Annotated in this window: 52 protein-coding genes and 1 pseudogene (2 of these 53 cut by a window edge); 28 read left to right on the top strand and 25 right to left on the bottom strand. The window is 73.9% G+C overall.

What is annotated here, in order from left to right; genetic code table 11:
* From ACIBBA_RS10145 to ACIBBA_RS10125, 5 genes are all read left to right on the top strand, one after another.
* Window positions 1-2,053, top strand: the 3' portion of a protein-coding gene (locus ACIBBA_RS10145) for a S8 family serine peptidase (RefSeq protein WP_396695685.1). Its footprint begins 1,694 nt before the window's first position; the window shows 2,053 of its 3,747 coding nt (coding positions 1,695-3,747); its start codon lies beyond the left edge, outside the window; the stop codon is at window positions 2,051-2,053.
* A 134-nt stretch (window positions 2,054-2,187) separates the two neighbouring features.
* Complete coding sequence (locus tag ACIBBA_RS10140; protein ID WP_396695683.1) at window positions 2,188-3,021, top strand: ArsR/SmtB family transcription factor; 834 nt, start codon at window positions 2,188-2,190, stop codon at window positions 3,019-3,021.
* Between the two features lie 296 nt (window positions 3,022-3,317).
* Window positions 3,318-3,803 (top strand): hypothetical protein, encoded by a 486-nt coding sequence (locus ACIBBA_RS10135; RefSeq protein ID WP_350874871.1) that lies wholly within the window; start codon window positions 3,318-3,320, stop codon window positions 3,801-3,803.
* Between the two features lie 90 nt (window positions 3,804-3,893).
* On the top strand, window positions 3,894-4,526 hold the full coding sequence (locus tag ACIBBA_RS10130; RefSeq protein ID WP_396695681.1) for a class F sortase: 633 nt from the start codon (window positions 3,894-3,896) through the stop codon (window positions 4,524-4,526).
* 86 nt (window positions 4,527-4,612) lie between these two features.
* Window positions 4,613-5,722 carry a magnesium and cobalt transport protein CorA gene (locus ACIBBA_RS10125; protein ID WP_396695679.1) on the top strand — a complete coding sequence of 370 codons (1,110 nt, stop codon included), beginning with the start codon at window positions 4,613-4,615 and terminating at the stop codon, window positions 5,720-5,722.
* A gap of 15 nt (window positions 5,723-5,737) precedes the next feature.
* Here ACIBBA_RS10125 and ACIBBA_RS10120 read toward each other — a convergent pair whose 3' ends face one another.
* The gene (locus ACIBBA_RS10120) at window positions 5,738-6,448 is read right to left on the bottom strand and encodes an MBL fold metallo-hydrolase (RefSeq protein WP_396695677.1); all 711 of its coding nucleotides are present in this window, start codon (window positions 6,446-6,448) and stop codon (window positions 5,738-5,740) included.
* A 90-nt stretch (window positions 6,449-6,538) separates the two neighbouring features.
* On the opposite strand from ACIBBA_RS10120, the gene ACIBBA_RS10115 reads away from it, so the two are divergent.
* A complete protein-coding gene (locus tag ACIBBA_RS10115) occupies window positions 6,539-7,306 on the top strand; it encodes an SGNH/GDSL hydrolase family protein (protein WP_396695943.1) in 768 nt (255 codons plus the stop codon).
* A gap of 28 nt (window positions 7,307-7,334) precedes the next feature.
* Here ACIBBA_RS10115 and ACIBBA_RS10110 read toward each other — a convergent pair whose 3' ends face one another.
* Window positions 7,335-7,868, bottom strand: a complete 534-nt coding sequence (locus ACIBBA_RS10110; RefSeq protein ID WP_396695675.1) for a hypothetical protein — start codon at window positions 7,866-7,868, stop codon at window positions 7,335-7,337.
* A 217-nt stretch (window positions 7,869-8,085) separates the two neighbouring features.
* On the opposite strand from ACIBBA_RS10110, the gene ACIBBA_RS10105 reads away from it, so the two are divergent.
* From ACIBBA_RS10105 to ACIBBA_RS10090, 4 genes are all read left to right on the top strand, one after another.
* Complete coding sequence (locus ACIBBA_RS10105; protein ID WP_396695673.1) at window positions 8,086-9,441, top strand: BTAD domain-containing putative transcriptional regulator; 1,356 nt, start codon at window positions 8,086-8,088, stop codon at window positions 9,439-9,441.
* Between the two features lie 115 nt (window positions 9,442-9,556).
* Window positions 9,557-9,976 (top strand): YchJ family protein, encoded by a 420-nt coding sequence (locus ACIBBA_RS10100; RefSeq protein ID WP_396695671.1) that lies wholly within the window; start codon window positions 9,557-9,559, stop codon window positions 9,974-9,976.
* A 210-nt stretch (window positions 9,977-10,186) separates the two neighbouring features.
* Window positions 10,187-10,936, top strand: a complete 750-nt coding sequence (locus tag ACIBBA_RS10095; protein WP_396695669.1) for a DUF4287 domain-containing protein — start codon at window positions 10,187-10,189, stop codon at window positions 10,934-10,936.
* Window positions 10,933-11,322, top strand: coding sequence for a VOC family protein (locus ACIBBA_RS10090; protein ID WP_396695667.1), 390 nt, complete (start codon window positions 10,933-10,935; stop codon window positions 11,320-11,322). Before ACIBBA_RS10095 ends, ACIBBA_RS10090 begins: the two co-directional genes overlap by 4 nt.
* A 15-nt stretch (window positions 11,323-11,337) precedes the next feature.
* Here the strand turns inward: ACIBBA_RS10090 and ACIBBA_RS10085 are convergent, their stop codons facing one another.
* From ACIBBA_RS10085 to ACIBBA_RS10070, 4 genes are all read right to left on the bottom strand, one after another.
* On the bottom strand, window positions 11,338-12,132 hold the full coding sequence (locus ACIBBA_RS10085) for a maleylpyruvate isomerase family mycothiol-dependent enzyme (RefSeq protein ID WP_396695665.1): 795 nt from the start codon (window positions 12,130-12,132) through the stop codon (window positions 11,338-11,340).
* Window positions 12,133-12,141: 9 nt separating this feature from the next.
* Entirely contained in the window at window positions 12,142-13,377 is a 1,236-nt protein-coding gene (locus tag ACIBBA_RS10080) for an MFS transporter (RefSeq protein ID WP_396695663.1), read from the bottom strand.
* 225 nt (window positions 13,378-13,602) lie between these two features.
* Window positions 13,603-14,598, bottom strand: a complete 996-nt coding sequence (locus ACIBBA_RS10075; protein ID WP_396695661.1) for a hypothetical protein — start codon at window positions 14,596-14,598, stop codon at window positions 13,603-13,605.
* Between the two features lie 106 nt (window positions 14,599-14,704).
* Window positions 14,705-15,601, bottom strand: coding sequence for an SPFH domain-containing protein (locus ACIBBA_RS10070; RefSeq protein ID WP_396695659.1), 897 nt, complete (start codon window positions 15,599-15,601; stop codon window positions 14,705-14,707).
* A 118-nt stretch (window positions 15,602-15,719) separates the two neighbouring features.
* On the opposite strand from ACIBBA_RS10070, the gene ACIBBA_RS10065 reads away from it, so the two are divergent.
* The 10 genes from ACIBBA_RS10065 to ACIBBA_RS10020 all read left to right on the top strand — a co-directional run bounded on the left by ACIBBA_RS10065 (window position 15,720) and on the right by ACIBBA_RS10020 (window position 27,619).
* The gene (locus ACIBBA_RS10065; RefSeq protein ID WP_396695657.1) at window positions 15,720-16,454 is read left to right on the top strand and encodes an RraA family protein; all 735 of its coding nucleotides are present in this window, start codon (window positions 15,720-15,722) and stop codon (window positions 16,452-16,454) included.
* A 107-nt stretch (window positions 16,455-16,561) separates the two neighbouring features.
* On the top strand, window positions 16,562-17,695 hold the full coding sequence (locus ACIBBA_RS10060; protein WP_396695655.1) for a peptidoglycan-binding protein: 1,134 nt from the start codon (window positions 16,562-16,564) through the stop codon (window positions 17,693-17,695).
* Between the two features lie 128 nt (window positions 17,696-17,823).
* Window positions 17,824-18,237: a VOC family protein gene (locus ACIBBA_RS10055; protein WP_396695653.1), complete on the top strand. Its 414-nt coding sequence runs from the start codon at window positions 17,824-17,826 to the stop codon at window positions 18,235-18,237.
* A 79-nt stretch (window positions 18,238-18,316) separates the two neighbouring features.
* Entirely contained in the window at window positions 18,317-19,891 is a 1,575-nt protein-coding gene (locus ACIBBA_RS10050) for a glutamate synthase-related protein (protein WP_396695651.1), read from the top strand.
* A gap of 62 nt (window positions 19,892-19,953) precedes the next feature.
* Window positions 19,954-20,481 carry an N-acetyltransferase gene (locus ACIBBA_RS10045; protein ID WP_350874888.1) on the top strand — a complete coding sequence of 176 codons (528 nt, stop codon included), beginning with the start codon at window positions 19,954-19,956 and terminating at the stop codon, window positions 20,479-20,481.
* A gap of 39 nt (window positions 20,482-20,520) precedes the next feature.
* Entirely contained in the window at window positions 20,521-20,901 is a 381-nt protein-coding gene (locus ACIBBA_RS10040) for a hypothetical protein (RefSeq protein WP_396695649.1), read from the top strand.
* 117 nt (window positions 20,902-21,018) lie between these two features.
* A complete protein-coding gene (gene dinB, locus ACIBBA_RS10035; RefSeq protein WP_396695647.1) occupies window positions 21,019-22,206 on the top strand; it encodes a DNA polymerase IV in 1,188 nt (395 codons plus the stop codon).
* A gap of 187 nt (window positions 22,207-22,393) precedes the next feature.
* A complete protein-coding gene (locus tag ACIBBA_RS10030) occupies window positions 22,394-24,250 on the top strand; it encodes a xylan 1,4-beta-xylosidase (protein ID WP_396695645.1) in 1,857 nt (618 codons plus the stop codon).
* A 1-nt stretch (window position 24,251) separates the two neighbouring features.
* Window positions 24,252-26,093, top strand: a complete 1,842-nt coding sequence (locus ACIBBA_RS10025; RefSeq protein ID WP_396695643.1) for a xylan 1,4-beta-xylosidase — start codon at window positions 24,252-24,254, stop codon at window positions 26,091-26,093.
* A complete protein-coding gene (locus tag ACIBBA_RS10020) occupies window positions 26,090-27,619 on the top strand; it encodes an alpha-amylase family glycosyl hydrolase (protein ID WP_396695641.1) in 1,530 nt (509 codons plus the stop codon). Before ACIBBA_RS10025 ends, ACIBBA_RS10020 begins: the two co-directional genes overlap by 4 nt.
* A gap of 113 nt (window positions 27,620-27,732) precedes the next feature.
* Here ACIBBA_RS10020 and ACIBBA_RS10015 read toward each other — a convergent pair whose 3' ends face one another.
* The 5 genes from ACIBBA_RS10015 to ACIBBA_RS09995 form a co-directional block, all read right to left on the bottom strand.
* Window positions 27,733-29,649, bottom strand: a complete 1,917-nt coding sequence (locus ACIBBA_RS10015; RefSeq protein WP_396695639.1) for an ABC transporter ATP-binding protein — start codon at window positions 29,647-29,649, stop codon at window positions 27,733-27,735.
* A gap of 1 nt (window position 29,650) precedes the next feature.
* A complete protein-coding gene (locus ACIBBA_RS10010) occupies window positions 29,651-30,580 on the bottom strand; it encodes an ABC transporter permease (protein ID WP_350874895.1) in 930 nt (309 codons plus the stop codon).
* A 31-nt stretch (window positions 30,581-30,611) separates the two neighbouring features.
* Window positions 30,612-31,607, bottom strand: coding sequence for an ABC transporter permease (locus tag ACIBBA_RS10005; RefSeq protein ID WP_396695637.1), 996 nt, complete (start codon window positions 31,605-31,607; stop codon window positions 30,612-30,614).
* Window positions 31,608-31,668: 61 nt separating this feature from the next.
* Window positions 31,669-33,342 (bottom strand): ABC transporter substrate-binding protein, encoded by a 1,674-nt coding sequence (locus ACIBBA_RS10000; RefSeq protein WP_396695635.1) that lies wholly within the window; start codon window positions 33,340-33,342, stop codon window positions 31,669-31,671.
* Window positions 33,339-34,373 carry a LacI family DNA-binding transcriptional regulator gene (locus ACIBBA_RS09995; RefSeq protein ID WP_396695633.1) on the bottom strand — a complete coding sequence of 345 codons (1,035 nt, stop codon included), beginning with the start codon at window positions 34,371-34,373 and terminating at the stop codon, window positions 33,339-33,341. Before ACIBBA_RS09995 ends, ACIBBA_RS10000 begins: the two co-directional genes overlap by 4 nt.
* A 118-nt stretch (window positions 34,374-34,491) precedes the next feature.
* Here ACIBBA_RS09995 and ACIBBA_RS09990 point away from each other — a divergent pair, with 118 nt between their 5' ends.
* The gene (locus ACIBBA_RS09990; RefSeq protein ID WP_396695631.1) at window positions 34,492-36,942 is read left to right on the top strand and encodes a beta-galactosidase; all 2,451 of its coding nucleotides are present in this window, start codon (window positions 34,492-34,494) and stop codon (window positions 36,940-36,942) included.
* Window positions 36,943-36,947: 5 nt separating this feature from the next.
* Here ACIBBA_RS09990 and ACIBBA_RS09985 read toward each other — a convergent pair whose 3' ends face one another.
* Window positions 36,948-37,724 carry a nucleotidyltransferase domain-containing protein gene (locus ACIBBA_RS09985; RefSeq protein ID WP_396695629.1) on the bottom strand — a complete coding sequence of 259 codons (777 nt, stop codon included), beginning with the start codon at window positions 37,722-37,724 and terminating at the stop codon, window positions 36,948-36,950.
* Window positions 37,725-37,847: 123 nt separating this feature from the next.
* Here ACIBBA_RS09985 and ACIBBA_RS09980 point away from each other — a divergent pair, with 123 nt between their 5' ends.
* The 3 genes from ACIBBA_RS09980 (at window position 37,848) to ACIBBA_RS09970 (ending at window position 39,883) form a co-directional block, all read left to right on the top strand.
* Entirely contained in the window at window positions 37,848-38,507 is a 660-nt protein-coding gene (locus ACIBBA_RS09980) for a DUF1345 domain-containing protein (protein ID WP_396695627.1), read from the top strand.
* A 59-nt stretch (window positions 38,508-38,566) separates the two neighbouring features.
* The gene (locus ACIBBA_RS09975) at window positions 38,567-39,577 is read left to right on the top strand and encodes a mechanosensitive ion channel family protein (RefSeq protein ID WP_396695625.1); all 1,011 of its coding nucleotides are present in this window, start codon (window positions 38,567-38,569) and stop codon (window positions 39,575-39,577) included.
* 126 nt (window positions 39,578-39,703) lie between these two features.
* Window positions 39,704-39,883, top strand: coding sequence for a hypothetical protein (locus ACIBBA_RS09970; RefSeq protein WP_396695623.1), 180 nt, complete (start codon window positions 39,704-39,706; stop codon window positions 39,881-39,883).
* A 20-nt stretch (window positions 39,884-39,903) separates the two neighbouring features.
* Here the strand turns inward: ACIBBA_RS09970 and ACIBBA_RS09965 are convergent, their stop codons facing one another.
* On the bottom strand, window positions 39,904-40,206 hold the full coding sequence (locus ACIBBA_RS09965; protein WP_350874903.1) for a GNAT family N-acetyltransferase: 303 nt from the start codon (window positions 40,204-40,206) through the stop codon (window positions 39,904-39,906).
* A gap of 37 nt (window positions 40,207-40,243) precedes the next feature.
* Here ACIBBA_RS09965 and ACIBBA_RS09960 point away from each other — a divergent pair, with 37 nt between their 5' ends.
* Complete coding sequence (locus ACIBBA_RS09960; protein ID WP_350874904.1) at window positions 40,244-40,660, top strand: MmcQ/YjbR family DNA-binding protein; 417 nt, start codon at window positions 40,244-40,246, stop codon at window positions 40,658-40,660.
* A 6-nt stretch (window positions 40,661-40,666) separates the two neighbouring features.
* Here the strand turns inward: ACIBBA_RS09960 and ACIBBA_RS09955 are convergent, their stop codons facing one another.
* On the bottom strand, window positions 40,667-41,191 hold the full coding sequence (locus tag ACIBBA_RS09955) for a molybdenum cofactor biosysynthesis protein (RefSeq protein ID WP_396695621.1): 525 nt from the start codon (window positions 41,189-41,191) through the stop codon (window positions 40,667-40,669).
* Between the two features lie 136 nt (window positions 41,192-41,327).
* Between ACIBBA_RS09955 and ACIBBA_RS09950 the strand changes: the two genes are divergently transcribed.
* Window positions 41,328-42,035, top strand: coding sequence for a carbonic anhydrase (locus tag ACIBBA_RS09950; protein ID WP_396695619.1), 708 nt, complete (start codon window positions 41,328-41,330; stop codon window positions 42,033-42,035).
* A gap of 58 nt (window positions 42,036-42,093) precedes the next feature.
* Here the strand turns inward: ACIBBA_RS09950 and ACIBBA_RS09945 are convergent, their stop codons facing one another.
* Together ACIBBA_RS09945 and ACIBBA_RS09940 are read right to left on the bottom strand one after the other, a co-directional pair.
* On the bottom strand, window positions 42,094-42,972 hold the full coding sequence (locus ACIBBA_RS09945) for a DMT family transporter (protein ID WP_396695617.1): 879 nt from the start codon (window positions 42,970-42,972) through the stop codon (window positions 42,094-42,096).
* 338 nt (window positions 42,973-43,310) lie between these two features.
* Window positions 43,311-44,159, bottom strand: a complete 849-nt coding sequence (locus ACIBBA_RS09940) for a hypothetical protein (RefSeq protein ID WP_396695615.1) — start codon at window positions 44,157-44,159, stop codon at window positions 43,311-43,313.
* A 107-nt stretch (window positions 44,160-44,266) separates the two neighbouring features.
* Between ACIBBA_RS09940 and ACIBBA_RS09935 the strand changes: the two genes are divergently transcribed.
* Together ACIBBA_RS09935 and ACIBBA_RS09930 are read left to right on the top strand one after the other, a co-directional pair.
* The gene (locus tag ACIBBA_RS09935) at window positions 44,267-46,969 is read left to right on the top strand and encodes a wax ester/triacylglycerol synthase domain-containing protein (RefSeq protein ID WP_396695613.1); all 2,703 of its coding nucleotides are present in this window, start codon (window positions 44,267-44,269) and stop codon (window positions 46,967-46,969) included.
* Entirely contained in the window at window positions 46,960-47,709 is a 750-nt protein-coding gene (locus ACIBBA_RS09930; RefSeq protein WP_396695611.1) for an SDR family NAD(P)-dependent oxidoreductase, read from the top strand. Before ACIBBA_RS09935 ends, ACIBBA_RS09930 begins: the two co-directional genes overlap by 10 nt.
* A gap of 24 nt (window positions 47,710-47,733) precedes the next feature.
* On the opposite strand, the gene hpnH is transcribed toward ACIBBA_RS09930, so the two are convergent.
* The 9 genes and pseudogenes from hpnH to ACIBBA_RS09885 form a co-directional block, all read right to left on the bottom strand.
* Window positions 47,734-48,735: an adenosyl-hopene transferase HpnH gene (hpnH, locus tag ACIBBA_RS09925; protein ID WP_350875076.1), complete on the bottom strand. Its 1,002-nt coding sequence runs from the start codon at window positions 48,733-48,735 to the stop codon at window positions 47,734-47,736.
* A 2-nt stretch (window positions 48,736-48,737) separates the two neighbouring features.
* Window positions 48,738-49,709, bottom strand: a complete 972-nt coding sequence (ispH, locus tag ACIBBA_RS09920) for a 4-hydroxy-3-methylbut-2-enyl diphosphate reductase (RefSeq protein ID WP_396695941.1) — start codon at window positions 49,707-49,709, stop codon at window positions 48,738-48,740.
* Between the two features lie 48 nt (window positions 49,710-49,757).
* Window positions 49,758-50,249 (bottom strand): annotated as a pseudogene (locus ACIBBA_RS09915) (hypothetical protein); the annotation flags it as partial.
* 47 nt (window positions 50,250-50,296) lie between these two features.
* A complete protein-coding gene (gene shc / locus ACIBBA_RS09910; RefSeq protein WP_396695609.1) occupies window positions 50,297-52,291 on the bottom strand; it encodes a squalene--hopene cyclase in 1,995 nt (664 codons plus the stop codon).
* Entirely contained in the window at window positions 52,291-53,298 is a 1,008-nt protein-coding gene (locus tag ACIBBA_RS09905) for a polyprenyl synthetase family protein (RefSeq protein WP_396695607.1), read from the bottom strand. The genes shc and ACIBBA_RS09905 overlap by 1 nt, the downstream gene beginning before the upstream one ends.
* Complete coding sequence (gene hpnE / locus ACIBBA_RS09900) at window positions 53,295-54,668, bottom strand: hydroxysqualene dehydroxylase HpnE (protein ID WP_396695605.1); 1,374 nt, start codon at window positions 54,666-54,668, stop codon at window positions 53,295-53,297. Before hpnE ends, ACIBBA_RS09905 begins: the two co-directional genes overlap by 4 nt.
* Complete coding sequence (gene hpnD / locus ACIBBA_RS09895; protein WP_396695603.1) at window positions 54,665-55,534, bottom strand: presqualene diphosphate synthase HpnD; 870 nt, start codon at window positions 55,532-55,534, stop codon at window positions 54,665-54,667. The genes hpnE and hpnD overlap by 4 nt, the downstream gene beginning before the upstream one ends.
* Window positions 55,531-56,388 (bottom strand): squalene synthase HpnC, encoded by an 858-nt coding sequence (hpnC, locus tag ACIBBA_RS09890; protein WP_396695601.1) that lies wholly within the window; start codon window positions 56,386-56,388, stop codon window positions 55,531-55,533. Before hpnC ends, hpnD begins: the two co-directional genes overlap by 4 nt.
* Before the next feature lie 43 nt (window positions 56,389-56,431).
* Window positions 56,432-56,603, bottom strand: partial view of a 1-deoxy-D-xylulose-5-phosphate synthase gene (locus ACIBBA_RS09885; RefSeq protein ID WP_396695599.1) — the end only. 1,667 nt of this gene lie beyond the right edge of the window; 172 of the gene's 1,839 nt are visible here — the last part of the coding sequence; its start codon lies beyond the right edge, outside the window — the gene reads right to left on this strand; the stop codon is at window positions 56,432-56,434.

Below are 56,603 nucleotides of genomic sequence, written 5' to 3'. Positions count from 1 at the left end.
GTTCACCCTGTCCGCGAAGCGGGTGACCGTGCCCGCGCACGGCGCCGCCACGGTCACCCTGACCACGGACCCCTCACGGGCCACCGCCGGCAGCCGGTACACCGGGCAGGTCGTCGCCACCGGTGCGGACCAGGCCGTGCTGACCCGCACCGCGATCGGCATCGGCACCTTCACCCCGTACCACCGGCTCACGCTGAAGATGACCGACCGGGCCGGCAAACCGGCCGCCGGAATGATCGAGCTGGGTCGGCCGGGCAGCTACGGGCCGGACTTCGTCGAGACCGACCCGGACGGCCTGGCGCAGCTGTACCTGCCCGAGGGCGTCTACTCGGCGATGAGCTTCCTCAACGTCGCCGGCAGCCACGGGCCGAACTCGAACGGCCTGGCGTTGCTCGGCAACCCGGACATCGACCTGCGCGCGGACACCACGGTCCGGCTGGACGGCGCGGCGGCGCGCCGGGTCCAGTCGCTGGCGCCGCAGCGGACCGCCGACACGTACTCCCGGCTGGACTACTACCGGTCGCAGGGCGAGGGCCGGTGGCGCTCCTTCATCGAGGGTGGCGTCTTCTACGACAGCTTCTGGGCCCAGCCGACCAGCCACGACGTCGAGCACGGCGACTTCTACCTCAACGCCCGCTGGCGTAAGGAACAGCCGGTGCTCACCGTCGGCACCGCGAAGGTCGACTTCGACGACGTGGTCCGCCAGCAGGGCACCACCCAGCTGCCGAAGGGCCGGTGGACGCTGCCCGCTGTCTACGCCGGCAACGGCGCGGCGAGCGACTACGCCGAGCTGGACGCCCGTGGCAGGGCGGTCGTGGTCCGGCACAACTGGGAGGTCAGCGACTCCGAGCAGGCCGCTGCCGCGACCGCGGCCGGTGCGAAGCTGCTGCTGGTGGTGAACGACCACCCCTGGCGCGAGGTGCGTGACTACTCGGTCGACTGGTCCACCCCCACCCCGATCGAGGTGGCGCTGCTCAGCATGGACGAGGGCGAGGCGCTGATCCAGCAGATCCAGCGTGGTGCGACGAAGATCGAGGTGGCTTCGCAGCCGGTCGCCGACTACGTCTACGACCTGATGCAGGCCTACCACAACGAGATCCCCCGCACGCTGACCCGGACCGAGACTCCGAAGACGCTCGCCCGCATCGACGTGGGCTTCACCTTCCCGACGACGCAGACCCGGGGCGGCGAGTTCCGGTTCGACTGGCCGACGTACTCGGACTGGGGCATCGGGCAGAGCAGCAACCGGCCGCTCGCGCCGGTCCGCGCCGACTGGGTCTCGACCGGCAAGCTGTACGGGTGGGGCCAGGAGGCGTACATCGACTCCGACACGTACCAGATCGACACCCGGACGAGCTACCGGGCCGGCAGCCGGGGCGAGGAGCAGTTCTTCCAGCCGATCGAGCGGCCGCACCTGAACAACAACTTCAAGCTGCCCACCCGCTCCGGCGACGTCCTCAACCTGGACGTGCCCGGTTGGGGCGGCGACGACCACGTCGGCATGGCGATGAACGCGGCCACCCAGGTCAACCAGCTGTTCCAGGGCGACACGCTGCTCGGCCAGAGCAGCAGCACCTGGATCAGCGGCACCGCGCCGGGCGCGGGTGACCTGCCGTACCGGCTGTTGGTGCGGACCAGCCAGGACCCGATCGCCGGCCCGTACTCGACCAGCACCTCCACGGAGTGGACGTTCCGGTCGAAGGCGCCGGCCGCCGGCGTGGAGTCGAGCGTGCTGCCGCTGCTCCAGCTCGACTACGCGGTCGACACCGACGCCGCCGGCACCGCGGCGGGCCGGACCGACCTGACCGTCGCGGCCGCGCACCTGCCCGGAGTGACCGGCTGCGGCAGCATCGGGCCGGTCCGGCTGGAGATCTCGTACGACGACGGCGCGCACTGGCAGCGGCAGTCGCCGGAGCGCGCGAAGGACGGTTCCTGGACGGCGAAGCTGCGCGCGCCGAACGGCGCGGCGTACGTGTCGCTGCGGGCCAGCGCCACCGACAGCGCGGGCAACGCGGTCAGCCAGACCGTGATCCGCGCCTTCGGGGTGCGCTGAACCTGATCCCCTGATCACCTGTGGTCCGGCCGGCTCGCACCGGCCGGGCCACAGGTGTTTCCGGGTCGGTTGACATGCAACCGTTCGGTTGCCTATCGTCACAGGCAGCTGATCGGTTGCATGAGGGGGTGCGGGTGGACGAGGTCTTCCGGGCGCTGGCCGACGCCAGCCGACGCCGGTTGCTCGACAGCCTCAACGCCCGCAACGGCCAGAGCCTGCGCGACCTCTGCGCGGGGCTCGACATGACCCGACAGTCGGTCAGCAAGCACCTGGCGGTGCTCGAGGCGGCCGACCTGGTCACCACCGTGCGGCGCGGCCGGGAGAAGCTGCACTTCCTCAACGCCGCGCCAATCACCGCCATCGCCGACCGGTGGATCAGCCGGTACGACCGTCAGCGGGCCGAAGCGCTCGCCGACCTGCGCGCAGCACTGGAGGGCGAGCCCGTGGAGAACCCGACTTTCGTCTACACCACCTACATCGACACCACCCCGCAGCGGCTGTGGGAGGCGCTGACCGAGCCCGCCTTCACCCGCCGCTACTGGGGCGGCGTCGCCCTGCAGTCCGACTGGCAGGTCGGCTCACCGGTGCTCTGGCAGGACGCGCCGGGCGGGGAGTTCCGCGACCTCGGCCAGCGGGTGCTCGTCGCCGAGCCGTACCGGCGGCTCAGTTACAGCTGGCACGGCTTCCAGCCGGAGCACGCCGCGCACTTCGGCTGGTCCGACGAGGAGCTGGCCGCCCGGCTCGGCGAGCGCCGGAGCACGGTGACCTTCGAGATCGCCCCGTACGGCGACGCCGTCCGGTTGACCGTGATCCACGCCGACTTCTCCCCCGGCAGCGAGATGTACCGGGCGATCAGCGGTCAACTCGACGGCAGCGGCGGCTGGCCCGAGCTGCTGGCCAGCCTGAAGACGCTGCTGGAGACCGGCGAGCCGCTGCCCGAGCCGACCCCCGCCGGCCAGGCGGGCTGAGCGCTCCACCCCCGGCATACCCGTCGGTGCCGGCGATACCTCGCCATCGACCCAGGCGCGACTGTCCCGGCCGCACCCGACATCGACCGGAGCACCGGTGCCGGCCGGGCCCGCCGGGCATATTCGCAGCTCCCTTCGCCTGTCGGGGTGACACGTGACGGCAACGAGGATTTCTCATTTTCACCGGATCGAGGTCCCAACCGCCCTAGTGTTGGGCACACCGGTGCTAGTCGCGGAGTTGGCCACCCGAACGACGTCCCACGTTGTCAGCGGACGAAAAGTGAGGGAAGACGCGTATGAAGGCGAAGACAATGCTCGTGTCGGCGGCGGTCGGCGTGGGCCTCGGCACGCTCCTGCTGCCGGGCGCCGCACTGGCCGAGACCATCGTGTCGCCGGCCAGCACACCGGTCGGCGGCACTGTCGTGCTCACCGCCACGACCTGCAACCCGAAGTCGGGTGACGCGATCTTCCGCGTCACCGGTCCGAACCGGGACCAGAACGTCCGCTCGACCACCGCCGCGGCCGGCGGCGGGTTGAGCGCCGAACTCTTCACCGCCGGGTTCACCCTGGGCACCTACACGGTCACCGCGACCTGCGGCGACGGCAGCGCCGCCGGCAGCGCGACGTTCACCGTCACCCCGATCGGCGGCGCCCCGGCCGGCGCCGGCAGCCACGCCGACGGCACCGGAGCGCTCGCTGCAGGCGGCACCCTGCTCGGCGCGGCCGCGGCCGGCACCGTCCTGCTGCTGCGCCGCCGGCGCCCCGCGTCCACCGTCGCCTGACCAGCGGCTCGCACCATCCCTGGGACGGGTGCCCGCACCGGCGACACACCGGGGCGGGCACCCCCACGATCGGCGTACGGAGGTGGGCGGATGTGGTGGCGTCGCGGGAACGGACGCCGGGCGGCGCCCGCCGTCGCGGTCGTCGCACTGCTCGGGGTCACCGGCCTCGGGCTGGTCACCGTCGGGCTGACCACCGACCCGCCCCGCCCCCCACAACCCAGCACGGCCGCGCCCCCCGCCAGCCGTCCCGCACCGGACCTGCCGCCCCTCCCCCACGCCGTACCCACGCTGGTGCAGATCCCCGCCATCGACGTCCGGGCCGAGGTCGTGCCGGTCGGCGCGGACGCCGCGGGGGTGCTGGAGGTGCCGTCCCTGGACCGGCCCGGCCTCGCCGGCTGGTACCGCCACGGGGTCACCCCGGGCGAGAGCGGCAACGCCGTCCTGGTCGGGCACGTCGACTCACCGGCCGGACCCGCCGTCTTCTTCGACCTCGGCCGGCTGCGCCCCGGTCACATCGTCCGGGTCACCCGCCTCGACGCGAGCGTGGCGACGTTCACGGTGGACGGCGTCGGCTCGTACCCGAAGGACCACTTCCCCACCGACCTGGTCTACGGCCCGGCGACCGGATCCGCGCTGCGCCTGATCACCTGCGGCGGCCGGTTCGACGAACGCACCGGCAACTACGTCGACAACGTCGTCGTCTTCGCCACCCGGACCGGCTGACCGCAACCCGACCGACGCCGCGATCACGTCCGCCCGCCGACGCCACGTACGGTATGCCGGCAGTCCCGGCGACGCGGAGGTGAGCGGTGGATCAGCGACTGGTGCGGGCAGGATCGGCCCTGCGGCTGCCCGACCTCGTCACCCGGCTGCTCGGTCGGCGGGGCGCCGAAGCCAGCACCGACCGGCAACAGTCCAATCCGGACGCCGTGGTCGACTGCGCGCTCTACGTCAACGGCCGGCGCGAGCCCGGTCGCCCGCACTACGCCGACGCGTACGCCCGCAGCCGGCGCGGCCGCAACTCCTTCATGTGGCTCGGTCTGCACGAGCCGGGCCCGGCGGTGATGGCCGCGGTCGGCCGGGTCTTCGGGCTCGACGAACTCGTCGTCGAGCAGGCGCTCGCCGACGGGCACCGACCGACCGTGCAGCGGCACGGCGAGGTGACCCTGCTGGTGCTGCGCACCGCCGGCTACGTCGAGCACGTCGAACTCACCGACAGCTCCGAGGTGATCGACACCGGCGACGTGATGGTGTTCCTCGGCGACCGGTTCGTGCTCACCGTCCGGCACGGCGCGGCCGGGGCGCTGAGCACGGTACGCGCCGAGATCGAGCGCCGGCCCAGGCTGCTGGCCGAAGGCCCGTGGGCGGTGGGATACGCGGTCTGCGAACGGATGGTGGACCTGTACCTGGAGGTCGCCGGGCACGTCGAGCGCGACCTGGAGCGGGTCGAGGAGACCGTCTTCGCGCGGGAGCGCGCCGCGGACATTCAGCACCTCTACCAGCTCAAGCGGGAGGTGGTGGAGTTCAAGCGGGCGGTGCTGCCGCTGCAGGCGCCGCTGCGCACGCTGCTGGAGCAGCACCCGGCCAACCCGCCCCGCGGCCTGCACCGCTGGTTCGTCGACGTGGACACGCGGCTGGCCCGGGCGGTGGACCGGGTCGCCGCGTACGACGACCTGCTGACCTCGATCGTGCAGTCCCGGCTGGCCCAGCTCGCCGTGGAACAGAACAACGACCTGCGCAAGATCGCCGCGTGGGCGGCCATCGCGGCCACCCAGACCGTCATCGCCGGCATCTACGGCATGAACTTCCCGAACCTGCCCGGGCTGGGCTGGCGCTACGGCTACTGGCTCGCGCTCGGCCTGATGGCTCTCGTGGCGTTCACCCTGCACCGGCTCTTCCGCCGCTCCGGCTGGCTCTGATCGGCCCGGTACGGGTCAGCGCTGCCGCCGCAGGAAGCCGCGCACCTGCTCGCGGGCGTTCTCGGTGATCTCGGGGCCGTGGGTGAAGGCGGCGATGTCGTAATCCAGCTCGCCGAGGACGTGCGCGGTCCGCTGGGTCATCCGGAAGTCGGTGCAGAGCAGCTTCACCGACCAGCGGATGCCGGCCACGTTGAACAGCGCGTCCCCGGTGATCAGCAGCCGGGTCGGCTCGTGCAACAGCGAGACGTGGCCCGGGGAGTGCCCGGGAGTATGCACCACCCGCAGGCCGCCGGCGACCGGCAGCACGTCGCCGTCGGAGAGGGGTTGGGCCACGTCGACGGCCGGGAACCGGCCGCCGTCGAGCCGGGCGAAGAGCCGCGCCCCGCTGACCGTCGGATCCCGCGGCGGCGCCTGGCCCGCCCGCGCGTACTCGGCGTCGGCGGAGTGCGCGACGACCGGGGCGCCGGTGCGGCGGGACAGCTCGGCCGCGCCACCGGCGTGGTCCGGGTGGGCGTGGGTGAGCACGATCCGGATGACGTCGGCCGGGGTCTTGCCGATCGCGGCGAGCCCGCGCACTATCCGGGCCGGCGCGCGCTTCAGACCGCAGTCGACCAGGGTGACGCTGCCGTCGTCGTCGACCAGGGCGTACGAGTTGACCAGAGCGCGGCCGGCGGTGGGGATGCGCCAGACGCCCGGGGCGAGCGCGACGGCGGGTGATCGCGACATGACCCCGAGCCTACGAGTCATCGTCAACGATCGCTTCGAGGCCGGGCCGTGCGAGCTGCCGGGCCGCCCGCCGCTACCCTCGCCGTCGTGATGTGGCAGCGGTACGTGGCGATCGGCGACAGCACCACCGAAGGGCTGGACGACCCGGACGGCGCCGGCGGCTACCGGGGCTGGGCCGACCGGTTCGCCCTCGCCGTGGCCCGGGCGCAGGGCGGGCTGGAGTACGCCAACCTGGCGATCCGGGGGCGGACCACGGCCCGGATCCGGGCCGAGCAGTTGCCGGCCGCCCTCGACCTCGCCCCGGACCTGGCGACCGTGGTGGCCGGGATGAATGACGTGCTCCGCCCGTCGTTCGACGTCGAGCGGATCGCCGCGGACGTCGGCGCGATGCAGCAGGCGCTGGCCGACCAGGGCGCGACGGTGCTCACCTTCACCCTGCCTGACCCGGTGCCGGTGATGCCGATCGCCCGCCCGCTGCGCGGCCGGATGCTCGCGCTGAACGACGCGCTGCGCGCGGTCACCGCACGGACCGGGGCCACCCTGCTGGACCTCGGCGCTCACGCGGTCGCCTCCGACCCACGGCTGTGGAGCGACGACCGGCTGCACGCCAACACCGCCGGGCACGAGCGGATCGCCGCGGCGCTGGCGTACACCGCGGGGTTGCCGGGCACGGACGACTCCTGGTCCCGCCCGTTGGACACCGCGCCGCGCCGCCGTCGGCCGGAGGCGATCCGCGCCGAGCTGGCGTGGACCCGCCGGCACCTGCTCCCCTGGCTGGGCCGGCACCTGAACGGCCACTCGTCCGGCGACGACCGGGTGGCGAAGCGCCCGGTGCCGCTGCCGGTCGACCTGGACTGAGCAGGCCGACCGGCAACGGCTGGCCGGCTCAGTCCAGGTCGGTGCAGACGTCGTGCGTCGTGCCGTGCACCATGGTGACCGTCTTCTCCAGGGTCGGGGAGAACGCGACGACGTACACCCCGTCGATGACCCAGATCCCGAGCGGCAGCGTGCCGCCGTTCTCCCGGAAGCCGAACAGCACCGGCCCGGTGACGTACCAGGTCATCGAGCCGTCCGTGCCGTACTCGACGAGCGCGGTGCCGCTGGCGTCCACCTTGGTGGTCGCCCCGGTCTCCAGGTTGGTCACGTCGTTGATCAGCGCACCCGTGTACAGCTCCCGACGCGGGGAGCCGTCCGGGTACTCCGAGATCACCAGCTTGCGCACCTCGTCCACCACCGGCTGGACGCGGACGGCGAAGTCGCACCGCGCCCCGGCGGGCTGCTCGAAGGGCTCCTGCGGGGCGGGCTCCCAGGCGCCGGGCCCGGCTCCCCGGTCGCCCGTCGTGGCAAACGCGGTGGTGGGCACGGCCACCGTGAGCAGGGCCGTTGCCAGGGCTGTCCCGACAATCCTTCTCCAACGCATGGTCTCTCCATCTGTGTCCGATGATCGGAAGCACCAGGATCACCACCCCCGCTCACCACGGCCTCACCACGCTACGGCGGTCCGAGGGCCCGGCCGCCGGTGGCACCGGGGCGTCCACGGCGCCGGTCTCACCACCGGCTGACCGGGCCCGACGCGCGCACCGACCATCCGGGACGGTTTGACAACCTTCGGCGGATGCCGGACGGTCAGAGCTGACATGGAGTTCCGACTACTCGGCCCGTTCGAGGCGTGCCAGGACGGCCACCGGGTCCAGTTGGGCAGCCGGCGGCAGGAGCGCAGCGTCCTCGCCGTCCTGCTGCTCGACATGGGTCACCTGGTCAGCACCGATCGCCTCATCGACCTGCTCTGGAACGGCCACCCGCCCGCCTCGGCGCGCGGCGCGGTGCACACCTACATCGGCCGGCTCCGCGCCTCGCTGGCGCCGTACGGGGCGCGGATCCGCACCAGCGGCGACGGCTACCTGGTGGAGCGGGGCGAGCACCACGTCGACGTCGACGAGTTCGGCCGGCTCGCGAACCAGGCGAGCGGCACCGCCGACCCGGCGGAGCGGGTGCGCCTGCTCGACCGGGCGCTGGCCCTCTGGCGGGGCCCCCTGCTCGCCGACGCCGCCGACGGGGAGCTGCGGGAACGGCTCGACGGCCCGATCGAGGAGCTGCGGCTGGCCAGCCTCGAACTGCGGGCCGAGGCGCAGCTGGCGCTCGGTCGGCACAGCCAGGTGATCAACGAGCTGACCCCGCTGGTCGCTGAACATCCCACCCGCGAGCAGTTGGTCGGGACGCTGATGACCGCGCTGTACCGGGGCGGGCGGCAGGCGGACGCGCTGGCGCTCTACCGGACGACCCGGCAGGAGCTGGTCGAGGGGCTCGGCGTGGAACCCGGGATGCGCCTGCGCGAGGTGCACCGGCGGATCCTCCGCGACGACCACCGCCTCGACCGGCCCAGCCTCCCGGTGTACGAGGTGCGGGTCCACGAGGAGAGCCTGCCGTGGACCGTCGGCGGGCATCCGGCGCTGGAGTTCTGCAACACCTTCGCCGGCTGGGGGCACGAACCGCCGCTGCCCGGCTCCGAGTGGCTCCGCGCGTACCGCACGCTGGTGGTGTGGACGGGCCATGTGGGGCTGGTCGACGACGCCGCGGTGAGTCGCCTGATCGAACTGGCCCGGCGCGACCCCGACGAGGCAGCCGCGCAGCTCGACGCGGCCCGCGACCTGCGCGCTCAGCTCTACGCCTGCCTGACCGGCCCGGACGACCGGCGAGCGTTCGACGCGGTGGCCCGGTACGCGGAGGCCGCCGCGAAGACGCTGGTGTTCCGTCGCGACGCGGACGGCCGCGGGCGGTGGTGGTCGGACCTGGCGGCCGGCCTCCGGCTACCGGTGCACGCCGCCGCCTGGAGCGCCGCCGAGCTGCTGGCCGACCCGCGCCGCGTCACCATCCGGGCCTGCCCGGACTCCAGGTGCGGCTGGCTCTTCCTCGACGAGACCGGCATGCGCCGCTGGTGCAGCCTGGCCACCTGCGGCCGGTCCGCCGCCGAGGCGCCCTGCCGGGTCGCGTGACCAGCCCGGGTCCGACCGGCTCTGATCCGGGCCGACCCGTACCTGGACGCGGGCGCCGAGGCGGCGCGGGCCGGTGCCGGATCGCGGCCGACGGGCGGTACGGCAGGATGGACGGGTGGCGAAGCGTGGAAGCCGCCGAGGCGCGGCCGGCGGAGCCGAGCGGGCCTGCCCGTGCGGTACCGGCCGGCCCTACGACGAGTGCTGCGCTCCGCTGCACCGGGGCGAGGCCGACGCACCGACCGCCGAGGCGCTGATGCGCTCCCGATTCAGCGCCTTCGCCGTCGGCGACGCCGGATACCTGCTCCGCAGTTGGCACGAGAGCACCCGCCCGGCGCGGCTCGACCTCGACCCCGCCCGACGGTGGACCCGCCTGGAGATCGTCGACACCGCGCGCGGAGGCCTCTTCGACGGCACCGGCACGGTCGAGTTCCGCGCCCACTACCGCGACGGCGGGCGGCCTGGCACCCAGACCGAGCGGAGCCGGTTCGTCCGGGCCGACGGCCGCTGGGTCTACCTGGACGCGGAGCAGCGCTGACCGCGCGTCCGGCCTGCGCCCGGCCCGGCCGGACGCTATGCTGACGGTGGCGTAGTCCTGCGCCTCACCTCCCTCCCGGTGCTCACGCCGCCGGCCTCGCGGAGGCAAAGGGGGCTTCGAGCCCTCGGGATGCGGTGCCACATGCCCCACTCCGGCGGGGTCGACGGGAGCGTGAGTCCCTGCGACCGTGCCGTTGACAGGGAGCATGTGATGACCAGCCAGAAGTCACTCAAGACCCGGGTACGTGCCCGGATGGAGAAGACCGGCGAGAGCTACACCACCGCCCGCCGGCAACTGCTCGCCCGCACCCGGGCCACCACCCCCGAGGACACCGCCGGCGTGCCCGCCGCCGCGTCGGCGCCCGCGACCGTGCAGTCCCCGCCACCCGCGGCGGCAGCGGTGCAGACCGACCGGATCGCCGACGCCCTGCTGCGCGAGCGCACCGGCCGCGGCTGGGACGAGTGGTTCGACCTGCTCGACGCGTGGCACGGCACCGACCGTACGCACACCGAGATCGCCCGGTGGCTGGTCACCGAGCACGAGGTGCCGGGTTGGTGGGCGCAGACCGTCACGGTCGGCTACGAGCAGAGCCGAGGGCTGCGGGCACCCGGGCAGCGCCGCGGCGGCGGGTTCACGGCCGGCGGCAGCCGCACCGTCGCGGTACCGGTGCACCGGCTCTTCGCGGCGTTCGCCGACGACGCGTTGCGCGTCCGCTGGCTGCCCGACGTCGAGGTACGGGTGCGGACGGCGACCGCATCGAAGACGTTCCGGGCGGACTGGGACGGCGGGCCGACCCGGATCGTGGTCGGTTTCACCGCCGTCGGCGAAACCAGGAGCAGGGTGGCCGTGCAGCACGAGAAGCTGACCGGAGCGGAGCAGGCGGCGGAGCTGAAGGCGTACTGGCGGGACCGGCTCGCCACGCTGAAGCACCTTCTCGAGGCGGACGGAGACCCGCGATGAGCATCACGACCTTCATCAACCTGCCGGTACGCGACCTGAGCACGGCCGCCGAGTTCTTCCGGTCCATCGGATTCACCGGTGAGCAGCCGGCGCCGGACGGCAGCAGCATGATGCTGAACCTGAACGAGACGACCCAGCTGATGCTGCACATCGCCTCGTCCTTCGCCGGGTACACCGGGGTCGCGGTCACCGACACCTCGACGAGCCGCGAGGTGATCGTCGGCCTCGCCGCCGAGAGCCGGGAGCAGGTCGACGATCTGGTCGACCGGGCCGCCGCGGCCGGCGGCACGGCGCTCGGCCCGGGACAGGACACCGGCCAGCTCTACATGCGCGGCTTCCGTGACCTCGACGGCCACCAGTGGTCGTTCCTGCACCTGGCCGGTTGACGGTGCTGGCGCGGGTCAGCCGAAGCTGACCCGCGCCAGCCAGAAGTCGAGCAGCTCACCGTCGCCGAGCACCTGCACCGTGCCGTCGTGCGGGCTGCGGCGGCCGTAGACGGTGAGCAGCAGCTCGGTGAGCGGGCCGCGTACGGCGACCGCGGCCTTCGCGTGCGCGCGTCGCCAGGTGCCGACCTCGCCGGTGAGGTCGACCACCCACTCGGCGTCGACCTCGGGCGCGACGTCGGTGGCGTGCAGGTGCACCGTGCGCCCGGGCCCGAACAGGGCCCGCCGCTCCGGCTTCAGATCGAGCATGACGGGCAGGCTGTCGAGCTCCATCCACTCGTCGAGCGCGTCGACCGCCACCGTCTCCCCGGCGGTGAACGGCACCCCCGACGCCAGGGCCGCGTCGGCCCGGTGCACCAGCGTCTCGTGGGTGAACCGACGGGCGTAGAAGGCCGCGTCGGCCCGGCCCGGGAGCGGCGTCCAGACCTGGGCCTGCGGCCCGGCCGCGCGCAGCGTGTCGGCCAGCCGCACGCCGCCCTCGGCGAGCCACGGCCCGAGCACCGCCGGATCCCCATCCTCCTGCCCACTGAGATCGCGCAGCGCGGTGTCGGGCAGCGGGGCGCTCGCCCGGGTGCGGACCGTCTCCTCGGCCCAGCGGTGCCCGGCGCCGACGTGCCGCACCAACTGGCCGAGCGTCCAGCCGGGGCAGGACGGCACCGGCGCGCACAGATCGGCCCCGGCGAGGTGCGCGGCCATCAGCTCGGCCTGGGTGGCGATCTCGTCGCACCACTGGGCGAAGGTCATCCCGGTCATCCGGCCACCCTAGCCAGTTCCCCCGACATCGCCGGCGCGCCGAGCGCGGGTGGCCAGCCGCCCCAGGGCCACCAGCAGGTACGGCATCGCAGCCACCGCGAAGGCCACCGCGTTGCCGGCGGCCGTCGCGACGATGGCGTAGCCGGCGTACACGGCGATGAGGGTGACGTCGGTGGCCATCCCCGCCAGCGACGTGACGGTGGCCCGGCTCGGTCCGACGATCCGCGCCTGCAACCGGGCGTCGGCGAGCACGGTGGCGAGCTGGAAGGCGCAGAACGCCACGCCGATCAGCGCGAACCCGGCCGGGTGGTCGGCCAGCGCGCCGCCGGCCAGGGTCACCGCGGCAAGGCCGAGCAGCGCCGCGTACCCGCGGGTGGTGAGCCGCTCCCCCAGCGGGGCGAGCAGCCCACCGACGGTCACCCCGACCCAGACCACCAGGAGCAGCAACGGCACCGTCCGCGCGGCGACGCCGGTGTCCCGGGCCAGCAGCGGGGCGTACTCGTCGAGAGCGCCCCAGACCGCGGTCACCGCCGCGACCAGCAGCACGGCCGCGCGTACCTGGGGAACGGCGCGGGCCTCGGCCACCCCGGCGCGCAGGCTCGCCCACCAGCCGAGGTCGTCGCCGTCGTCGTCGTCGATCCCGTCAGCCCGCCCGGGCGAGCGGTGTTCCGGGAAGCGGGTCGCGACGGCGGCGGCGAGCAGGCAGGCGAGCACGCTGGCCGCGCCGACCGCCGGATAGCCGCCGGCCGCGAGCACCGGGCCGGCCAGCACGATCGAGGCGAGCGCACCGAGCACGCCGGCGGTCGTCGCCCGGCCCATGACCCGGGCGTACCGGCCGGCCGCGCCCCGGTGGTCGAGTTCGGTGAAGACCAACGCCTCCAGCGCGCCGGAGCTGAGCGCCCCGCCGGCGCCCCAGAGCAGGAAGCCGACGGCGAACGCCGGATATGACGGCAGCAGCACCCAAATGGCGTAGCCGGCGGCGGTGACCAGCGGAGCGAGGCAGAGCAGCAACCGCCGGGAGACCGCGTCCGCCCAGGCGCCGGAGGGCACCTCCAGCAGGATGGTGCTGGCCGACCAGATCACGAAGAGCGACGAGATCTGCCAGACCGACAGTCCGGTGTCGGCGAAGAGCAGCGCGTACACCGGGTAGAGCAGGACGAGGTCGCTGAGGAACGAGTACCCGTAGAGGGTCGCAGCCAAGCGGCGGACGCCGCGCTCGGGCGCGCGGGTGCGAGTAAGAGTCATGAGGCCTTCCCGTGGAAGCGAATCGGACGCCGGACGTGCGGCGTCGGCGGCGGCCCACGGGGGCGGCCTCTAGTGGTGCATCAACATCGCCAGGTCATGCCGGCGATGCTAGTCGCCGACGGCCCAGGCGGGCCAGGGATTGTCGTGGCCCGCGCCGGACAGACGCGCGACGGGGGCGGGACCGGTGGTCCCACCCCCGTCGCGGCGGTGCTGCGTCAGCGGGTGTCAGCGGCGCTCCGGCCCCGGCTCGACGGGCGGGATGACCATCGTGGCCTCGCTGTCCTCGGCGCTGCGCTGGCTGGGCAGGCCCGACGTGCTCACCTGCGAGCCCTCCGGCTCGGCGGGCCGGGTGACCACCTGGGTGGCGTCCGCGTCGGCGGGCCGAGGAACCACCTGCGTGGCGTCCGCCTCGGCGGGCCGGGTGACCACCTGGGTGCTCTCCGGGTCGGAGCCCTGGGCGACCACCTGGGTGACGTCCGGGTCCGCGGCGGCCGGCTGGGCGAGCGGGGTCTCCCGGTCGCGGCGGCTGGCCTGGTAGGCGCGGGCGTGCGTCGCGATCAGCTGCGACTCCTGCTCGGCCCGGGTCAGCCAGGACTCCCACCGGCGCTGCATCGGGCGGACCAGGCCGCCGCCGACGCCGACCACCAGGATCCCGCCGACGGTGGCCAGCACGGCGATCAGCACCGGAGTGGTCACCGAGGTGGCCACGCCGATCTGGTTGAGCGCGGCGATGACGCCCAGGCCGAAAAGAAAGACGTACGCGATGGTGGCCAGCACCCGGCCGTACGAGAGGCCGCCGAGCGCGCCGGCGATGATGTCCCGCACGGCGTTGGCGATCGCGGCGGCGACCACCACGATGACGATCGCGACGAAGGCGCGGGGCAGCCAGGCGATGACTCCGGCGATCAGGTCCGAGACCGGGTTCGGCCCCCAGATGCCGAACGCCAGCTGGAGGGTGACCAGCAGCAACCCGTAGTAGACGAGTTTGGCGACGATGTCGCTGGCGTCGTACCGGGAGCGGCTCAGCGCCCGGCGGATCCCGCCACGCTCGACGGCGCGGTCGAAGCCCACCCGCTCCAGGATCTTGTCGACCAGCTTCAGCGCGGCCTTGGCGATCAGCCATCCGACCACCAGGATCGCCACGAACGCGACGGCCTTGGGCAGGAAGAGCATCACCGAGCGGAGGGCGTCGCCCACCGCGTCGCTGACGTTGTCACTCATTCGGGGTCCTCCACACGGGGCAGCGGGATCTTCGGTCCCGACCTACCCGGCGCGCACCGGAATTCAAACGCGACGCCGACGGTCGCGCCCCGATAGAAGGCCCCGCCTACGCCGCGGCCGGCCGCGGCCCGTCGGTCTCCGCGGCGCTCGCCACACCCTCGGTGAGTGGCCCGAGGTCCGGCCCGGCGGACTGCCCGCCGCCAGGCCCGGCGCCCATCCCGGCGGACGGCCCGCCGTCCGGCAGCCGCGCGAACTGGTCGAAGAAGCGCAGCAGCTCCACCGGGAACGGCATCACCAGGGTGCTGTTCTTCTCGGCCGCCACGTCCACCACCGTCTGCAGCAGCCGCAGCTGGTACGCCCCGGGGGTCGCCGCCATCGCCCGGGACGCGTCGGCGAGCCGGCGCGACGCCTGGAACTCACCGTCCGCGGCGATGACCCGGGCCCGCCGCTCCCGCTCGGCCTCGGCCTGCCGGGACATGGACCGTTTCATCCCCTCGGGCAGCGAGACGTCCTTGACCTCGACCCGCTCGATCAGCAACCCCCACGGCTTCTCCGTCGGCGCGTCGATGACGGACTTCAGCTCGGCGTTGATCCGGTCCCGGTCGCCGAGCAGGGTGTCCAGGTCGGCCTTGCCGATCACCGAGCGCAGCGCGGTCTGTGCCACCTGAAGCACGGCCGACGGGTAGTCGTGCACGTTGACCAGTGCCTTGACCGGGTCGACCACCCGGTAGTAGACGACGGCGTCGACGGTGAGCGTCACGTTGTCCCGGGTGATGGCGCCCTGCGCGGGCACCCCGATCACCGTGGTCTGCATGCTGACCCGGACCAACCGGTCGGCGATCGGGACGATGAGCTGCAGGCCCGGCTGACGGACGTGCTCCAGCACCCGGCCGAACCGGAAGACGATGCCGCGCTGGTATTGCTGGACCATCCGGACGCTGAGCGCCAGCACGAGCACCACGACGGCGAGCACGACGACCACGCCGATCACCACGGCTCCCATGGCACCCCCCGATCCCCGACGACCCCGTATTCCCGGGGCCGGGCATACCCGGTTGTCCGGCCGGCAGTCCAGGTCGGCGCGATTGGATCTGGCCGTCCGCACGCCCGGCGTCCCTACGATGGCGGCCCGCTCGTTCGAGCGTCGAGGTCTGGAGGACGTCATGCTGGAGCGCTTCGCCGATCTGACCACCCCGCTGGTGGCGGACGCCTGCGTACGCCTGGGGGTGCCGTTGCGCGTCGCGCCGCCCGGCGTGGGCTCGGTGGTGCCGGGTCAGCGGATCGCCGGGCGGGTGCTGCCGGCGCGGCACTACGGAAGCGTGGACGTGTTCCTGGAGGCGTTCGGCCACGCCACGCCGGGCGACGTGCTGGTGGTCGACAACGGCGGTCGCTCGGACGAGGCCTGCGTGGGCGACCTGGCGGTGCTGGAGGCCGCCGCGGCCGGGGTGGCCGGGTTGGTGGTGTGGGGGCTGCACCGGGACAGCGCGGAGTTGGCCGAGATCGGCGTGCCGGTGTTCAGCTACGGCAGGTGTCCACTCGGGCCGGTGCGGGTGGACGACCGGGAACCGGAGGCGTTGACCACCGCCCGGGTGGGTGGGCATCTGGTGGGCCGCGACGACGTGGTGTTCGGCGACGACGACGGGGTGCTCTTCGTGCCCGCCGGCCGGGTCGAGGAGGTGCTGACGGTCGCGGTCGGCATCCGCCAGGTCGAGCGGGAGCAGGCCGACCGCATCCGCTCCGGCGAGACGCTGCGTCGGCAGACGGCCTTCGACGACTACCTGCTCCGGCGGGCGGCGGATCCGGCGTACACCTTCCGCCGCCATCTGCGGCGCGTCGGCGGCGCGATCGAGGAGTGACCCGGCCGGCATCTAGCGCGCCGGCGAGTATTGGCAATATCCTCCATCTCACGCGCGGCCCCTGGAGCTACTTTTCACCCTGCCGTCCTGGCCGCAGAGGAGATGTCATGCACCTCGACCATTCCGAACTGGACCGCCGTACCCTGCTGCGGGCCGGCCTCGGCGCCGCGACGGTCGCGGTCGTCGGGAGCGAACTCGCCTTCCCGGCCGCCGCCCAGGCGGACCCGGGCGCGGACCTGGACTGGATCTACAGCTGCGACGAGTGGGGGGCGCGCCCGCCGGCCGACCCGCTGTCGGTCAGCGCCATCGCCACCAACAAGATCATCGTGCACCACATGGCATTCCCGAACGTCACCGACTACTCCGAGGCGCAGGCCATCAAGCTGGCCCGCGACTGCCAGGACCTGCACATGGACGGCAACGGCTGGTCCGACACCGGGCAGCACTTCACCGTCAGCCGCGGCGGCTACGTTCTGGAGGGCCGGCGAGGCAGCCTGGAACGGCTGCAGGCCGGCGACCGCCAGATGATCTCGGCGCACTGCCCCGGTGAGAACGGGCGAGCCATCGGGATCGAGAACGAGGGCACCTACGTCACCGAGACCCCGCCGCAGGCGCTGCTGGACTCGCTGGTCAAGCTCTGCGTCACGATCTGCCAGCAGTACGGGCTGCACGCGCACGACATCTTCGGCCACTGGGACTTCCGCAACACGCAGTGCCCGGGCGCCGCCTTCTACCGGCAGTTCCCGACCCTGCGCCGCCGGGTGTTCCAGGCCCTCGACACCGACCTCTCCGACGTGCCGGCCCGGCGCTGGCCGGACCTGTGGCGCTTCGTCAGCTCCCCGGCCGTGCAGGTGGTGCAGTATCTGCTCGCGCACCGCGGCTACACCGTGCCGATCAACAGCGTCTTCGACGCGGCGACCGTGGCCGCCGTGCAGGACTGGCAGTACCGCAACGGCCTCCCAGTGGACGTCGACGCCACGCTCACCCCGCAGACGTGGGAGACCCTGGCGCCGGAGCTGGACAAGGACGCCACCGGGCTGCCGGTCCAAGCGGTGCAGTTCATCCTCAACATCAAGGGCTACGCCGAGGTCACCGTCACCGGCGAGTACGACTACGTCACCATGAAGGCCGTCAAGGACCTGCAGGCCCTGCACGGCCTGCCCCGCAACGGCAAGGTCACCACCAGCACCTGGTGCGCGATCGTCGGCGGTGTGGTTCGGCAGTCCTTCAAGCGCCGCTGACCCGTGGGCGTAACCGGCGGGGGAAGCGTCGACGCCCGGCGTCTCCCCCGCCGAAACGCGCTCCCGGTTCGTTGCCCCACCCCCGCTGCTCTGCGACGATGACGCAGGTCACGACCAAGGAGGGTGCTGTGGCTTCTCGACTCAACCCGTATCTCAACTTCCCCGGCAACGCCCGCGCGGCGATGGAGTTCTATCACCGGGTCTTCGGCGGCGACCTGCGAATGAACACGTTCGGTGAGGTCGGCGAGCAGGACCCGGCGCTGGCCGACCAGATCATGCACGCCCAGCTGGAGACCGAGCGCGGCTTCACGCTGATGGCCTCGGACCTCCCGCCCGGGATGGAGCACAGCCCGGGCAACAACATCAGCATCAGCCTCAGTGGCGACGACGGCGACGAGCTGCGCGGCTACTGGACGCAGCTCAGCGAGAGCGGCGCGGTGGTGATGCCGCTGGAGAAGCAGATGTGGGGCGACGAGTTCGGGATGTGCACCGACCCGTTCGGCATCGCGTGGATGGTCAACATCTCCCAGCCGCAGGGCTGACCCACGCCCCGCCCTCGGCGACGATCTGAACGCCGCCGGCGCCTGTTTGCCCCACGCCGATCCCGGAAAGAGTGCGGGGATGAAATGGGCACGTCGAGCGGTACCCCTGGCCGCGGCCGCCGTCGCGGCGCTCGCCGCGCGGGACCTGGTCCAGCGCGACCACGCGCTGCTGCGTAACTTCCCGGTCCTCGGCCGGGCGCGCTACCTGCTGGAGGCGATCGGGCCGGAGCTGCGGCAGTACATCGTGGCCGGCAACAACGAGGAGCGGCCGTTCACCCGGGACCAGCGCCGCTGGGTGTACGCGTCGGCGAAGCAGCAGAACAACTACTTCGGCTTCGGCACCGACAACGACATCGAGCACACCCCCGGCTATCCGATCATCAAGCACCGCACCTTCGGCCGGGCCGTACCGCCGTCCGCGCCGGGCGCCGGGCAGGAGGTGCGGCTGCCCTGCGCCAAGGTGCTCGGTGAGTCCCGCGGCCGGGCCCGCGCCTTCCGCCCGCAGTCGGTGGTGAACATCTCCGGGATGAGCTTCGGCTCCCTCTCGGGCAACGCCATCGAGGCGCTCAACCGGGGCGCGGCGCTCGCCGGATGCCTGCAGAACACCGGCGAGGGCGGGCTGTCGCCGTACCACCGCAACGGCGGTGAGCTGGTGTTCCAGATCGGCACGGCTTATTTCGGCTGCCGGGACGAGCGGGGGCGCTTCAGCCTGGACCGGCTCAAGGAGCTGGTCGCCGGCGCGCCGGTGCGGGCGTTGGAGATCAAGCTGAGCCAGGGGGCCAAGCCGAGCCTCGGCGGGCTGCTGCCCGCCGCGAAGGTTTCCGCCGAGATCGCCGCGACGCGAGGCATCCCGGCGGGGCGGGACTGCGTCAGCCCGTCCCGGCACGCGGAGTTCACCGACTGCGACAGCCTGCTGGACTGGGCGGAGCTGCTCGCCGCCGAGACCGGACTGCCGGTCGGCATCAAGTCGGCGGTCGGCGACCTCGGCTTCTGGCAGGAGCTGGCCGGGCTGATGCGGGACACCGGCCGCGGCGTCGACTTCGTCACCGTCGACGGTGGGGAAGGCGGTACGGGCGCCGCGCCTCTGATCTTCACCGACTCCGTCTCGCTCCCCTTCCAGCAGGGCTTTCCCCGGATCTACCGGGTCTTCGCCGAGCACGGCCTGCACGAGCAGGTGGTCTTCGTCGGCTCGGGCAAGCTCGGCCTGCCCGACAACGCGATGGTGGCGTTCGCGCTGGGTTGCGACATGGTCAACGTGGGCCGGGAGGCGATGCTCTCCATCGGCTGTATCCAGGCGCAGAAGTGCCACACCGACACCTGCCCCACCGGCGTCGCCACCCAGAACGCCTGGCTGGCCCGGGGCCTGGACCCGGCGCTGAAGTCGGTGCGGGCGGCGCACTACGTCCGGACCCTGCGCCGCGACCTGATGCGGGTCGCCGAGGCGTGCGGGGTCGAGCACCCCGGGCTGGTCGACACGACCGCGGTGGAGATCCTGGACGGTCGCGGCGGCACGATTCCGCTGCACGAGATGTACAGCTACCGCCCCGAGTGGGGGCTGCCCTCGCCGGCGGACCGCACGGAGATCGTCCGACTGATGGCCGGGGAGGCGCCCCAGGGCGGCAGCGCCCCACCGTCGCCGACGGCGGTCGGCTGAGCCGCGTCCGCGCCGCAGAAAATGAGGGGGCGCCGGCGCGGCCGCGTCCCTATCGTGAGCCGGTGCTGATCAGACGAGAGACCGCCGCCGACGTCGACGCCATCCGGGCGGTGCACACCGCCGCCTTCGCCAAGCCGGACGCGCCGGACGCCGTCCCCGTCGAGGCCCCACTGGTAGACGCGCTCCGCGCCGACGCCGGCTGGGTGCCGGCGCTGTCGCTGGTGGCGGTCGACCCCGACGGTCAGGTCGTCGGGCACGTGGTCTGCACCCGGGCGCTGGTGGCCGGACGGCCGGTCGCGCTGGGTCTCGGGCCGCTGGGCGTGCTGCCGCAGTGGCAGCGCCGCGGGGTCGGCTCGGCGCTGATGCACGCCGTGCTCGCTGCGGCGGACGCCCGGGACGAGCCGCTGGTGGTGCTGCTCGGGCACCCCGACTACTACCCGCGCTTCGGGTTCCGGCCCGCGGTCGAGCACGGCGTCACCCCGCCGGTGCCGCAGTGGGGGCCGCGCTACTTCATGGCCCGCCCGCTCAGCGCCTGGGATCCGACGATCCGCGGCGAGTTCGCGTACGCGTCGCCGTTCAACGACCTCTGACCTTCCGCCCGGTGACCGGAGTGTTGCATTCTGGTTGCCATGGGAGAGGTGCTGCCGATACCCAGCTTCGGTGACCTGTTCGCCGACAGCCGGGGCGAGGACCGGACGATGCGTGTCAGCTACCACCCGGACCGGGATGCCGTGGTGCTGTCGCTCTGGAGCGGCGCGGTGTGCCGGGGATCGTTCCGGATGGCCACCGGCGACCTGCCGCGACTGCTGTCCCTGCTCACCGAGATCTCCGGGGGCGGCACGGCGGACGCACCGCCCGACGCCACGCCGCCGGACCGGACCGACCCACGGGTGACGGTGGTGCGCCGCGCCGCGATCCCGCCGGCCCGGGCCGCCGACGCGCCCGGTGAGACCGCCGGGCCCGCGCACCGCACCGTGCTGCCGATCGTGCCCGCGCCCCGGGTCGCGTGACCGGCGCTACGCCGGCGGCCACCGGACCCGGCCCGCCGGCGTCCTGACCGACCGGCGGGGTGCGCGCGTTCGGGCAGGTCAGTGCCGGCTTCGTCGCGGCCGTGCGAACATATGTTCGTGTCGACCGGGGCCACCATCCTGCACGCCGACCTGGACGCGTTCTACGCCTCGGTCGAGCAGCGGGACTTTCCACGGCTGCGTGGCCGCCCGGTGATCGTCGGCGGCGGGGTGGTGCTCGCCGCCAGCTACGAGGCGAAGGCCCGCGGCGTACGCAGCGCGATGGGCGGTCACCAGGCGCGCCGGCTCTGCCCGGAAGCGATCGTGGTGCCGCCCCGGATGTCGGCCTACACCGCGGCCAGCCGGGCGGTCTTCGAGATCTTCCGGCAGACCACCCCGCTGGTCGAGGGGCTCTCGGTGGACGAGGCGTTCCTCGACGTGGGCGGCCTGCGCCGACTGGTCGGGCCGCCGGCCGACATCGCGGCCCGGCTGCGCCGCGAGGTCCGCGAGCAGGTCGGGCTGCCCATCACGGTGGGGGTGGCCCGGACCAAGTTCCTGGCCAAGGTCGCCAGCGGGGTGGCCAAGCCGGACGGTCTGCTGCTCGTCCCGCCCGACGGCGAGCTGGCCTTCCTACATCCGCTGCCGGTGGAGCGGCTCTGGGGGGTCGGCCCGGTGACGGCGGCGAAGCTGCGCGAGCGGCGGATCCGCACCGTCGGCGAGGTGGCCCGGCTCGGCGAGGCGGCGCTGGTCTCGATGCTCGGCAAGGGCGCGGGTCGGCACCTGCACGCGCTGGCGCACAACCGCGATCCCCGGCCGGTGCAGGTGGGTCGGCGGCGCGGCTCGATGGGCGCGCAGCACGCGCTCGGCCGCGGCCCGCACGCGCCGGCCGAGCTGGGCGCCATCCTCGCCGGGCTGGTGGACCGGGTGACCCGGCGACTGCGGGCGGCGGACCGCAGCGGCCGGACGGTGGTGCTGCGGCTGCGCTTCGCCGACTACAGCAGGGCGACCCGGTCGCACACTCTCGGCAAGGCGACGGACGACACCGGCGTGGTGCTCGGGGCGGCCCGGGCCCTGCTGCGGACGGCGGGTCCGGAGATCGAGCGGCGGGGCGTCACGCTGCTCGGCGTGTCGGTGGGCAACCTGGACGACGCCCCGGTCCAGCCGCCGCTGCCGTTCGACCGCGATCCCGGCGCCGACCTGGACGCGGCCGTCGACGCGGTCCGGGACCGCTTCGGCACGGCGGCGCTCACCCGGGCGGTGCTGCTCGGCCGGGACGCCGGCCCGGAGATGCCCCGCCTGCCGGACTGACCGGACGCTCCAAACGACGTCCGGAAGCGATCAGCCCGGTGTCGAGGCCGGCCGCGGGGTGGGCGAAGCCGGTGGTCCGAACCGGATCAGGGCAGCCGAGAAAGTGCGGTTCGCGGGGGCGCGATGGGCGCAGAAACCGGTTACAGTGCTCGGACCGGACCCCGTGACACCCCAGGAGGTACCCCCGGTGACGAGCACCAGCGACCACCAGCCGGCCGACGCCCGCACCGACTGGGAGGCGCGGATCGCGCTGCGCAGCGACGAGGAGGGCACGACGGACGGCGCTCCTGACCTCGCGCCGCCCGACGGACTGACCGCGCTCGCCGGGGTCGGTCACGTGCGCCTCTCCTGGTCCCCGGTGCCCGGCGCGGTGGGCTACCTGGTGCACCGCGCGCCGCTGCGCGACGGCGCCCCGGCGGCCGAGTTGACCCCGGTCGACCACCTCGGCGGTGACGTTCTCTCCGTCCCGGACACCTGGTACGTCGACACCACCGGCGAACCGGGGCAGCCGTACGCGTACGCGGTGGCCGCCGTCCCCGAGGTCACCGTCACCGGCCCGCTCGGCGCGCCGGTGACCTGCGCGTCCCGGCCCGCCACCGGCGTGACGCCGACCGTCGAGCTGACGGTGGACGCAGCCGCAGCCGGTGCCCCGCTGCCCCGGCCGTGGCAGCCGATGATCGGTAGTGAGCGGCTCTCCCAGCTGCTCTGCACGGACCTCTCCGGCGGCAGGGAGATCGGCGGTGAACTGCTCGCCGCGCTGCGCCGGGTACGCGACGAGATCGGGGTCGAGACGGTCCGGGCGCACGCGATCCTGCACGACGACCTCGGCGTCTACCGCGAGGTCGACGGCGCTCCGGTGATCGACTTCTCCGGCGTCGACCGGGTCTACGACCTGCTGCTCGCCACCGGGCTGCGGCCGGTCGTCGAGATCGGCTTCATGCCGCGCGACCTGGCCAGCGATCCGGAACGGACGGTCTTCCAGTACCGGGGCGTGATCTCCCCGCCGAAGGACTGGGACCGCTGGGCGGAGCTGGTCCGCACCATGGTCGCGCACCTGCTCGACCGCTACGGCGAGGAGGTGCTCGGCTGGGACTTCGAGGTGTGGAACGAGGCCAACCTCGAGGTGTTCTGGTCCGGCACCCGCGACGAGTGGATGCGGCTGTACGACGTGACCGCCCGGGCGGTCAAGGACGTCGACCCGCGGATCCCGGTCGGTGGGCCGTCCTCCGCGGCCGCCGGGTGGGTCGACGCGCTGCTCGCCCATGCCCGCCGCTCCGGCGCGCCGGTGGACTTCGTCTCCACGCACACCTACGGCAGCCCGCCGCTGGATCTGCGCCCGACCCTGCGCCGGCTCGGTTTCCCGCACGCGCGGATCCTCTGGACCGAGTGGGGTGTCACCCCCACCCACTTCCACCCGGTCAACGACGGCACCTCGGCGGCCACCTTCCTGCTCACCGGCATGCGCTCGGCCGCCGGCCGGGTCGACGCCCTCTCCTACTGGGTGGCCAGCGACCACTTCGAGGAGCTGGGCCGGCCGCCGCGGCTGCTGCACGGCGGCTTCGGCCTGATCACCGTCGGCGGTCTCGCCAAGCCCCGCTACCACGCGCTGCGGATGCTCAGCCAGCTCGGCGAGACCGAGCTGCCGGTGCCGGCCACCGGTGACGGCGCCGACGGGCTGGTGCAGACCTGGGCCAGCCGGCGGGCGGACGGCAGCCTGGCGATCCTGCTCTGGGCCGCCACTCTCGACCAGTCCAAGCGGGACGGCGACCCGGCACTGGCCCGGCAGATCCGCCTCGCAGTCGACGGCGCCGCCGGCCGCACGGTGACCGTGACCCGGCTCGACCGCGAGCACGGCGACATCACCACGCTCGCCGAGCGGCTCGGCGTCGCCGAGTGGCCGGTCGGGGAGCAGTGGGACGCGCTGCGCGCCGCCGACTCGCTGACGGTGGAGAAGGTGGACGTCGTCGCGGACGGCACGGCCGCGGTGCTGGAGCTGCACCTGCCGCAGCCGGGCGCGGTCCTCGTCGAGGTGGCCGGGGTCTGACGTGGCGGCCACCGCGCCGTGGGCGGCGACCTCCGCCACCGGCCCCGCCGGGCCGGCCACGCCCCCGGCGGGGTCGGGACCGACCGCCGCCGGCGGCGTCCGGGTACGGGCCGGGCGGGGGCAGGTCGACGTCGACTGGGATCCGGTGCCCGGCGCCGCCGGCTACCTGGTGCACCGGGCCGACGGCGACGGCCCGTACCGGGTGGTCGACCATCGCGGCGGCGACCTGCTCGCGGTTCCCGGCCCGCCGTACGCCGACACCACCGTCGAACCCGGACGGACGGTGCGGTACGCGGTGCGGCCGGTGCACGACCCGGACCGGCCCGACGACGGCCCGCTCGGGCCGGTATCGGCGCCGGTCGCGGCGCGGACTGACGGCGACGCCCTGGTCGAGGTGGACGTCGACGCGGGTCGCCCGGTCGGGCCGGTGCACCGACCATGGCGGGACCTGGTCGGCTCCGAGCATCTGAGCCTGCTGCTCTGCCGCGACCGGGTGGGCGGCGAGCCGATGGGCGACGGGCTGGCCGCCGCGCTCGGCCGGGTACACCGTGAGCTGGGTGTGCGGCGGGTCCGCGCGCACGGCATCCTCGGTGACGACCTGGGCGTCTACCGGGAGGTCGACGGCCGCCCGGTGCACGATTTCAGCGGCATCGACGCGGTGCTGGACGCGCTGGCGCCGACCGGTTTGCGGCCGCTGCTGGAGCTGTCGTTCGTGCCCCGGGCGCTGGCCCGCGACCCGTCCCGGCAGGTGACCGCGGCCGGTGTGTCCAGCCCGCCCCGGGACTGGGACCGGTGGGCGGCACTCGTCGGCGACCTGGTGCGGCACCTGCGGGCCCGGGTCGGCGACGGCGAGCTGCGGCGGTGGGCGGTCGAGGTGTGGAACGAACCGGACCTGGACTGCTTCTGGACCGGCAGCCGCGAGGACTACCTGCGGATGTACGACGTGACCGCCCGGGCGGTGCGCGAGGCCTGCCCCGGCCTGCCGGTCGGCGGGCCGGCGACCGCCGCGACGAAGTGGATCGAGCCGTTCCTCGACCACGTCGACGCCTCCGGCGCGCCGTTGGACTTCCTCTCCACCCACGTCTACGGCAGCCCGCCGCTGGACCTGCGTCCGGCCCTGGCCCGGCACGGCCGGGCCGACACCCCGCTGCACTGGACCGAGTGGGGCCCCTCCCCCACCCACTTCGCACCGGTGAACGACTCGGTGCTGTCGGCGGCGTTCGTGGCCACCGGGATGTACGAGGCGGCCGGACGAGTGGCGGCGCTGGCCTGCTGGGTGGCGAGCGACCACTTCGAGGAGCTGGGCCGCCCACCCGCGCTGCTGCACGGCGGGTTCGGGCTGCTCTCGGTCGGCAACCTGGCCAAGCCCCGGTACTGGGCGCTGTGGATGCTGGAGCGGCTCGGGCCGGTGCGGTTGGCCGCGCGGCTCGACGGCGACGGCGCCGGCACGCTCGTGCGGGCCTGGCCGTCGGTCGACCCGCAGACCGGGCGGGTCGCGGTGCTGCTCTGGAACTGCACGCTGGACCAGGGCGTGCTGGACCGGCCCGAGCAGCGCCGCCGGCTGGCTCGCACCGTCCGGCTGCGGATCGACGGGCTGACCGCCGGGGCGTATCAGCTGCGGCACCGACGGCTGGACGAGCGGACCTCCAACCTGGCCGCCACGGCTCGCCGGCTCGGCGTCGACGGCTGGCCCACCGCCGAGCAGTGGGCCGGGCTGCGCGCCGCCGACCAGCTCGCCGACGCGGCACCGCCGACGACCCTGACGCCGGACGAGGGTCACCTGGTGCTGCCGATGATCCTGCCCATGCCGGCGCTGTCCCTGGTGGAGCTGACCCCCCGATGACCGGACCGTGGTGGCGCGAGGCCGTCACCTACGAGGTGTACCTGCGCTCCTTCGCCGACGCCGACGGCGACGGACTCGGCGACCTGCCCGGCCTGCGCGCCCGGCTGCCCTACCTGGCCGCCCTCGGCGTGGACGCGGTGTGGGTGACCCCGTTCTATCCCAGCGCCGACCACGACGCGGGCTATGACGTGGTCGACCACCGGGACGTCGACCCCCGGCTGGGTACCCTCGCCGACCTGGACCGGGTGGTCGCCGACGCGCACCGGCTCGGCCTGCGGGTGCTGGTCGACCTGGTGCTCAACCACGTCTCCACCGCCCATCCGTGGTTCGTCGCCGCACGGGCCGCCGGCCCGGGGTCGCCGGAGCGCGGCCGGTTCCACGTCCGGCCCGGACGCGGGCCGCGCGGTGACCAGCCGCCGAACAACTGGCCGTCGATCTTCGGCGGCCCGGCGTGGGCGCCGTTCGGCGACGGCGAGTGGTACCTGCACCTCTTCGACATCGAACAGCCCGACCTGCGCCACGAGCACCCGGAGGTGGCCGCGGACGCGCTGGCCACGCTGCGGTTCTGGCTGGACCGCGGGGTGGACGGGATCCGCTTCGACGCGGCGGGCTCGCTGTCGAAGGACCCCGACTACCCGGCGCTGCCGGCCGGCTGGCGACCCGGCGATGCCGCCCCGTACAGCGATCGCGACGAGGTGCACGAGATCTACCGCCGGTGGGCGCGCGAGCTGGCGTCGTACCCGGGCGAACGGCTCGGGGTGGCCGAGACCTGGGGCGGCCCGGAGGTGCTCGCGCCCTACCTGCGCCCGGACGAGCTGGGGCAGGCGTTCGCGATGGACCCGCTCTACTGGCCGCTGCGGGCACAGTCGTGGCGGGACGGGGTGCGGGCGCTGCTGGCCGCCACCACCCGGCACGGTCGGCTACCGACCTGGGTGCACGGCAGCCACGACGTGCGGCGGGCAGCCGAGCGGTGGGGGCCGGACGGCGCGCGTGCGGTGCTGCTGCTGATGCTGGCGCTGCCCGGCGCGGTCTACCTCTACGCGGGCGACGAGTTGGGTCTGCCCGAGGTGACGCTGGCCGACGAGGCGATCCGGGATCCGGTGTACCGGCGCTCCGGCGGCGCCGACCGGGGCCGCGACGGCGCCCGGGTGCCCCTGCCGTGGACCGAGGGACCGCCGCCGTACGGTTTCGGCCCGGCCGGTTCGACGCCCTGGCTGCCCCAGCCGGCCGGCTGGGGCGCCCGTTCGGTGGCCGGCCAGCGCCACGACCGGACCTCCGCGCTGGCCCTGACCCGCGCGGCGTTGTCGCTGCGCGGGACCTGGTGGCACGGCCGGCCGGCGGAGTTGACCTGGCGGGACGCCCCGGCCGGATGTCTCGCCTTCCGGCGCGGGCCGGACGGGCCGACCTGCCTGGTGAACCTGGGTGAGGCGCCGGTGGACTGGCGTCCGTACGGGGACCGGGTGCTGCTGGCCAGCGCCGCCGCCGAGGAGACGCTGCCCGTCCGGGCGACCGCCTGGCTCGTTTGACCGGCCTGGGCCGATCCGGCCGGGTCCCCGGCCGGACCTTCCCCGTCGCGCGCGAGGGCCGACCGGGGTGCCCGGTCACGCCGACGGGCAGGTCTCCCGGCCCGGGTGCAGGGTCACGCCGACGGCGTGGTCTCCCGGCCGGCGGTGTCGGCGAACGGGTTGGGGATCGAGTCGAGCAGCAGCCGGGTGTAGGGGTCGCGGGCCGATCCGATCACGTCCCGGGTCGGACCGCGCTCCACCAGCACGCCCTGGTTGAGCACCAGCACCTCGTCGGCGAGCAGCCGGGCGCTGAGCAGGTCGTGGGTGATGTAGAGCATCGCCAGCCGGCGGTCCTGGACCAGCGCGCCGAGCAGCTCCAGAATCTCGGCGCGGATCGACACGTCCAGCATGGAGATCGGCTCGTCGGCGATCAGCACCCGCGGCTCGGGCGCCAGGGCGCGGGCGGTGACCACCCGCTGCCGTTGACCGCCGGAGAGCTGGTGCGGCAGCTTGTCGAGGAACTGCCCGGCCGGGGCGAGGCCCACGCTCTCCAGCAGTTGGGCGGCCCGTTCGCGGGCCGCGTCGCCGCGCAGCCCGGCGAAGTTGGCCAGCGGCCGGGACAGGGCGTACCCGACGGTGCGGGTCGGGTTCAGGGCGCTGAACGGGTCCTGGAAGACCATCTGCACGTGCCGGCGGTAGTCGCGCAGGGCCCGGCCGCGCAGCCGGTCGACCCGGAACTCGCCGCCGCCGTCGCCGGTGAACCGGACCTCGCCTCCGCCGTCGCCGGTGAACCGGACCTCGCCGCTGCTCGGGCGTTCCACCCCGGTGACGATCCGGGCGAGCGTCGACTTGCCGCTGCCGCTCTGCCCGACCAGGGCGGTCACCGCGCCGGGGCGCAGCGCGAGGGACACGTCCCGGACCGCCTCGACGGTGCTGCTGCGCAGCCCGTGCCGGCTGGTGTAGCGCTTGGTCACCCGCTCGACCCGGAGGACGGCGTCGTCGGGCGCGTCGGTGCGCGGGGTCGGCGTGCCGGTGGCCGGGAAGTGGCTGCCGAGGGTGGCCGCCGCGTCGGGGGTGCCGAGGGTGACCACCGGCAGCCGGTCGTCCTGGGCGACCAGGCAGCGGACCAGCCCGCCGTGGTCGGGAAGCAGCTCCGGGTGAGCCGTGTGGCAGGCGTCCTCGGCGTGCGGGCAGCGCGGGGTGAAGAGGCAGCCGGAGTGCGTACGGGACAGATCCGGCGGCCGGCCCGGGATGTAGGTGACCCGCACGTCGGGCAGTCGCGGGTCGGCGTACGAGCCGAGCAGGCCCCGGGTGTACGGGTGCCGTGGCTCGCGCAGCATGTCGGCGGCGGCGCGGTCCTCGACAACCTCGCCGCCGTACATCACCATCACCCGGTCGGCCATGTCGAGCACGGTGCCGAGGTCGTGGCTGATGAACAGCACGGCGAAGCCCAGCTCGCGGCGCAGCTCGGCCAGGCGGGTGAGGATGCCACGCTGCACCACCACGTCGAGGCCGGTGGTCGGCTCGTCCAGCAGCACCAGCTTGGGTCGCAGGGCGAGGGCGAGGGCCAGCGCCACCCGCTGCTTCATCCCCCCGGAGAGCTCGTGCGGGTACGCGCGCAGCACCCGCCGGTCCAGGGCTACCAGCTCGAGCAGCTCGGTGGCCCGCTCGGTGACGTCGCCGGGCACCTTGTGCGCGGCGAAGGTGTCCGCGAACTGGGCCTGTACCCGGATCACCGGGTTGAGCGAGTTCATGCTGCTCTGGAAGACGGTGGAGAGGTCGACCCAGCGCAGCCGGCGCAGCTGCTCCTCGTCGGCGGCGGTCAGGTCGACGCCGTCGAAGGTGACCCGGCCGCCGGTGATCCGGGCCGGTGGGGAGAGCAGTCGCAGCACCGCGTTGCCCAGGGTGGACTTGCCGCAGCCGGATTCGCCGAGCAGGCCGACGAACTCGCCCTCGGCGATGCGGAACGAGACGTCGTGCACGGCCCGGTTCGGCGGCTGGTCGTGCGGGGTGTAGGTGACAGAGAGGTGGTCGACCTCGAGCAGGGTCATCTCAGTCCTCCCGCAGATGGGGGTTGCTCAGCGCGTCGATGCCGAAGTTGATCAACGTGAACGAGGTGATCAGGAGGGAGAGCGCCAGGCCCGGGGCGATCAGCCAGGCCCACTGGCCGGTGAGCAGCGCGCCGCCGAGGCTGGCCTGGTTGAGCATCGTCCCCCAGCTGACGGTCTGCGGGTCGCCGAGCCCGAGGAAGGCCAACCCCGCCTCGCCGCCGATCGCGCCGAGCGCCGCGCCCATGAAGCCGACCACGATCAGCGAGGTCATGTTGGGCACGATCTCCCGGGCGATGATCCGGAAGGTGCCGTCACCGGCGAACCGGGCCGCGGTGATGTAGTCGCGGGTGCGCAGGGTGATGATCTGCGATCGCTTGATCCGGGCGCCGTACGCCCAGCCGGTCACGCTGATCACGAAGATGATCAGCCAGAGGCCGCGGACCGGGGCGTACGCGGCGAGGGTCACCATCAGCGGCAGCGCCGGCACGACCAGACCGAGGTTGATCAGGAACGACAGCACCTCGTCGACCCAGCCGCCCAGGTAGCCCGCGGTCAGCCCGATCACCAGCCCGATCAGGGTGCAGAGCAGGCCGGCCGCGAGGCCGACGACCAGCGAGGTGCGGGCGCCGACGACCAGTTGGGAGAAGACGTCCTCGCCCTGGGCGGTGGTGCCCAGCCAGTGGCTGCCGGTCGGGCCGAGCGAGGTGGGAAAGGCGTCCTCGCGCGGGTCGTACGGCGCGATCAGCGGCGCGAGGGCGGCGACCAGGATGAACGCGGCGAGCATCAGCAGGCCGATGCGGCACTTGCGGTTGCGCCAGAGGATGACGAACCAGCCGGGCAGTCGGCTGCCGCGGGACAGCTCACGGGCGGTGGCCTGGACACCTTCGCTGTCCCGGCCGGGCGCCGGTACGGCGGGAGCGGGGGTGCTCACGCGACCCCACCCCGCTCGTCGTGGTCGTTGCTCATACCGACTCCGCCTTTCGCACCCGGGGGTCGAGGAAGCCGTACAGGAGGTCGGCGAGGAAGTTCGCCACCAGCACGCCGATCGTGGTGAACAGGAAGATCGCCTGCATCAGCGGATAGTCCCGGCTGGACACCGACTCCAGCAGCAGCCGCCCCATGCCCGGGTAGTTGAAGACCGTCTCGACCAGCACCGTGCCGCCGAGGATGCTGCCCAGCGCGATGGCGAAGCCGGTGACATTGGGCAGGATCGCGATGCGCGCGCCGTAGGTGATGGCGACCCGGCGGCGGGGCAGGCCGCGGGCGACGGCGAGGCGGGTGTGGTCCTCGCCCAGACTCTGCACCATGTTGTTGCGCATGCCGATGATCCAGCCGATCGGGCCCGTGATCAGCAGCGCGACCGCGGGCAGGACGCTGTGCTGGAAGGCGTCGGAGATGAAGATCCAGCTCCAACCGGGTGAGCTTCCGCCGCCGTAGCCGCCGCGTTCGGGGAACCAGCGCAGGGTGATCGCGAAGACGTAGATGAGCAGCAGAGCGAGCCAGAAGAACGGCAGGGTGCCGAGGAACGTCGAGCCGAGCGTGATGACCGAGTCCACCCGGCTGTTGCGGCGGTACGCGGCCCAGGTGCCGAGCAGCGTGCCGACGATGAACGAGATGATCTGGGTGACCCCGACCAGGATCACCGTCCACGGCAGCGCCTGCCCGATCATGTGGGTCACGCTGTACGGGAAGTAGGTGTAGGACACCCCGAAGTCGCCGTGCACGACCGCGCCGAGGTACTGCACGTACTGCTCGAAGAGGTTGCCGTCGGGGGTGCCCAGCATGACCCGGATCGCCTGGAGCTGGGCCGGATCGATGCTCTCGCTCTGCCCGGCCAGCCGGGACACGATGGCCTCGGCCGGGTCGCCCGGCTGCAACCGGGGGATCAGGAAGTTGAGCGTCACGGCGGCCCACAGGGTGCCGAGGAAGAACAGGAGGCGTCGGGCGAAGTAGGCCACGGCGAGCCATCCCCTCTCCGGGACGGGCCGGCCGGCGCGCGGGGCGCCGGCCGGCCATCGGCTACTTGGCGTCGGCCCCGGCGGGCTGCAGGTTGGTGATGATCAGCAGGTTGTCGCTGGGCGCGGCGTACGGGTTCTCCTCGCTCGGCCAACCGATCGCCTTCGCGGTCCGGTACTGGAACCACTTTGCGCCGTACCAGAGCGGGATCACCGGCGCCTGGTCGATCATGACCTTGGTCAGGTCGGCGACGGCGGCTTTCTGGGCGGCCTCGTCGGTCGCGGTGCGCAGGGTGTCGATCAGCTGGTCGGTGCGCGGGTCGTTCCAGCGCACGAAGTTGCTGACCGCCTTCTTGCCGATCGGCGCCGACTGGTCGCTGGCCAGCGGCTCCTGGAAGTTGCGGAACATGTTGCAGCTGCCGCCGTGCACGCCGAGCAGCATGTCGTAGTTGCCGATAGCCCGGTCGTTCTCGTACGCCTCGGGGGTGGGCGTCTCGGCCCGGACGGTGAAGCCGAGCGCGGTCAGGTTCGCCACGATGATCCGCTGCGCCTGCATCCAGTCGGTCCACGAGCCGGGCACCCGGAAGCTGAAGGCGACCGGCTTGCCGTCCTTGCCGACCCGCTTGCCGTCACCGTTGCGCGGGTAGCCGGCGGCGGTCAGGTCGGCGTCGGCCTTGGCCGCGTCATAGCCGATCACGCCCTGGTTGGGGATGTCCGTCGGCAACCACTTCGCCTGCCCGGGCACCACCAGTCCGCTCTGGCTCGCCGGCTTGACGTAGCCGAGCTGCGCCTTGTCGACGATCTCCTGGCGGTTGAAGGCGGGCACCAGGGCCTTGCGGAAGGCGGTGTCGTCGAACGGCGCCTTGGTGAGGTTCATGTAGACGCTGATCGAGCCACCAGAGGGGTACCAGTACTTGTTGTGCGCCGGGTCCCGGTCGACGTACGCCTTCTTGATGTCCGGCACGAACATCGCGTTGGTGTCGTACTCGCCGCGGCTGAGCTTCAGCTGGTCGATCTGCCCGCCACCGTCGGCCTTGTGGAACCGGAGCTCGTCGACCTTGACCTTGTCGGCCTGCCAGTAGTCGGCGTTGCGGCCCAGCGTCAGCTGCTGCGGGTTGAACGCCTTGACGGTGAACGGTCCGGTGCCGACCGGCTTCTCTGCGTTGGTGAAGGTCACCGGGTCGCTCTGGGTGGACCAGACGTGCTTCGGCACGATCTTGATCTCGCTGAAGAGGGTGAACGCCGCCGCACCGGGCTGGGCGAACCGCATGGTGACGGTCTGCGGGTCGCTCGCCTCGACGGCGCTCAGGTAGCGCCAGATGCCCTTGACGTCCAACGCCTTGTGTTGTTTCAGCATGTCGAAGGTGAAGGTGACGTCGTCGGCGGTGAACGGCTTGCCGTCGTTCCACTTCACCCCGTCGCGCAGCTTCCAGACCAGCGTCTGCGGGTCGGACCACGTCCACTCGGTGGCCAGCCAGGGCTTGGCCTGGCAGCCGTAGTTGTCGTAGGCGATCAACTGCTCGAAGAGGTACTCGGTGGCGCCGAGCCGGCTGGCGTCCAGGTAGGGGTTGTAGTTGGCCTGGGGGTTGCTGCCGCCGCCGAAGTCACCGTAGTCGAGGAAGGCGATCCGGCCTGCGGTGCCGGGGCCGGAGGCCTGTTCGGTCCCGGTGCAGCCGCTGGCGGCCAGGGCGACGGCCGCCGCGAGGGCGGCGATCCGGGCGAGCTTCGATCGTTTCACTTGCCGGTACCTCCAGTGGGGGGTTCCGCCGGGCAGCCGCAGCTGCGGCGCACGACGAAATCGGTGGGGAGGACGATGCTGTCGGGTGCCGGGGCGCCGGGGGCGTCGACGGCGGCGAGGATGAGCCGAGCGGCCTCCGCGGCCAGGTCGCGCACCGGCTGCCGCACGGTGGTGAGCGGGGGTGAGACGAGCGCGGCCATGGGCGCGTCGTCGAAGCCGGTGATGACGACGTCCTCCGGTACGCGCAGGTTACGGCCGAGCGCGCCGACCAGGGCGCCGAGGGCGATCTCGTCGTTGGCGCAGACCACCGCCTGCGGGACCGTCGCCGGGTCGCGGAACAGCTGCTCGGCGGCGAGCACGCCGTCCGGCTGCTGCATGGCGACCCGCAGTGGTTCCGCGGGCGGGGTGAGGTCCAGCTCCCGGTGCGCGGCCCGGAAGCCGGCCCACCGGTCGCTGATGTCGGGGGATCCGTCCGGGTTGCCGACGAAGCTCAGGCGGCGCAGGCCGTGGTCGACCAGCAGGTGCCGGGTCAGCCGGGTCATCGCCGGCTCGTTGTCGACGCTGACCGAGGGCACCGTCTCGGGGCCCCGGCCGGCGAGCACGACGACCGGCACCATCTCGGCGAGGCGGAGCAGCGCCGGGTCGGAGATGGTGCCGCCGATGACGGCGACGCCGTCGACCCGGCGGGCCATCTCCAGCACCTGGTCGTCGGAGTCCTCGCGCAGATGGGTGCAGAGGATGTGCACGCTGGCTCTGGCCGGCACGGCCTCCGACTCGAAGCCCTGGATCAGCTCGGTGAAGTAGGGGCCGGACAGACCCGGGAAGACCAGTCCGAGCGCGCCGTGCCGGCGGGCGGCGAGCGCCCGGCCGAGGTGGTCCGGCCGGTAGCCGTGCTGCTCGATGGCTTCCAGGACGCGGCGGCGCATCTCCTCCGACACCTGACCGGTGCCGTTGGAGACCCGGGACACCGTGGCGACGGAGACGCCGGCCAGCCGGGCGATCTCCCGAACCGTGACCCGACTGTTGCCCATGACTCCCTCGATCCGTAACGTGCGGTTAACAGAAACCGGTTTCAGGCACCATAAGCAGGCGTCCGCCAGATCACAAGAGGACCGCCTGAAGATCCGCCGAGAGGAAGAGTCGAACCGCATGTCGCGAGTGCTTCTCCACGACCGCAGGATCGTCGTCGACGGCCGGCCCCGGCTGCTGCTCGCCGGGGAGGTGCACTACTTCCGGCTGCCCCGCTCGGCCTGGGCCGACCGGCTCGACCGGCTCCGCGAGTGCGGCGGCGACACGGTGGCCACCTACGTGCCCTGGCTCTGGCACGAGCTGCCGAACGGCGACGTGGACCTCACCGGGCGTACCCACGAGCAGCGGGACCTGGCCGGCTTCCTGGACCTGGCCCACGAGCGCGGCCTCTACGCGGTGGTGCGGCCCGGCCCGTTCATCATGGCCGAGGTCAAGAACGAGGGCATCCCCTACCGGGTGTACGACGAGCACCCGCACCTGCTGCCGACCACCTGGGACAACCGAACCGTCGAGACCCGGACCATCGACTACCTGGCCCCGGAGTTCCTGGCCGCCACCGACGGCTGGTACGCCGAGGTGATGCCGGTGATCGCCGAGCGGCTGGCCGACCGGGGCGGACCGGTGATCGCGGTCCAGTTGGACAACGAGATCGGCATGCTCTCCTGGGTGACCAACTCCCCCGATCTGACCGACGGGCTCTGCGAGGACCTGCGGCGCTGGGCCGTCGACCGGTACGGCAAGGACGGCGCGGCGCAGCGGATCGGCGCGGACCCGGGCGACCCGGTGGCCTGGGCGGCGGCCCTGCGCACGCCCGCCGAGCCGCGCTCCCTGCCGGTGCACGACGACCTCGGCCGCTACATGCGCGACCGCTACCGGCGGTACGTGGCCGAGCTGCGCGACGCCGCCGAGCGGCACGGTGTGACCGGGGTGCCGTTCCTGATCAACGTGCACGGCACCGGAGGCGGGCGGGGCCGCACCTTCCCGATTGGAATCAGCCAACTCTTCGAGGCCTACCGCGGGCAGCCGCAGGTCACCTCCGGCTCCGACTACTACCTCGGCGACCTGACCGTCACCAACGTCGCCGACCTGTACGTCGGCAACGCGTTCCTGGCCGCCGTGCACGACGCCGACCAGCCGCTGACCTCGCTGGAGTTCGAGGCCGGCAACGGCGACTACGGCCAGGACCTCTCCATGCTCTACCCGCCGGAGGCGGTCGAGCTCAAGGCACGGCTCTGCGTGGCACAGGGCAACCGGCTGCTCAACCTCTACCTCTTCGCCGGCGGCTACAACCCGCCGCTGGCCGAACCGGTCGGCGACGGCAACGACCGGATCGCCTTCACCGGTGAGCGGCACGGCTTCGCCGCGCCGGTCGACCCGGAGGGGCGGCTCAACCCGACCTTCGACGCGGCCCGGCGCGCGTTGCACGCGTTCCGTGGGGTCGCCGACCTGCTCGCCGACTCCGACGAGGAGGACGACGGACTGGCGCTCGGTTTCGTGCCGGACCACTACCTCACCGAGTACCACCACCCGGCGTCGGCATCGCGGGCCGAGCAGATCGCCGATCTGGAACGGTTCCGCGGCATGGGCCCCCGCGACGTGCTGGCCCGGGCGCTGCTGCTCGCCGGCTTCTCCTTCCCGGCCGTCGACCTCTCCGCCGCCGGGGGCGGCCTCTCCGCGGCCGGGGGCGGCCTCTCCGCGGCCGGGGCGGCCGGCAGGCCACCGGTGATCGCCCTGGCCAGCGCCGCGACGCTGGGCCGGGACGTGCAGCGGCGACTGGTCGAGCACCTGCGCCGCGGCGGCGGCCTGCTGCTGCACGGGGTGCTGCCGGAGCGGGACCACGACGGCAGCCCCTGCACGGTGCTCGCCGACGCGCTCGGGCTCACCGTCACCGGACGATCCGAGGGCGGGCCGCACCACTTCCCCTCCGTGGTCGGGCACGGCTGGGCGGCCGGGCGGGCGGAGGCCCGGGTCGGCTACGCACAGCGGCTGGCCGGCGCGACGGCCGAGTCGGTGCTCACCGAGGTCGCCTCCGGGGAGCCGTGCGCGGTGGAGGTCACCGTCGGCGACGGCCGCGCCCTGGTGGTCGCCGCCGACGTGCCGTGCGACCTGGACTTCTGGCGGGCGGCGGCGGCCCGGCTCGGGGTGCGCCCCCGGCTCGCCCCGGACGCCGACGGGCCGGGTCTGGTGCTCACCTCCACCGTGGACCGGGCCGGGCAGCGGCTGCTGCACCTGATCAACGTCGCACCGTCGCCGGTCACCGTGGCGCTGGGCTGGCACGGCACGCCGGTACTCGCCGGCCGCCGGCTGCGGGTGCCCGCCCGCACCGGGCTGATCCTGCCGTACGGGATCCGGGTCGGCGCCGCCACGCTGGTCGAGACGACCTGCGAGCTGGTCGCCCTCGACGGCGCCACGGTGCTGCTGCGCCCGACCCAGGGCGACGACAAGGTGGTGCTGGCCACCGACCGCCCGGTCAGCGCGAGCCGCGGCACGGTGCACGTCGGCGACGGTCGGGTGACCGTCCGGCTGCCCGGCGCGCCCGACGAGGAGCCGGTCCGGATCAGCGTGGGCTGACCGGCTCAGCCGGCCCGGCTGATCTCGTCGAGGACCTGCCGCTGGACGGCCCGCGCCTGCGGGCCGCTCGGCGGCACGCCACCGCCGCGGGCCGCGATGGAGCGTTCGATGACCGGGGCTCCGGGGTGGCCCTCGTCCAGCAGCAGCTGGCCGGCCGCCGCCTTGGAGAGCCACCGGCCGTGCCGGACGCGGACCAGGGACCGGCAGGCGCCGAGCACAGCGTCCTCGGTGCCGGCCGCCGGCTCGTCGCCGGGCGGGGTCGGCAGGGCGAGCCACCAGCTCAACGCGTCGACCAGGAGTCGGCGCAGGTCGGCGGGGGTGACGTCGGCGAACACCTCGGCGGCCGGCGGGCCGAGCAGCGCCGTGCCGCACTGGTGCAGGATGCTGCGGTCCAGGGCGTACCAGAAGTGCCCGTCCGCGGCTGGCCGGTCCCCCGGGTCGTACGTGGCCCGGAACGACATCCGGGCGCCGGTGTTCAGCTCGACCTCGAACCCGGGCTCCGCGATGCCCGCCCCGGCGACCGACCGGCGGTACGCGACCAGCTCCAGCCCTCGGGCCGGGCAGGGCAGGGCCTCGTGCCGCAGGCCCGCGACCAGGTCGCGCTTCGCCTGCTCGGGCAGCGCCTGCGCACAGACCAGCGCGACGTCGACGTCGCTGCGCCCGGCCTGGTAGGCGCCGAGGCCAACCGAGCCGGCGGCGTACGCGCCGACCAGGTTGTCGCCCAGCACCGCGCGGGCCACCGCCACCAGATCCCCGAGATAACGTCGAACGTCGGTGTCCATGCCCGCAATCTGACCCGATCGGCCGGCATCGACGTGATCCGGGCGGGGTGCGGTCACCGCACGATCCGGTGGTCTCGGATCATTGCCGGGCTGACCGGGCGGATTCGTTGCCAGGCTGGGCCGATGGGGCGGCGACCAGACCTACCGGCGCCCGGGCGGCTGCTCTCTGTCCGGCGGGCGTTGTGCTCCCTCGCCGTGGGGATCGTCGCCGGGCTCGGCGTCGGCGCGGCCGGAGCGCCGGAGCTGGCACCGCTGGTCACCTGGACCGTGGCCGCCGGCATGGTCATGGCCTGGGTGTGGTGGGTCTGCTGGCCGATCGAGGCGGACGGCACCGAGCGGCTAGCCGAGGCGGAGGCCCGGTCCCGGTCGACGGACTCGGCGATCCTTATCGCCGCGGCGGTCAGCCTGGCCGCCGTCGTCCAGGCGCTGGTCCGATCGTCCGGCCAGCAGGACCCGGTGGCCGTCGCCGCCGTCATCCTGAGTGTGGTCGCCGTGGTGCTGTCCTGGGCGCTGGTCAACACGGTCTTCGCCTTCAAGTACGCCCGGCTGTACTACTTCGAGTCCGACGGCGGGATCGACTTCAAGCAGCCGCAGCCGCCGGCGTACAGCGACTTCGCCTACCTCGCCTTCACCATCGGCATGTCCTACGCGGTGTCCGAGAACGAACCCAGCAGCACCTCGATCCGGCGGGTCGCGCTCGGGCACGCGCTGCTCTCATACACCTTCGGCACCGGCGTCCTGGCGGTGGCCATCAACCTGGTGACCAACCTCGGGCAGTCCTGACCGGTGCCGGTGACGCGGGAGGCAACGAAAGTGAGCCGTGAGGCGGTGAGCGGCGGCCGATGAGAGCAGCGCTGATCCTGCTGGCCGCGGCGGCGGTGGCCGTGGTGCTGGACCTGATGACCGGGGTGCTGGCCCGTCGGCTGGGCCGGGGTGGCTACGAGTGGCTGATGGCACCGCTGCGTCGGGCCTGCCGCCGCCCGGCCGCCGCGGTCCTGCTCTTCACCGCTCTCTACCTGGCCATGGCCGACTGGCCGGACCCGGCGCTGCGGGCCGCCCGGCACCTCGTCGTGCTGCTCCTGGTCGGCGCCGTCGCCTGGCTGGTGATCAAGGCACTGCATGTGGCCGAGGGCGTCGTATTCAGTCGGCTGCCCGTACACGAGGTCCGCAGTCGACGGGTCCGGCGGGCCCGCACCCAGATCCGCCCGGTACGACGGTTCACCTCGGTGGTGGTCGTCATCGTGGCCATCGGTCTGATCCTGATCACCTTCCGACCGGTACGCGCCTTCGGGATCTCGGTGTTGACCTCGGCCGGCGTGATCGGCGCGCTGATCGGCCTCTCCGCCCGGACCGCGTTGGGCAACGCCTTCGCCGGCATCCAGGTCGCGTTCGCCGATGGCCTGCACGTCGGCGACGTGGTGGTCATCGAGGACCAGTGGGGGCGGGTCGAAGAGGTCAAGCTGACCAACGTCGTGATCCGGCTCTGGGACGACCGGATGCTCATCCTGCCCACCACCTACTTCACCGAGCGCCCCTTCCAGAACTGGACCCGGAACGAGACCCGGGTGGTCGGTGAGGTCCAGATCCACGTGGACCACACCGTCGACCTGGACGATCTCCGCGCCGAGGCGAGACGGCTGGTCGAGGCGTCCCCGCTCTGGGATCGGCACCAGTGGGTGCTGCAGATGGTCGACATGACCCCGCAGACCGTGGTGATCCAGGTGCAGGCCTCCGCGGCGGACGGGCCGAGCGCCTGGGACCTGCGCTGTGACCTCCGCGAGGGCCTGGTCCGATACCTGCGCGAGCACCATCCGCAGTGGCTGCCGCGCACCCGCAGCGAGTACAAGCCCTGACGCTGGCCAGCACCTCGCCCCGGCCGACGCCAGCGGGGCCAGCATCGGGCGCTGATCACCCCGACGAGTTGACCGTCACCGCCGGGGAGGCCTTCACCCGGCGCGTCGGCACGGTGCCCGGGCTGGGTGGTCCGCTTCGCGCACCCGCTGGTCGGGGAGCTGTACCTGGCCTACGAGACGCTCGAACTCCCGGCCGACGACGGCCAGCGGCTGATCGTGCACCTACCCGGCGACCCGGCCACCGCCGCCGCGCTCGACCGCCTCGCCGACCCGCGCCCTCAGGGTCTGCGCCTGGTGGCCGGCTGACTCGGGGCGCGGAGCTCGGGCTACTTCACCTTGCGGGTGGACCGGACGACGATGTCCTCGTAGTCGGGGTGCTTGCCCAGCCACTCGGCGAGGAACGGGCAGATCGGCACCACCGTCCGGCGCTTGGCCCGCGCGTCGTCCATCACCGCTCGGGCCAGGGTCGATCCCACGCCCCGCCCCTCGAACTCCGGGTCGACCTCGGTGTGGGTGTAGGCGATGATGCTGCCGGTCAGCTGGTAGGTGACGATGCCGGCGAGCGTGCCCGCCTCGTCGCGGGCCTCGAAGCGCTCCCGCTCGGGCACGTCTGTCACGGTGAACTGCATCCGGAAAGTGTCGCAGGCCCCGGCTAGCGTCGCCCGCGTGACCGGCCCCGCAGACGTTCCGACCACACTCCTCGACCGACTCCGGCCGGTCTGCCTCGGCCTTCCCGAGACCTACGAGGAGCCGGCGTGGGTGGGCATCCGCTGGCGGATCCGCAAGCGGACCTTCGCCCACGTGCTCACCGTCGGCCCCGACCACCAGGTGGCCCACGCGCGGGCCGCGGCGAGCGACCGCCCGGTCTGCGTGCTGACGTTCCGCGCGCCCGGCGACGAGATCGCCGGCCTGGTCGCCGCCGGGCATCCGTTCTACAAGCCGGACTGGGGCGCCGACGTGCTGGGCCTGATGCTCGACGACGAGACCGACTGGGCCGAGGTCGGCGAGCTGCTCACCGAGAGCTACCTGGTGCTGGCGCCGAAGCGGCTGGCCGCGCTGGTCGACGGCCCACCCGGCGGCTGACGCGCCTCAGGGCTGACCGGGCGGCCCGGCGTCGATCAGCACGTCCACCGGGCCGACCCGCAGGATGCCGTCAGTGAGCGGCGTGCAGCGCACCCCGCCCCGGCGGCGCATCGCCCGCCACGCACCGGGGCCGACCGCCACGTCCATCCAGGCGCACGGATTCGCCGGCCGGTTCACCCGCAGCCGCACCGGGCCGTCGCCGGAGTCCAGGACCAGCACCGACCCGACCAGGTCGTCGACCGGGATGCCGCTGGTGAGTACGTTGCGCCGCACCTGCACAAGCTCGCCACCGGGGGGCAGCGACTCCTGCGCGATCAACGTCACGCTCGCCTCGCGGTGCGCCGGCCGGCCGAAGTAGCGGTCACCGACGATGCCGAGGCCGGCCCGGATCCGGATCTCCTCGACCAGCTCGCCGGGCGGGGCGGGCGTCGGACCGTCGGCGGGCCGGCCGACGTAGCGGTGCACGGGCGAGGCCAGCAGCTGCACGATCCGCGGCGCCGGCTGGTCGTCCGGTACGGGTACCCCGGTCACCCGCCCGACGGTAGTCGCCCGCCGGACCCGCCGGGTCGGAACCCCGACCGAACGGCGGCAGACGTGGGCCGCACCACACTGGACAGAGGGTGATCGATGGTAGGAAGAACCCGCTTCCTCACCTCAGGAGATCATCGTGACGCGTCCATCCCTCTCCCGCCGCTCGCTGCTGGCCACCGGCGGCGCGGCTGTCGTCGCCCTCGGCGCGACCGCCGCCGCCCCGGCGGCCGCCGCCGCACCGGCCGAGCCCGCACCGGTCACGCCGGCCGAGGCGCTGCGCCGGCTGCTGCGCGGCAACCACCGCTTCGTCACCGGGCACAGCCGGCACCCCCACCAGAGCCTCGACGACCTGCACGAACTGGCCGCCGGCCAGCACCCGTTCGCGGTCACCATCGGTTGCGCGGACTCCCGGGTGGCCCCCGAACTCCTCTTCGACCAGGGGTTGGGCGACCTGTTCGACAACCGGGTGGCCGGCAACATCGTCGACGACCTGCTGCTCGGCAGCGTCGAGTTCGCCGTCGAGGAGTTCGGCAGCCCGCTGATCGTCGTCCTCGGACACGAGCGCTGCGGCGCGATCACGGCCACCATCGACGCCATTCACTCGGGCGGCACCGCCCCGGGCCACATCGGGGTCATCGTCGACAGCCTGCGCCCGATCGTGGAGCCGGTGCTCGCCGGGCCCGGCGACCCGGTCGAGAAGGCGGTCCGGGCGAACGTCCAGGCGCAGGTACACACCCTGCTCGAGCGCAGCCCGATCATCGCCGAGAAGGTGCACGAAGGCGCGCTGAGTGTGGTGGGCGCCCGCTACGACCTCGACAACGGCCGGGTCGCCCTGGTGGGCTGAGCAGCCGATCACGCCGGTCGGCGGTTCGCCCGCCGGGCCGTCGACCGGCGGACCGCCGTCAACCGCCCTTCACATGGGGTGCGCGCCGGGCGAGCAGGAAGACCGCCAGCACCACCACGAGGAGGGAGCCCACCTGGCCGAAGGTCGGCAGCGGCCCGCTCCGGATCGACTCGTCCAGCCAGACCAGACCGACGGAGATGGCCACCAACGGGTCGGTGACGGTGATGGCGGCCAGCGCCGGAGCGCCCAGCGGGCCGGCCTGGTACGCGTTCTGGCTGAGCAGCACCCCGAACGGGCCGAGCACCAGGATGGCGTACGCCTGCCAGTGCAGGAACACCTCGAGCGGGCTCTCGGTGAGGTGGAAGGCCAAACTGCTGATCAGGCCGGCGGTCACGCCGTAGCAGATACCGGCGGCGATGGCGAGCGGCATCGGCCGCCAGCGCCGGTCGAGCTTCACCGTCGAGAGCACGCAGAGCCCCACCGAGACGACCACCGCCAGCCCGAGCAGCAGGGCCGACCAGAAGGACTCGAGCCCCCGCCCCTGACCGCGGCCCGGCTCGGCGATGATCAGGAAAGCGGCGAGGCCGAACAGGCAGAGCGTCGACTCGAGCAGGATCTTGCGGTCCGGGCGGTCGTGCTCGGCCGCGGCGAAGAGCAGGACGTACCAGACCAGCCCGGTGACCAGCAGCGGCTGCACCAGGATCAGCGGGATCAGGCTCAGCGCGGCCACCTGCAGGGCGAACGCCACGATCGCGAGCACCACCGACCAGCGCCAGATCGGAATGCCGACCAGCCGGGCCAGCAGGCTCGGCCGGCCGGGCTGCTCCTCGGGCACCAGACGGCCGGCGCGGAACTGCAGCACGCCGGAGGCACCGAATGCCGCCGCGGCGGCCAGCGCGATCGGTACGCCGGCGAACAGCTCCCCCGCCGCGTTCACCGCATGCCAACCGGACCGGTCACCCTGGTTCCCCCTCCGTTGCCGTTCGCTCATCGACCCGCGGGCTCCGCCGCCGCGGGCGCTGCCCGCACGTGGACGAGGCAGGTCGCCCGGCCGCGGCTTCCCGATCCGGCGGGGGCTAAACGACCCGGCCCTCCCGGCCGCGGTCGCCCGAGAGACGATCCGTAGCGCCGGCAGTGCCGGCAATCTCCCCAAGAATACGCAAATTGGTCATTAGGCTGATGATTGTTCCGAAGGGGGCAGCTGATCGGGCCCCTCCGCCGTGTCACCGCCTGGGAGCTCCCGACATGTCAGCGACCGCCCCCGCGCGCTCGGCGTCACCGCCGCTCGTCCGCAGTGCGCCGCGGCGCGTGCGGCTGGGCGTGCCGGGCGAGAGCGACCGCACCGGTGACCGCGAACGCGAAACCCAGCACCGCGACCGGGGTGAATCCCGGCCGGACCCGGTCACCCAGCAGCAGCCAGCCGGTGAGCGCCGGCGCCACGGTCTGCCCGACGATGGCCGACGCCGAGGCCACCGTGACCGAGCCGCGCTGCAGCGCCGCCGCGTAGAGCAGCACCCCGGTCAGACCGGCGAGCACCACCGCGTACGTGGCCGGGTTGGCGAGCACCGAGCCGACGCTGTCGACCCGGGCGAGCAGCCGGGCGCCGAGCGCCGCGGAGCCGAACGACAGCCCGGCCAGCACGCCCGGCAGCGCGGGGCCACACATCCTGGGGCTGCCGAAGTACGCGCCGACGGCCACCGAGACCACCGCCGCGAGCAGCCCCCAACCGGCCGCCGCGGAGACCTCGCCCGGCGGTCCGGAGTTCGCGGAGAGCACCAGCAGCACCAGCCCGGCGATCACCCCGGCGATCGCCGTCCAGTCCCGCACGGTCAGCCGGACCCGCAGCACGAGCATGGCGATGAGCGCCACCATGCCGAGGTTGGCCGCCCCCACCGCCTGCACCGCGAAGATCGGCAAGGTCCGCAGCGCGGTGAAGGTGAGCAGCGAGGACGCACCGTCCAACACCAGTCCCGCGGCGTACGGCCCGTTGCGCACCAGGCGCAACAGCAGCCGCGGGTCGAGGTGCGCGGTGGCGGACAGCCGGCGCGCACCGATCGACTGCAGGATCGCAGCGGTCGCACTGCACAGCGCGGCGATGATCGCCAGCACGAAACCCACAGCCATGTCAGGATCCCGGAGTCGACGGCGCCGGACTCGGCCGGCGAAGGCACCTGCGCATACCCGTCTTCGCCCAGGTATCGCACCGATCGGCCAACTCCGGCAGGCGGACCATGAGCGCACCCCATCGTCCGGGCGTTCCGGGCCCCGTCGAACCGATCGCCCGGCGGGTGCTGGTCGTCTCCGCCGACATCGGCGGTGGGCACGACGCCACCGGCCGCGCACTGGAGGAGCGGATCCACGCGATCTGGCCGGGCAGCCGGGTGGGCTGGGTGGACACCCTCGAGGTGATGGGCCCCGGGGTCGGCCGTGGCTTCCGGCGCACCTACGTGACCAACGTCGCGATGACGCCGTGGTTGTACGAATTCTTCTGGGCCTCGCTGTGGCGGCACCGGTGGTTCGCCACCGCCGCGAAGTGGTTCACCGGCGCCTGGGCCGGCTACCGGCTCGCCCCTGTGGTCGAGGAGTTCGACCCGGACCTGATCGTCTCGACCTACCCCCTGGGCAGCGCCGGCCTGGCCTGGCTGCGCCGCCGTCGTGGCCTCGGCGTGCCGATCGGCGCCTGGGTGTCGGACTTCGCCCCGCACCCGTTCTGGGTCTACCCCGACCTGGACCTCAACGTGGTGGTGCACCGGGCGGCGGTACCGGTGGCGGCCGCCGCCGCGCCGGGCGCCCCGCTGGGTGTCTGCGCGCCGCCGGTGCTCGACATGTTCCGTCCCGGCGACCGGGCGGACGCCGCCCGGCGCTGCGATCTCGACCCGGACCGGGCGGCCGTGGTGGTCGCCTGCGGCTCCTACGGCTTCGGCGCCGTGGAGGAGGCGATCCAGGCGCTGGTCGGCATCGGCGACGCGGTGCAGGTGGTGGCCGTCTGTGGTCGCAACGAGCCGCTGGCCGCCCGGCTCGCGGCGCTGGACGCCCCGCCGGGGCGGCTGCTGGTGCGGGGGTGGGTCGACGACATGCCCACCCTGCTGCAGGCCGCCCGGCTGCTGGTGACCAACGCCGGCGGGGCCACCGCGCTGGAGGCGCTGGCCACCGGCACACCGATCGTGATGTACCGCCCGATCGCCGCGCACGGCGCGGCGAACGCGGCGCTGATGGCCGCCGCCGGGCTCGCCGAGACGGCGCACACCCCGCAGACACTCGTCGCCGGGGTGCGCACCCGGCTCGGCCAGCCGGCCCGGCCGGTCGAGGCCCCGTCCGAGGCGTGGCTGCCCGACCTCGGGCTGCCGGCGGTCGCGCAGGCCCGGCAGTCGCCGGGCACCGACCCGGGCGCCGGTCCGCCCGGACGGACCCCGGCGGCCGGCCGGCGGGCCAGCTGGCCACTGCGCGCGCAGGACGCCTTCTTCCTGCACGTCCAGACACCCCACGAGGCCCAGCAGATCGGCACCGTCCTGGAGCTGGACCCCCGGCCGGACGGCCGGCCACTCACCCGCGCGGAGCTGACCGCGCTGCTGGCCCGGCGGCTGCCGGCGATCACCACGCTGCGCCGTCGCCTGGTCGACCGGGGCCGTTGGCGCCGGCCCGGCTGGGTGGTCGAGCGGTCCGTCGATCCGGAAGCCCACGTCGAGGAGGTCCGCGTCCCCGCCGGGGGCGACGGCAGCGCCGAGGTCGACCGGTTCTGGTCGGAGCCGCTGCCGCTGGACCGTCCGCCCTGGCGGATACTGCTGGTCGGCGACCTACCGGAGGGGCGGACCCGAGTGGCGATCAAGCTGCATCACAGCCTCGGCGACGGGTTGTCCGCGATCGCCGTGCTGCAGCGACTGCTGGATTCGGGCGAGCCGGCGACCGGGTCAGGGCGCCCCGCGCCGGCCGGCGCCGGCCGGACGCCCGCGGCCGTCCGGTTGGGCGCCGGCGACGACCGCGGCGGACGGGACCGGACCCGGGAGGCCGCCCGGCTGCTCGGGCGGACGGTACGCGGTCTGGCCCGGCTGGCCACGCAGGGACCGACCCCGCGTACGCCGCTCAACCGGCCGCTCGACTCGGCGCGCCGACGTCTGGTGACCGCGTCGCTGCCGGCCGCCGACGTGCTACGCGCGGCGCGCGGCTGCCGGGCCCACTCCAGCGAGCTGATGCTGGCGCTCGCCGCCGGAGCGCTGGGCGCGGCCCATCCGGCCCCGACGCCGGACCGGCTGCGGGTGATGTTCGCGGTTTCCCGCGACCCGCGCCGGCGGGCGCCCACCCAGGGCAACTGGACCGGGGCGGTCACCCTCGACCTTCCGGTGGGCCGGATTCCTCCGCGGGAGCGGATCACCGCCGTACGCCGGGCGCTGCGGGCCGCGCTGAGCAGCGGTGAGGCAGAGGCGGCCGGCCTGGTGATGCGGGCGATGGGCGTGCTGCCCACGCCGTTGCACGCCGCGCTCGCCCGGCGGGTCTACACCAGCCGCCGACTCAACGTGGTCGTCTCCTACATGCCGGCGCTGTTCCATCCGCGGCTGCTCAGCGACGCACCGATCCGGTCGGCCACCCCGGTGGTCGCCCTCGCCCAGGGCGTGCACCTCGGCGTCGGGGTGCTGCGCAACGAACGCGCCTTCGAGGTCGGCGTACTGCTCAACGAGGGGTTGGCCGACACCGGTGACGCCGTCGTCGCCGCCATGGGCGCCGGCCTGGCCGAGTTGCTCGCCGAGATCGACGGCGAACGCGCCGGACCTGGTCCCGACGACGGCACCCGGGGCGACGTCGGCCTCGCGTCGACCGGGGCACGCGTCGAGCCGGCGGGCGTCGGCCTCGACCGCGCGGACCTGGGCGGCCCGGGCGGCGGCCGGTCCGAGCGGCGGGTGCCGGGTGCCGTGCCGCCCGGAGTGCCCCGATGCGCCTGACCGGCGCGGTGGCGCTGGTGACCGGCGCGTCGTCGGGGATCGGGGCGGCGGTGGTGCGACGCCTCGTCGAGGCCGGCAGCCATGTCGTCGCGGCCGGCCGGGATGCCGACCGGCTGGCCCGACTCGCGGCGCAGACCGGCGCCAGCGCTCTGGTGAGCGACCTGAGCCGGCCGGGGGCCGGACGTGAGCTGGCCGAGTGCGCGCTGGCCCGGCACACCCGGGTCGACGTGCTGGTCAACAACGCCGGCGTCGGCTGGGCCGGCCCGTTCGTCGGGATGGCTGACGCGCTCACCGACGAACTGCTCGCGGTCAACCTGCGGGCGCCGATCGAGCTGACCCGCGCGTTGCTGCCCGGCATGTGTCACCGCGGCGGGCACGTGGCGTTCGTCGGTTCGATCGCCGGCCGCCTGGGCGTGGGCAACGAGTCCGTCTACTCGGCCAGCAAGGCCGGCCTGGACGCCTTCGCGCAGAGCCTGCGGCTGGAACTCGCCGGCCGCCGGGTGGGGGTGAGCACGGTGGTGCCCGGCGTGGTGGACACCGAGTTCTTCACCCGCCGGGGCCAGCCGTACCGGCGACGCCGGCCCCGGCCGCTGGCGCCGGACCGGGTGGCCGACGCGTTGGTCGACGCGATCGCCCGCGACCGCGCCGAGGTCTACGTGCCCGGCTGGCTGCGCCTGCCGGTGGCGGTACGCGGGCTGCTGCCCGGGATGTACCGCCGGATGGCCAACCGGTTCGGCTGAGCCCGCACCCGGTGGACCGTCGGCTCAGGTGGTGGCCCGCGCCGCCCGCAGCGACTCGCGCAGCGAGGACATGGTCGCCAGCACCGCGGTCGGCTCGTAGCCGCAGTGCGCCATGCAGTTGGCGCAGCGCGCGTCCCGGCCCCGGCCGTAGCTGTCCCAGTCGGTCTCCTCCACCAGCTCCCGGTAGCTGCCGGCGTAGCCGTCGGACATCAGGTAGCAGGGCTTCTGCCAGCCCAGCAGCGAGTACGACGGGATGGCCCACGCGGTGCACGGGAAATCCACCTTCCCCTCGAGGAAGTCCAGGAACAGCGGCGAGTGGTTGAGTCGCCAGCGCTTGCGCCGGCCACCGCCGAACGCCTTGCGGAACAGCTCGCGGGTCTCCGTGACACCGAGGAAGTGCTCCTGGTCCGGCGCCTTCTCGTAGGCGTACGCCGGGGAGAGCATCATCTCGTCCACGCCCAGGTCGTCGTTGAGGTAGTCGAGCACCTCGATGATCGTCTGCGGGGTGTCGGTGTTGAAGAACGTGGTGTTGGTGGTAACCCGGAAGCCGCGCCGCTGGGCATCGCGTACCGCCTCGACGGCGGCGTCGAAGACGCCGTCCTTGCACACCGAGGCGTCGTGCCGCTCGCGCAGCCCGTCGATGTGCACGGTGAAGGCGAAGTACGGCGATGGCCGGAACTTCTCGATCTTCTTGGGCAGCAGCACCGCGTTGGTGCAGAGGAAGACGAACTTCTTGCGCCGCACCAGCTCCGCGACCAGCTTGTCGATGTCCGGGTGCATGAGCGGTTCGCCACCGGCGATCGAGATCATCGGCGCGCCGCACTCCTCCACCGCGGCGAGCGCCTGCTCCACCGGCATCCGCCGCTTGAGCAGGTCGGCCGGCTGTTGGATCTTGCCGCAGCCCGCACACTTCAGGTTGCACGCGAACAGCGGCTCCAGCTCCAGCAACAGCGGGAACCGCTTCCGTCGACGTATCTTCTGTTCGGCCAGGTACCTGGCGACCCGCAGGCTCTGGCGCAACGGCATACTCACGGCTGGCGTACCTCCTTCGGCAGGGTGAAAACCACGTCCTCCACGGCAGCGGTGTGCTCGCTCACCTCCTTCGCCCCGAGCGCGCTGAGCGCGGCGACGACCTCGTCGACCAGCCCGGGCGGCGCCGAGGCGCCGGCGGTGATTCCGACCGTCGCCGCGCCGGCCAGCCAGCGCAGGTCGATGTCGCTGACGCCGTCCACCAGGTGGGCCCGCGCCCCGGCCCGTTCGGCGACCTCCACCAACCGGCGCGAGTTCGAGGAGTTGGCCGAGCCGACGACCAGGACCAGGTCGGACTGTGCGGCCACTGTGGTGATGGCGCGTTGCCGGTTCGTGGTGGCGTAACAGATGTCGTCCGACCCGGGCCCGGCCAGCGCCGGGAATCGCCGACGCAGGGTGTCCAGGATGCCGTCCGCCTCGTCCGCGGCGAGGGTGGTCTGGACCAGGTACGACACCCGCGCCGGGTCGTCCACCTGCACCGTCTCGGCGGCGGCCGGGTCGGGCACCAGCCGGATCCGCTCGGGCGCCTCCCCCAGCGTGCCATCGGTCTCCTCGTGACCCGGATGCCCGATCAACAGCACCGTGTCACCCCGGCCGGCGAAGCGGCGCGCCTCGGCGTGCACCTTCGTCACCAGCGGGCAGGTGGCGTCGATGACCGGCAGTCGCCGCTCGGCGGCCTCCGCGCGTACCGCGGGCGCCACACCGTGGGCGGAGAAGACGGTCAGCGCCCCGTCCGGCACCTCGTCGAGTTCCTCCACGAAGACCGCGCCCTGGGCGCGCAGGTCGGCCACCACCCGGGCGTTGTGCACGATCTGCTTGCGGACGTAGACCGGTGGGCCGTGCCGGCGTAGCGCCTGCTCCACCACGGCGATCGCCCGTTCCACCCCGGCGCAGAAGGAGCGGGGCGAGGCCAGCAGCACCTGCCGCAGGCTGCCGGTCGCCGCGGCCCACTCGGTGAGCGCCTCCGCCACCACCGGCAGCACCCGCAGCGCGCTGCGGACCCGGCTGAGGGTGGCCGGCCGGTACAGCGACCCGGTCGCGGTGTCGGCGACCACCCGGACGCAGGCGGTCGGCCGGTCCGCGCAGCCGGCCAGCAACCAGGCCGACTCCTGGTCGGCGACGAGCGCGCCGGCCCCGGCCAGCCGGGCCCGGGCGGCGCCGTCGACCAGCCGGTCGGTGCTGACCACCGGGCCGACGTGCACCCGCAGTCCGCGGCGGCGCAGCGCGGCGGCGAGCAGGTCGGCGTCGGGCATCGTCAGCTCGCCCGCCGGGGCGTCGGGGGCCAGCGGGTCGGCGCGTACCGTGCTGGCCACCACCACGTCGCCGGTGGCCAGGCCGGGAGCGAGTGCGCCGCCGACGCCGGCGACGGCGACCGGGGCGGTGCCGGCCGGGCGGCGGGCGGCGGTCGAGCGGGCGCGGCGCGGCCCGACGCCGGTACGGCACAGCGTCAGCCGGCCGTACGGGTCGAGGTCGCCCAGCCCACGGCGCAGCGCCGCTGCCTCCGGCCGCATCGGCGCGTACAGCGTCCAGGCGGGAGCGTCCGGGAAGGCGGGCCGGATCACGCGGTCACCGTGGCCTCTAGACCGCCGGCGGTCGCCGCCACGCCGCCGGTCGTCGCCTCCAGGCCGTCGGCCCGCGCGTCGAGGATCCGGCCCAGCGCGCTGATCGGGAAGACCAGCCGGTACAGCCCGTAGTTGATGTAGAAGTCGCCGGGAAAGCCGGTACCGGTGAACTGCGGCTCGTCCCACCCACCGTCCGACCGCTGGGTGTCGACCAGCCAGCGCACCGCCCGGCCGGCCGGCTCGCCCGTGCCGTGCCCGGCCGCGTGCAGGGCGAGCAGCGCCCAGGCGGTCTGCGACGCCGTGGACTCACCCCGGCCGATCCAGGCCGGGTCGCGGTAGGAGCGCAGGTCCTCGCCCCAACCGCCGTCGTCGTTCTGGTGCGCCAGCAGCCAGTCCACGGCCCGGCCGATCGCCGGGTGGTCGCGCCGGACGCCGGCCGCCACCAGGGCCGGGACCGCCGCGCCGGTGCCGTAGACGTGGTTGGCGCCCCACCGGCCGAACCAGGAGCCGTCCGGTTCCTGGGCGCGCAGCAGCCAGTGCACGCCGCGGCGCACCGGCACGGTTCCGGTGAAGTTCTCCGCCGCCAACGCCTCGACGATGTGCGCGGTCACGTCGGCGCTGGGCGGGTCGATGACCTCACCGAAGTCACAGAACGGCAGGTCGCCGAGGAGCGCCCGGGTGTTGTCGGCGTCGAACGCGGCCCAGCCGCCGTCACGGCACTGCATGCCGAGCAGCCAGCGGCTGGCGCGCAGCACCGCCCCCTCGGCCGGTACGCCGGTCCGCCGCAGCGCCATGATCACCTCGGCGGTGTCGTCGGTGTCGGCGTACCCGTCGTTGTCGAACTCGAAGGCCCAACCGCCCACCGGGGTCTTCGGCCGGCGTACCGCCCAGTCGCCGCGGACCCGGATCTCCTCGTCGAGCAGCCATCGGCCGGCCCGGTCCAGCGCGGGATGCCCGGCCGGCAGCCCGGCGTCGGAGAGCGCGATGACGGCGAGCGCGGTGTCCCAGACCGGGGACTGGCACGCCTCCAGCCGGCGGACCGGGCCGTCCGGGGTCTCCTCCCGCACGGTGAACCGCTCCAGCCCGGCCAGGCCGGCGCGTAGCACCGGATGGTCCAGCGGGTAGCCGAGCAGGTGCAGCGCCATCAGCGAGTAGACCCAGGGCGGCTGGATCCCGCCCCAGGACCCGTCGGCCTCCTGGCGGGCCACGATCCACTCGGCGGCCCGGCGCAGGGCGTGCCGGCGTACCGGCCCGCGGGCGACCCGCTCGTAGGAGCTGGCCAGCCGGTCGAGGCGGTACAGCACGCCGGAGCGGGTGCGCAGCCGGGGCCGTCGCGACGGCGGCGTGGCCGTACGCAGCTCATCGACGGTGAAGCCGAGCGGACGCACCGGACGCAGCGCCCGGACGATGGAGAGCGGCACGATGGTCTGCCGGGCCCAGCAGGCGAAGTCGTAGACGTTGAACGGCACCCAGGACGGCAGCAGCACCAGTTCGGGCGGCACGGCGGGCAGCTGGGACCACGGCCAGTGGCCGAAGAGGGCCAACCAGAAGCGGGTGAACACCCGGCTGGCCGCCAGCCCACCGTGCGCGCGGACGAAGGCCGCGGCCCTCGCCATGTGCGGCGTCTCCAACTCGTCGCCGGCCAACCGCAGCGCGAGGTACGCCTCGATGGTGGTGGAGAGGTCACCGGGGCCGCCGTGGAACGTCGCCCAGGATCCGTCCGGACGCTGCTGGGAACGGATCCAGCGGGCCGTCTCGGCGGTCTGCTCGGCCGTCCGGATGCCGAGGAACTGCCGCAGCAGCAGGTCCTCGGCGTCCATGGTGACGTTGGTGGCCAGCTCACCCTTCCACCAGCCCGCGTCCTCCTGCAGGCCGAGCAGGTGGTCACGGGCACGGCGCAGCGCCTCCCGTGCCGCGGCGGGGTCCGGCGGGTCGGCAGCCCGGTCCATGCCGACGGACGTCGTGGTCTTCGGGGAGAGCAGCTCGGTCATCAGTGATCCCGCCCGGGAACGAAGTCGGCCACGTCGTCGAGTTCGGCGCGCACGTCGTCCGGCAGGTCCAGCGCCTCCAGCTCGGCCCGGGCCAGCTCGGTCTCCTGCCACGCCCGCTGCTGCGTCCACTCGCGGGCCCCGCTCGCCTCGACGAGTCCGCTCGCCCGGGCCACGTCCTCGTCGGTCAGCGCCGCCGGCGAGCGGTACAGCTCGGCCAGGGCCTCGCCGGCGGCGTCGCCGCCGGTGAGCGCCCGGACGACCGGGATGCTGCGCTTGCGTGCGCGCAGGTCCGACCCGACAGGCTTGCCGGTGCGCCGTGGGTCGCCCCAGATGCCGAGCACGTCGTCGACGAGCTGAAAGGCCAGCCCCAGGTGGTGGCCGAACCGGGACAGCCCGTCGACCAGCCCGGGTGGGCCGCCGCAGACCAGCGCCCCGAGCGCGCACGAGCCGGAGAGCAGGGCCGCGGTCTTGTTGCCGACCATGGTCAGGCACTCGTCGAGGGTCACGTCGTCGCGCTTCTCGAAGCTGAGGTCGGCCATCTGCCCGGCGATCAGCGCCCGCACGTCCTGGGCCAGCCGCAACGCCGCCGGGTTGCCGCCGGGCACCTCGACGAGCGCCTCGTAGGCGAGTCCGATGAGGGCGTCGCCGGCGAGGATCGCCGGGCCGACACCGAAGACCGTCCACGCGGTCGGCCGGTGCCGGCGCTCGGTGTCGCCGTCCATCACGTCGTCGTGCAGCAGCGAGAAGGTGTGCGCGAGTTCCACCGCGACGGCCGCCGGCACGCCCGCCTCGGGCTCGGCGCCCGTGGCCCGGGCCGACAGCAGCGCCAACGCCGGCCGCAGGCCCTTGCCCTGGCTGGCGGCGGGTGAACCGTCGGCGTCGCAGTAGCCGAGCTGGTAGGCGGCGACCAGCCGATTGCCCGGGTCCAGACGGTCCAGCAGGGCCCGGATGGCCGGCTCGACATAGGTCTGGATCTGGTCGCTGCCGCGGCTGCGTACAACGGTCATCGTGCGGCCTCCGTGTGGTGTCGAGGCCGGGACACGAGCTGCCGGGCGAGGATGTCGGCGGCCTCCTGGCCGCTGCGCACCGCGCCCTCCATCGTGTCCGGCCATCCGGTGTCGGTCCATGCGCCGGCCAGTACCAGCCCGGGCAGTCGGGTGGTCGGAGCCGGCCGGTACGCCCGGGTGCCGGGGTTCTGCCGGAAGGTGGCCCGCGGCTCCCGGCTGACGAACGCCTCCCGCACCGCAGTGGTCCGGGCAGCGGGAAAGAGCTCGGCCAGCGCCCGGCGCTGCGTCTGGACCAGCTCGGCGGCCGGCCGGTCGATCTCGGCGTCGGCCGCGGACAGCGACACCACCAGGTGCTGCTCGTCGCCGGCGTCCGGTGCCGACCGGTCGAAGATCCACTGTGCCGGAGACTCGACCGCGGCGGCCATCACCAACCGGGTGACCCGGCGGGCGTAGCGCAGGTGCACGTTGACGATCGGGGACGCGCCCAGCCGGTGCCACTCGCCCGCGCCCGGGGCGGCGGCCGGCGGGACCAGCGCGGCGGCCACCTGGTGCGGCACCGCCAGCACGACACCCTCCGCGGCCAGCTCACCACCATCCACCCCGACCCGGAAGCCGGCCGGCTCCGGATGGATCCACCGGACCCGGGCCCGGGTGCGCACCCGGGCGCCGAGCTGGTCCAGCACCCGCCGGGCGGCCACCGCGTGCAGGTCGACCAGGGGAACCACGGGGCGTCCGATGTCGCCGGCGTCGGCGGCCTCGAGCAACCCGGTGCGGAACACCCGGGCGGCCAGCGCCAGCGATGCCTGCCCGCAGGGCACGTTCAACGCCGCCACGGTGATCAGATCCCAGAGCCGACGCACCGAGCCGTCGCTCTGGCCGTGCGCGGCGAGCCAGTCGCCGAAGCTGTGCCGGTCGGTGTCCGGCAGGTCCGGGTCGACCTGGCGCAGCGCCGCGCAGGCGCGTACCGCGGCGAGCCGCTGCGCCGGGCTGAGCAGCCGGTAGCCGGCCAGCGCCGGCAGCAGGTGGGCCGGGGCGGGCAGCCGGCGTCGGGTCAGCCACTGCGGCGCCCGGCCGGGGAGCAGCACCGGCACCGCGAAGCGTGGTTGCACGACGACGCCCGCGGTGGTGCCGAGCCGGTCCAGCAGGCCCCGGTAGGCGCGGTAGCACCGCAGGAAGACGTGCTGACCGGTATCCACGGTGAGCCCGTCGCGGCGGAACGAGTAGGTGGCCCCGCCCAGCTCGGGGCGGCTCTCCAGCAGCGTCACCGGCAGACCGAACTCGGCGAGGCGGATCGCCGCGGCGATGCCGGCGAGACCGCCGCCGATGACGACCACCCCGCCGCCCGGCGGCGTCCCCGCCGACGCGCTCATCTGGTACGCCCGACGAGCGCGCGGGCGGCCACCCAGGCCTTCTCCCGCCCGGGCAGCGACACCCGGCTGTGGGTGACGGCCAGCGGGTCGGCCGCGATGCGGGCGAGCAACCTGCGGTAGATGCCGGCCATCGCGGCGGTGCAGGCGGCGCTGCGCCGGTCGAGCAGCGGCAGCAGCCGCAGCCCAGTGTCGTACCAGCGGGCCGCCCGGGCGGCCTCGAAGCGGACCAGGTCGATCAGTCGCCGGGGCGGATCGGTGAACCCGGCGGCGCCCAACTCCAGCGTGCAGCCGAACCGCGCCAGGTCCTCGGCCGGCAGGTAGATCCGCCCGTCGGCGCGGTCCTCGACCAGGTCGCGCAGGATGTTGGTCAGTTGCAGCGCCACGCCGAGCGCGTCGGCCAGCGGAGCCGCCGGTCCCGGCTCGGCGGTGCCGAACACGCCGAGGGAGAGCCGGCCGATGGACCCGGCCACACACTGGCAATACCAGTGCAGGTCGTCGAAGGTGTCGTAGCGGCGGCCGGTGACGTCGGCGGCGCAGCCGTCGATGAGTTCGTCGAAGGCGGCCAGCGGGATCGGCATCCGGGTCGCGGCGTGGCCGAGCGCGGTGAGCACCGGGTCGTCGCCGCCGTCGGCCGGCAGCCGGTGCAGTGCCGCCCGGGTCTGCGCCAGCCGGTCCAGCTTCTCCTCCGACGGGAGCTGACCGTCACCGATGTCGTCGATGCGCCGGGCGGTGGCGTAGATGGCCGAGAGGGCGCGGCGCTTGGCCCCCGGCAGCAGCCGGATGCCGTACGCGAAGTTGGCGGCCTGGCTGCGGGTGATGTCCTCGCAGCGACGGTAGGCCGCTTCGACGCCGACGGTCGCGGTCATCCGGCGCTCCGCACGGTGGCGCTGGCCCAGCGGCGCAGTACCCGCCGGCGCCGGGGGCGCACGGCGGTCCGCAACGGGTCGTGGTCGGCCGCCGCCAGCGCGTCCAGGGTCGCCCGGCCGCCGGCCAGGTAGCCGCTGACCGCGACCCGGGCCCAGCCGCGCAGCGCCGAGACCAGCGGCGCGCCCGCGTCGAGCCAGGCTCCGGCCCGCTCCGCCTCGAAGGCGATCAGCTCCCGCAGCGGCCGGGTCGCGGCGGGTCCGGCCAGGTCGGCCTCCCCGACGCCGAACCGGTCCAGGTCCTCCGCCGGCAGATAGATCCGCCCGCGCCGGTGGTCCTCGGCCACGTCCTGGAGATGTTCGATGAGTTGCAGCGCGGTGCAGACCCGGTCGGAGAGCTTCCCCTGCGTCGGTCCGGCCTGCCCGAAGACGTGCAGCACCAGCTCACCGACCGGGTTGGCGGAGAGGGTGCAGTACTCGACCAGCTGCGCGAAGGTCGCGTATCGGGTGACCCGCTGGTCGACCCGGTTGGCCTCGATGAGGCGGACCAGCGCGTCGAGCGGCAGCCCACACTCGGCCACGGTGGGCGCGAGGGCCCGTACCACCGGATGGCTCACCGTCCGGCCGGTGTACAGCGCGCGCAGGTCGACCTCGACCCGGTCCAGCTCGGCGATCCGGTCGACGCCGGGAGCCAGCGGTTCGTCGCCGATGTCGTCGACGTACCGCGCGTACCCGTAGACGGCGATGAGGTGGCGGCGGTACCGGGCGGGCAGCACCCGCAGCGCGACGGGGAAGTTCTCCTCCGCCCGGGCCTGGGCGAGCCGGTGCACGGCGGGGACAACGGTCTGTTGACTCATCCCAGGTTCCCTTCCTCTCGGGCGCGGGGTCGACGGTCGTGGTTCATCCGGGCAGCGGACTCAACGGCTTCTGCGCCCGGTTCCGGTTCCGCACCCGCGCGTCCAGGTCGGCGGGGAGGGTGGACACCTGGTGCAGGACCGCGGCGCAGATGCCGGGCGGGTCCAGCCCGTGCTCGGCGAGCAGAGCGGCCCGCTCCCCGTGGGTGATGAACGAC

This window comes from Micromonospora sp. NPDC051006, assembly GCF_044456245.1.
Classification (GTDB): Bacteria; Actinomycetota; Actinomycetes; order Mycobacteriales; family Micromonosporaceae; genus Micromonospora.
The sequence above is the reverse complement of the archived record's forward strand: the minus strand, read 5'-3'. Positions and strand labels throughout refer to the sequence as shown.

Bases quoted from the DNA above. Each gene is read 5' to 3' on its own strand.
- ACIBBA_RS10095 (WP_396695669.1), top strand. From the start codon at position 10,187: ATGACCAGCCAGAAGTCACTCAAGACCCGGGTACGTGCCCGGATGGAG.
- ACIBBA_RS10120 (WP_396695677.1), bottom strand. From the start codon at position 6,448: ATGTCGCGATCACCCGCCGTCGCGCTCGCCCCGGGCGTCTGGCGCATC.
- ACIBBA_RS09905 (WP_396695607.1), bottom strand. From the start codon at position 53,298: ATGACCGTTGTACGCAGCCGCGGCAGCGACCAGATCCAGACCTATGTC.
- ACIBBA_RS10130 (WP_396695681.1), top strand. From the start codon at position 3,894: ATGTGGTGGCGTCGCGGGAACGGACGCCGGGCGGCGCCCGCCGTCGCG.
- ACIBBA_RS10050 (WP_396695651.1), top strand. From the start codon at position 18,317: ATGAAATGGGCACGTCGAGCGGTACCCCTGGCCGCGGCCGCCGTCGCG.
- hpnD (WP_396695603.1), bottom strand. From the start codon at position 55,534: ATGACCGCGACCGTCGGCGTCGAAGCGGCCTACCGTCGCTGCGAGGAC.
- ACIBBA_RS10070 (WP_396695659.1), bottom strand. From the start codon at position 15,601: ATGGGAGCCGTGGTGATCGGCGTGGTCGTCGTGCTCGCCGTCGTGGTG.
- ACIBBA_RS10085 (WP_396695665.1), bottom strand. From the start codon at position 12,132: ATGACCGGGATGACCTTCGCCCAGTGGTGCGACGAGATCGCCACCCAG.
- ACIBBA_RS10105 (WP_396695673.1), top strand. From the start codon at position 8,086: ATGGAGTTCCGACTACTCGGCCCGTTCGAGGCGTGCCAGGACGGCCAC.
- hpnH (WP_350875076.1), bottom strand. From the start codon at position 48,735: ATGCCGTTGCGCCAGAGCCTGCGGGTCGCCAGGTACCTGGCCGAACAG.
- ACIBBA_RS09930 (WP_396695611.1), top strand. From the start codon at position 46,960: ATGCGCCTGACCGGCGCGGTGGCGCTGGTGACCGGCGCGTCGTCGGGG.
- ACIBBA_RS10110 (WP_396695675.1), bottom strand. From the start codon at position 7,868: ATGCGTTGGAGAAGGATTGTCGGGACAGCCCTGGCAACGGCCCTGCTC.
- hpnE (WP_396695605.1), bottom strand. From the start codon at position 54,668: ATGAGCGCGTCGGCGGGGACGCCGCCGGGCGGCGGGGTGGTCGTCATC.
- ACIBBA_RS09975 (WP_396695625.1), top strand. From the start codon at position 38,567: ATGAGAGCAGCGCTGATCCTGCTGGCCGCGGCGGCGGTGGCCGTGGTG.
- ACIBBA_RS09980 (WP_396695627.1), top strand. From the start codon at position 37,848: ATGGGGCGGCGACCAGACCTACCGGCGCCCGGGCGGCTGCTCTCTGTC.
- ACIBBA_RS09995 (WP_396695633.1), bottom strand. From the start codon at position 34,373: ATGGGCAACAGTCGGGTCACGGTTCGGGAGATCGCCCGGCTGGCCGGC.
- ACIBBA_RS10090 (WP_396695667.1), top strand. From the start codon at position 10,933: ATGAGCATCACGACCTTCATCAACCTGCCGGTACGCGACCTGAGCACG.
- ACIBBA_RS10075 (WP_396695661.1), bottom strand. From the start codon at position 14,598: ATGAGTGACAACGTCAGCGACGCGGTGGGCGACGCCCTCCGCTCGGTG.
- ACIBBA_RS09985 (WP_396695629.1), bottom strand. From the start codon at position 37,724: ATGGACACCGACGTTCGACGTTATCTCGGGGATCTGGTGGCGGTGGCC.
- hpnC (WP_396695601.1), bottom strand. From the start codon at position 56,388: ATGAGTCAACAGACCGTTGTCCCCGCCGTGCACCGGCTCGCCCAGGCC.
- ACIBBA_RS09940 (WP_396695615.1), bottom strand. From the start codon at position 44,159: ATGGCTGTGGGTTTCGTGCTGGCGATCATCGCCGCGCTGTGCAGTGCG.
- ACIBBA_RS09935 (WP_396695613.1), top strand. From the start codon at position 44,267: ATGAGCGCACCCCATCGTCCGGGCGTTCCGGGCCCCGTCGAACCGATC.
- ACIBBA_RS09990 (WP_396695631.1), top strand. From the start codon at position 34,492: ATGTCGCGAGTGCTTCTCCACGACCGCAGGATCGTCGTCGACGGCCGG.
- ACIBBA_RS10040 (WP_396695649.1), top strand. From the start codon at position 20,521: ATGGGAGAGGTGCTGCCGATACCCAGCTTCGGTGACCTGTTCGCCGAC.
- ACIBBA_RS10060 (WP_396695655.1), top strand. From the start codon at position 16,562: ATGCACCTCGACCATTCCGAACTGGACCGCCGTACCCTGCTGCGGGCC.
- ACIBBA_RS10065 (WP_396695657.1), top strand. From the start codon at position 15,720: ATGGCGGCCCGCTCGTTCGAGCGTCGAGGTCTGGAGGACGTCATGCTG.
- shc (WP_396695609.1), bottom strand. From the start codon at position 52,291: ATGACCGAGCTGCTCTCCCCGAAGACCACGACGTCCGTCGGCATGGAC.
- ACIBBA_RS10080 (WP_396695663.1), bottom strand. From the start codon at position 13,377: ATGACTCTTACTCGCACCCGCGCGCCCGAGCGCGGCGTCCGCCGCTTG.
- ACIBBA_RS10015 (WP_396695639.1), bottom strand. From the start codon at position 29,649: ATGACCCTGCTCGAGGTCGACCACCTCTCTGTCACCTACACCCCGCAC.
- ACIBBA_RS09965 (WP_350874903.1), bottom strand. From the start codon at position 40,206: ATGCAGTTCACCGTGACAGACGTGCCCGAGCGGGAGCGCTTCGAGGCC.
- ACIBBA_RS10135 (WP_350874871.1), top strand. From the start codon at position 3,318: ATGAAGGCGAAGACAATGCTCGTGTCGGCGGCGGTCGGCGTGGGCCTC.
- ACIBBA_RS10115 (WP_396695943.1), top strand. From the start codon at position 6,539: ATGTGGCAGCGGTACGTGGCGATCGGCGACAGCACCACCGAAGGGCTG.
- ACIBBA_RS10020 (WP_396695641.1), top strand. From the start codon at position 26,090: ATGACCGGACCGTGGTGGCGCGAGGCCGTCACCTACGAGGTGTACCTG.